Source organism: Pseudoalteromonas sp. 3D05, assembly GCF_002723455.1.
Lineage (GTDB): Bacteria > Pseudomonadota > Gammaproteobacteria > Enterobacterales > Alteromonadaceae > Pseudoalteromonas.
The window spans coordinates 279,270-336,940 of sequence record NZ_PDUS01000001.1; the positions used below are offsets into that span (position 1 = coordinate 279,270).

The 57,671-nt window shown below is 40.1% G+C and carries 45 protein-coding genes (2 of these 45 cut by a window edge); 23 read left to right on the forward strand and 22 right to left on the reverse strand.

What is annotated here, in order from left to right:
* Positions 1-313: the 5' portion of a purine-nucleoside phosphorylase gene (deoD, locus tag CSC79_RS01250; protein ID WP_058559480.1), read on the reverse strand. The gene continues 395 nt to the left of window position 1, outside the view; 313 of the gene's 708 nt are visible here — the first part of the coding sequence; its start codon is at positions 311-313; its stop codon lies beyond the left edge, outside the window.
* Entirely contained in the window at positions 313-1,545 is a 1,233-nt protein-coding gene (locus tag CSC79_RS01255) for a phosphopentomutase (RefSeq protein ID WP_099293152.1), read from the reverse strand. Before CSC79_RS01255 ends, deoD begins: the two co-directional genes overlap by 1 nt.
* 191 nt (positions 1,546-1,736) lie before the next feature.
* Here CSC79_RS01255 and udk point away from each other — a divergent pair, with 191 nt between their 5' ends.
* From udk to CSC79_RS01270, 3 genes are all read left to right on the forward strand, one after another.
* The gene (gene udk, locus CSC79_RS01260; protein WP_099293154.1) at positions 1,737-2,366 is read left to right on the forward strand and encodes a uridine kinase; all 630 of its coding nucleotides are present in this window, start codon (positions 1,737-1,739) and stop codon (positions 2,364-2,366) included.
* A gap of 19 nt (positions 2,367-2,385) precedes the next feature.
* The gene (locus CSC79_RS01265; RefSeq protein WP_099293156.1) at positions 2,386-3,609 is read left to right on the forward strand and encodes a NupC/NupG family nucleoside CNT transporter; all 1,224 of its coding nucleotides are present in this window, start codon (positions 2,386-2,388) and stop codon (positions 3,607-3,609) included.
* A 186-nt stretch (positions 3,610-3,795) separates the two neighbouring features.
* The gene (locus CSC79_RS01270) at positions 3,796-4,515 is read left to right on the forward strand and encodes a transporter substrate-binding domain-containing protein (RefSeq protein WP_099293158.1); all 720 of its coding nucleotides are present in this window, start codon (positions 3,796-3,798) and stop codon (positions 4,513-4,515) included.
* A gap of 216 nt (positions 4,516-4,731) precedes the next feature.
* Here the strand turns inward: CSC79_RS01270 and CSC79_RS01275 are convergent, their stop codons facing one another.
* From CSC79_RS01275 to CSC79_RS01285, 3 genes are all read right to left on the reverse strand, one after another.
* Positions 4,732-5,499, reverse strand: coding sequence for an ABC transporter substrate-binding protein (locus CSC79_RS01275; protein ID WP_237113934.1), 768 nt, complete (start codon positions 5,497-5,499; stop codon positions 4,732-4,734).
* A gap of 108 nt (positions 5,500-5,607) precedes the next feature.
* The gene (locus tag CSC79_RS01280; protein WP_058559473.1) at positions 5,608-5,817 is read right to left on the reverse strand and encodes a cold-shock protein; all 210 of its coding nucleotides are present in this window, start codon (positions 5,815-5,817) and stop codon (positions 5,608-5,610) included.
* A gap of 279 nt (positions 5,818-6,096) precedes the next feature.
* Positions 6,097-7,599 (reverse strand): sensor domain-containing diguanylate cyclase, encoded by a 1,503-nt coding sequence (locus tag CSC79_RS01285; protein WP_237113935.1) that lies wholly within the window; start codon positions 7,597-7,599, stop codon positions 6,097-6,099.
* 494 nt (positions 7,600-8,093) lie between these two features.
* On the opposite strand from CSC79_RS01285, the gene CSC79_RS01290 reads away from it, so the two are divergent.
* From CSC79_RS01290 to CSC79_RS01300, 3 genes are all read left to right on the forward strand, one after another.
* On the forward strand, positions 8,094-9,905 hold the full coding sequence (locus CSC79_RS01290) for a glycoside hydrolase family 3 protein (RefSeq protein ID WP_099293565.1): 1,812 nt from the start codon (positions 8,094-8,096) through the stop codon (positions 9,903-9,905).
* Between the two features lie 8 nt (positions 9,906-9,913).
* Positions 9,914-10,711 (forward strand): putative hydro-lyase, encoded by a 798-nt coding sequence (locus tag CSC79_RS01295; protein ID WP_099293160.1) that lies wholly within the window; start codon positions 9,914-9,916, stop codon positions 10,709-10,711.
* An 82-nt stretch (positions 10,712-10,793) separates the two neighbouring features.
* A complete protein-coding gene (locus CSC79_RS01300; RefSeq protein ID WP_099293162.1) occupies positions 10,794-11,531 on the forward strand; it encodes a 5-oxoprolinase subunit PxpA in 738 nt (245 codons plus the stop codon).
* Positions 11,532-11,700: 169 nt separating this feature from the next.
* On the opposite strand, the gene CSC79_RS01305 is transcribed toward CSC79_RS01300, so the two are convergent.
* The 4 genes from CSC79_RS01305 to CSC79_RS01320 form a co-directional block, all read right to left on the reverse strand.
* Complete coding sequence (locus CSC79_RS01305) at positions 11,701-12,693, reverse strand: hypothetical protein (protein ID WP_099293176.1); 993 nt, start codon at positions 12,691-12,693, stop codon at positions 11,701-11,703.
* A gap of 47 nt (positions 12,694-12,740) precedes the next feature.
* On the reverse strand, positions 12,741-13,313 hold the full coding sequence (locus CSC79_RS01310; RefSeq protein WP_099293178.1) for an NAD(P)H-dependent oxidoreductase: 573 nt from the start codon (positions 13,311-13,313) through the stop codon (positions 12,741-12,743).
* A 62-nt stretch (positions 13,314-13,375) separates the two neighbouring features.
* Positions 13,376-13,735, reverse strand: a complete 360-nt coding sequence (locus CSC79_RS01315) for a MerR family DNA-binding transcriptional regulator (protein WP_099293180.1) — start codon at positions 13,733-13,735, stop codon at positions 13,376-13,378.
* Between the two features lie 710 nt (positions 13,736-14,445).
* Positions 14,446-14,826, reverse strand: a complete 381-nt coding sequence (locus CSC79_RS01320; RefSeq protein WP_099293182.1) for a VOC family protein — start codon at positions 14,824-14,826, stop codon at positions 14,446-14,448.
* Positions 14,827-14,965: 139 nt separating this feature from the next.
* Here CSC79_RS01320 and CSC79_RS01325 point away from each other — a divergent pair, with 139 nt between their 5' ends.
* The gene (locus tag CSC79_RS01325) at positions 14,966-16,990 is read left to right on the forward strand and encodes a S9 family peptidase (RefSeq protein WP_099293184.1); all 2,025 of its coding nucleotides are present in this window, start codon (positions 14,966-14,968) and stop codon (positions 16,988-16,990) included.
* 621 nt (positions 16,991-17,611) lie between these two features.
* Here the strand turns inward: CSC79_RS01325 and CSC79_RS01330 are convergent.
* Entirely contained in the window at positions 17,612-19,213 is a 1,602-nt protein-coding gene (locus CSC79_RS01330) for an isocitrate lyase (RefSeq protein WP_099293186.1), read from the reverse strand.
* A gap of 238 nt (positions 19,214-19,451) precedes the next feature.
* On the opposite strand from CSC79_RS01330, the gene CSC79_RS01335 reads away from it, so the two are divergent.
* Positions 19,452-21,635 carry a malate synthase G gene (locus CSC79_RS01335; protein WP_099293188.1) on the forward strand — a complete coding sequence of 728 codons (2,184 nt, stop codon included), beginning with the start codon at positions 19,452-19,454 and terminating at the stop codon, positions 21,633-21,635.
* 339 nt (positions 21,636-21,974) lie between these two features.
* On the opposite strand, the gene CSC79_RS01340 is transcribed toward CSC79_RS01335, so the two are convergent.
* The 4 genes from CSC79_RS01340 to CSC79_RS01355 form a co-directional block, all read right to left on the reverse strand.
* Positions 21,975-22,706 carry a YebC/PmpR family DNA-binding transcriptional regulator gene (locus tag CSC79_RS01340; RefSeq protein ID WP_099293190.1) on the reverse strand — a complete coding sequence of 244 codons (732 nt, stop codon included), beginning with the start codon at positions 22,704-22,706 and terminating at the stop codon, positions 21,975-21,977.
* Between the two features lie 160 nt (positions 22,707-22,866).
* Positions 22,867-23,490, reverse strand: coding sequence for an HAD-IA family hydrolase (locus CSC79_RS01345; protein WP_099293192.1), 624 nt, complete (start codon positions 23,488-23,490; stop codon positions 22,867-22,869).
* A 203-nt stretch (positions 23,491-23,693) separates the two neighbouring features.
* On the reverse strand, positions 23,694-24,209 hold the full coding sequence (locus CSC79_RS01350) for a DUF6702 family protein (RefSeq protein WP_099293194.1): 516 nt from the start codon (positions 24,207-24,209) through the stop codon (positions 23,694-23,696).
* Positions 24,209-26,650: a M1 family metallopeptidase gene (locus tag CSC79_RS01355; RefSeq protein WP_099293196.1), complete on the reverse strand. Its 2,442-nt coding sequence runs from the start codon at positions 26,648-26,650 to the stop codon at positions 24,209-24,211. Before CSC79_RS01355 ends, CSC79_RS01350 begins: the two co-directional genes overlap by 1 nt.
* A 439-nt stretch (positions 26,651-27,089) precedes the next feature.
* On the opposite strand from CSC79_RS01355, the gene CSC79_RS01360 reads away from it, so the two are divergent.
* The 6 genes from CSC79_RS01360 (at position 27,090) to CSC79_RS01385 (ending at position 34,612) form a co-directional block, all read left to right on the forward strand.
* Positions 27,090-27,332 carry a hypothetical protein gene (locus CSC79_RS01360; RefSeq protein ID WP_099293198.1) on the forward strand — a complete coding sequence of 81 codons (243 nt, stop codon included), beginning with the start codon at positions 27,090-27,092 and terminating at the stop codon, positions 27,330-27,332.
* 129 nt (positions 27,333-27,461) lie between these two features.
* On the forward strand, positions 27,462-27,701 hold the full coding sequence (locus tag CSC79_RS01365) for a hypothetical protein (protein ID WP_099293200.1): 240 nt from the start codon (positions 27,462-27,464) through the stop codon (positions 27,699-27,701).
* Between the two features lie 76 nt (positions 27,702-27,777).
* A complete protein-coding gene (locus CSC79_RS01370; protein WP_099293202.1) occupies positions 27,778-29,025 on the forward strand; it encodes an exonuclease SbcCD subunit D C-terminal domain-containing protein in 1,248 nt (415 codons plus the stop codon).
* On the forward strand, positions 29,022-32,672 hold the full coding sequence (locus tag CSC79_RS01375) for an AAA family ATPase (RefSeq protein ID WP_099293204.1): 3,651 nt from the start codon (positions 29,022-29,024) through the stop codon (positions 32,670-32,672). Before CSC79_RS01370 ends, CSC79_RS01375 begins: the two co-directional genes overlap by 4 nt.
* Before the next feature lie 12 nt (positions 32,673-32,684).
* On the forward strand, positions 32,685-33,350 hold the full coding sequence (locus CSC79_RS01380; protein WP_099293206.1) for a class I SAM-dependent methyltransferase: 666 nt from the start codon (positions 32,685-32,687) through the stop codon (positions 33,348-33,350).
* A 188-nt stretch (positions 33,351-33,538) separates the two neighbouring features.
* A complete protein-coding gene (locus tag CSC79_RS01385; protein WP_099293208.1) occupies positions 33,539-34,612 on the forward strand; it encodes a hypothetical protein in 1,074 nt (357 codons plus the stop codon).
* Between the two features lie 54 nt (positions 34,613-34,666).
* On the opposite strand, the gene CSC79_RS01390 is transcribed toward CSC79_RS01385, so the two are convergent.
* The gene (locus tag CSC79_RS01390; RefSeq protein WP_099293210.1) at positions 34,667-35,350 is read right to left on the reverse strand and encodes an NAD(P)H-dependent oxidoreductase; all 684 of its coding nucleotides are present in this window, start codon (positions 35,348-35,350) and stop codon (positions 34,667-34,669) included.
* 129 nt (positions 35,351-35,479) lie between these two features.
* On the opposite strand from CSC79_RS01390, the gene CSC79_RS01395 reads away from it, so the two are divergent.
* From CSC79_RS01395 to CSC79_RS01435, 8 genes are all read left to right on the forward strand, one after another.
* Positions 35,480-36,328 (forward strand): LysR family transcriptional regulator, encoded by an 849-nt coding sequence (locus tag CSC79_RS01395; RefSeq protein ID WP_099293212.1) that lies wholly within the window; start codon positions 35,480-35,482, stop codon positions 36,326-36,328.
* A gap of 526 nt (positions 36,329-36,854) precedes the next feature.
* Positions 36,855-37,712 carry a beta-propeller fold lactonase family protein gene (locus CSC79_RS01405; protein WP_099293216.1) on the forward strand — a complete coding sequence of 286 codons (858 nt, stop codon included), beginning with the start codon at positions 36,855-36,857 and terminating at the stop codon, positions 37,710-37,712.
* Positions 37,713-38,182: 470 nt separating this feature from the next.
* Positions 38,183-38,521 (forward strand): hypothetical protein, encoded by a 339-nt coding sequence (locus tag CSC79_RS01410; protein WP_099293218.1) that lies wholly within the window; start codon positions 38,183-38,185, stop codon positions 38,519-38,521.
* A gap of 129 nt (positions 38,522-38,650) precedes the next feature.
* Complete coding sequence (locus CSC79_RS20155; RefSeq protein WP_237113936.1) at positions 38,651-38,902, forward strand: hypothetical protein; 252 nt, start codon at positions 38,651-38,653, stop codon at positions 38,900-38,902.
* Positions 38,903-39,832: 930 nt separating this feature from the next.
* Positions 39,833-42,010, forward strand: coding sequence for a catalase/peroxidase HPI (katG, locus tag CSC79_RS01420; protein WP_099293220.1), 2,178 nt, complete (start codon positions 39,833-39,835; stop codon positions 42,008-42,010).
* 530 nt (positions 42,011-42,540) lie between these two features.
* Positions 42,541-43,806, forward strand: coding sequence for a hypothetical protein (locus tag CSC79_RS01425; RefSeq protein WP_099293222.1), 1,266 nt, complete (start codon positions 42,541-42,543; stop codon positions 43,804-43,806).
* A complete protein-coding gene (locus CSC79_RS01430; RefSeq protein ID WP_099293224.1) occupies positions 43,799-45,766 on the forward strand; it encodes a hypothetical protein in 1,968 nt (655 codons plus the stop codon). The genes CSC79_RS01425 and CSC79_RS01430 overlap by 8 nt, the downstream gene beginning before the upstream one ends.
* Entirely contained in the window at positions 45,766-48,351 is a 2,586-nt protein-coding gene (locus CSC79_RS01435) for an SNF2-related protein (RefSeq protein WP_099293226.1), read from the forward strand. The genes CSC79_RS01430 and CSC79_RS01435 overlap by 1 nt, the downstream gene beginning before the upstream one ends.
* A 148-nt stretch (positions 48,352-48,499) precedes the next feature.
* Here the strand turns inward: CSC79_RS01435 and CSC79_RS01440 are convergent, their stop codons facing one another.
* From CSC79_RS01440 to CSC79_RS01450, 3 genes are all read right to left on the reverse strand, one after another.
* Entirely contained in the window at positions 48,500-50,842 is a 2,343-nt protein-coding gene (locus tag CSC79_RS01440; protein ID WP_099293228.1) for a S9 family peptidase, read from the reverse strand.
* Between the two features lie 148 nt (positions 50,843-50,990).
* Positions 50,991-51,635, reverse strand: coding sequence for a thiopurine S-methyltransferase (tmpT, locus tag CSC79_RS01445; RefSeq protein ID WP_099293230.1), 645 nt, complete (start codon positions 51,633-51,635; stop codon positions 50,991-50,993).
* Positions 51,636-51,644: 9 nt separating this feature from the next.
* Positions 51,645-52,136, reverse strand: a complete 492-nt coding sequence (locus CSC79_RS01450; RefSeq protein WP_099293232.1) for a DUF2938 domain-containing protein — start codon at positions 52,134-52,136, stop codon at positions 51,645-51,647.
* Between the two features lie 101 nt (positions 52,137-52,237).
* Between CSC79_RS01450 and CSC79_RS01455 the strand changes: the two genes are divergently transcribed.
* On the forward strand, positions 52,238-53,128 hold the full coding sequence (locus tag CSC79_RS01455) for a LysR family transcriptional regulator (protein ID WP_099293234.1): 891 nt from the start codon (positions 52,238-52,240) through the stop codon (positions 53,126-53,128).
* Here CSC79_RS01455 and CSC79_RS01460 read toward each other — a convergent pair.
* From CSC79_RS01460 to CSC79_RS01475, 4 genes are all read right to left on the reverse strand, one after another.
* A complete protein-coding gene (locus CSC79_RS01460) occupies positions 53,125-53,703 on the reverse strand; it encodes a DJ-1/PfpI family protein (protein WP_099293236.1) in 579 nt (192 codons plus the stop codon). The genes CSC79_RS01455 and CSC79_RS01460 overlap by 4 nt on opposite strands.
* Positions 53,704-53,718: 15 nt before the next feature.
* The gene (locus CSC79_RS20040) at positions 53,719-54,630 is read right to left on the reverse strand and encodes a hypothetical protein (protein ID WP_180270368.1); all 912 of its coding nucleotides are present in this window, start codon (positions 54,628-54,630) and stop codon (positions 53,719-53,721) included.
* 7 nt (positions 54,631-54,637) lie between these two features.
* On the reverse strand, positions 54,638-56,104 hold the full coding sequence (rmuC, locus tag CSC79_RS01470) for a DNA recombination protein RmuC (protein ID WP_099293238.1): 1,467 nt from the start codon (positions 56,102-56,104) through the stop codon (positions 54,638-54,640).
* Between the two features lie 770 nt (positions 56,105-56,874).
* A protein-coding gene (locus CSC79_RS01475; protein WP_099293240.1) for a DEAD/DEAH box helicase crosses the window boundary here: on the reverse strand, positions 56,875-57,671 show its 3' portion. 2,350 nt of this gene lie beyond the right edge of the window; only the last 797 of its 3,147 coding nucleotides appear in the window; its start codon lies off the right edge, out of view; its stop codon occupies positions 56,875-56,877.

The following is a 57,671-nucleotide window of genomic DNA, read 5'->3' on the forward strand; positions in this document are numbered from 1 at the left end:
TAACATCACGAATTTTAATGTCGCTACCAATACCGCCACATGTGCCGATACGAATAAGGTTTTCAACGCCGTAACTAACAATCAATTCACGGGCATAAATTGACATAGATGGAATACCCATCCCAGACCCCATAATACTTACAGGCTTACCTTTGTAGGTACCGGTAAAGCCATACATATTACGAACGCCTGTTACTTTAACTGCGTTATCAAGAAAGTTTTCTGCAATATATTGCGCGCGTAGTGGATCGCCTGGCATTAAAACCGTTTTTGCGAAATCACCGTTGTTCGCTTCGATATGCGGAGTACTCATTATTCGTTTCCTTTTACAATTGGCGTTTTTAGCTTGTCGATAAAGCCTTCACCATAGTCAAGTGCAGGTAAGTTAAACCACTGGGCAAGGGTTTGACCTATGTCTGCAAAACTAGCACGTTCACCAAGGGCCGTATTTTCGAGACCTGGTTGGTACGCAATTACAGGCACATATTCTCGGGTGTGCTCACTGCCCGGGAATGTTGGGTCACAACCGTGATCCGCTGTAATTATTAAAATATCATCATCATTTAGCTGATTAAGTATAGTCGGTAAAAAGTCATCAAACTCTTTAAGTGCTTTGGCATACCCTACAGGGTTGCGACGGTGACCAAACTTTTCGTCAAAATCAACGAGGTTTGTAAAAATCAAACTATGATCTGGCGCAGTGGCCATTACCTCTGTCGTTTTTTCAAGTAAATTTTGTAAGCCTGGGGCTTTATGTTTTTGGGTAATACCTTGGTGTGCATAAATGTCTGCAATTTTACCAATGCTAATTACTTCGCCGCCGTCATCTGCTAATTTATCTAGCAATGTTGGTGCTGGCGGTAATACTGAATAATCACGACGATTGCCCGTTCTAGCAAAGTCTTGACTATTTGAACCCAAAAATGGCCGCGCAATCACTCGTCCTATGTTCATTTCATCAAGCAGCGCCCGTGTGATTTCGCAGACCTGATAAAGTTTTTCTAGACCGAAAGTTTGTTCATGCGCGGCTATTTGAAACACGCTATCAGCTGAGGTGTAACAAATTGGCATACCTGTTTTGATATGCTCTTCACCTAGCTGTTCTAAAATAGTGGTTCCTGATGCATGGCAGTTACCTAAAATGCCAGGAATACCGGTACGAGCAATTAACTCGTCAATAAATTCTTGTGGAAAACAAGGCTGTGTATTCGGGAAATAACCCCAATCAAATAACACAGGTACACCCGCCATTTCCCAATGACCTGATGGTGTATCTTTACCGCTTGAGAGTTCTTTAGCATAACCCCATGCTGCAATGGGTGTTTGACGGTCGCTAATTAAGCAAGGCTCTTTGCCTGCGGCTTCACACGCATCAACCAATCCTAATAGCGATAAGTTAGGCAGCGAAAGTTGTTCGCCCGTTTCTTCTGAGTAAGCTTTCAGTAGATGTGCAAATGTGTTTGCGCCTAAATCACCGAATTTATCAGCGTCAGGAGCAGCGCCTATGCCTAAGCTATCAGCCATTAATATAATTGCTCTTGCCATACTCACCTCGTTTATCCAATGTGGCTACTTTATCCGCTGTTGCTTTTTACCGTACAGGACATAAGTCCTGTTTCATAAAACCTAAACATTATAAATTTCACATCTTAGAGCGAAGCAAGAGAGATTAATCGTGTCTTTTTTGCTATTGTGATCTACCAACAATGTATCCTTATGTGTGGATGAGAACTTTAGTGACACGAACAATAATAGCTATTGCTGGCGCTTCTGCGTCGGGCAAATCTCTTTTTAGCCAAACTATTTACAATGAATTGGTTAATGAGCTTGAACCAGGCGCTATCGCCGTGATCGAAGAAGATGCGTATTACAATGATCAATCGCATTTACCGTTTGACCATCGAACGCAAACGAACTACGACCACCCAGATGCGTTTGAACATGAGTTGATGTGTAAACACCTAACTCAATTACGCAATGGAGAAGCAGTCGAAGTTCCAACTTATGATTACGCCCAGCACACGCGTAGCGACAAAACACGCACCGTGATGCCAGCAGAAATTCTCATAGTTGAAGGGATTTTATTGCTTAGCGATAACGCGCTAAATAAAGAATTTGATATCAAAGTGTTTATTGATACACCGCTTGATATTTGCCTAATGCGCCGTATGCAACGTGATATGGAGCAACGAGGCAGAACATTACAGTCCGTTGTTGAACAATATCAAGCGACGGTGAGACCGATGTTTTATCAGTTCATTGAGCCCTCAAAGCACAAGGCTGATTTAGTGGTCACACGTGGCGGCATGAATCGTGTTGCGATTGATATAATTAAAAGTAAAATAAAATATTTACTGCAAAAATAACAACGGGAAATAACTAAACATGACAACATTTATGAGCTTAGTCGGCATGTGTGTGCTGCTAGGCATTGCTTTTGCGGCATCAACCAACCGCAAAGCTATTAGTTTAAGAACGGTGGGTATTGCGTTTGCCATGCAGTTCATTATTGGCGGGTTTGTGCTGTTTTTCGAAGCAGGTAAAAACGCCTTAGTAAGCATGTCAAAAGCCGTATCATCGGTAATTGGTTTTGCCAATGACGGAATATCTTTCTTATTCGGTCCTCTTGCCAGCCAAGATACCTTAGGGTTTATTTTTGCGGTACAAGTTTTGCCGGTTATTGTGTTTTTCTCTGCGCTTGTTGCAGTGCTTTATCACATTGGCATTATGGACTGGATTATAAGAATCCTCGGCGGTGGTTTACAAAAACTATTAAAAACATCGCGTACAGAATCGCTTTCAGCGACCGCCAACATTTTTGTTGGTCAAACTGAAGCACCGTTAATAGTAAAGCCATTTATTGCAACCATGACTAAGTCGGAATTGTTTGCAGTTATGGTCGGCGGCCTAGCCACTGTAGCAGGCTCTGTGATGGCCGGTTACGTTATTATTGGCGTAGAACTTAAGTATTTAATTGCTGCCAGCTTTATGGCCGCACCGGGTGGGTTCTTAATGGCCAAGATGATTGTGCCAGAGACCGAAACCCCAAAAGACACATTGGCCGATCTTGATGATAATGAAGATAAGCCAGTAAATGTGATTGATGCAGCTGCATCAGGCGCAGCAAACGGTATGCATTTAGCACTTAATGTTGGTGCCATGTTATTAGCATTCGTTGCTTTAATCGCGCTTTTAAACGGTTTATTAGGTGGTATTGGTGGCTGGTTTGATTACCCGACACTGACACTGCAAGAAATTTTAGGTTATATATTTGCTCCAGTTGCTTGGTTACTGGGTGTACCGTGGAGTGAAGCAATTATAGCCGGCAGTTTTATTGGTCAAAAGTTAGTAGTGAACGAGTTTGTAGCTTACTTAGACTTTATAAATTATCGCGATACGTTAAGTGCGCACACACAAGCGATTGTCACATTCGCGTTATGTGGGTTTGCTAACTTATCATCGATAGCTATTTTACTAGGTGGATTAGGCGGTATGGCGCCTAGTCGGCGAAAGGATATCGCACGCTTAGGGCTCAGAGCAGTGTTAGCAGGATCTATGGCTAACCTTATGAGCGCCGCAATTGCAGGTTTTTTCCTCTCGCTAGCTTAGAAACTTTGAGATGAGCCTTAGTTGCAAAACAATAGGATAACGCTTTAAGGGGTTAAAGCATTATCTGACTTGAACGATACTTCACCAAGGGCCGCAAGGCCCTTTTATCGTTTTAATACCTATAACTTTTCATATTCTCACCTTTGTTACTATACTGATCCCATCACGGCAAATTAAGGTTAATTAATGCGAGTACTGTTTTACTCATTGCTAATGCTGTTTCCAGTATTAAGCCTATGCCAGCCCCAAGTCCAAGTGGTGACTGAACTTTCACCGCCTAATCAAACTCGAATAAATGATGAAGTTGCAGGTACCAGTACCAACATTGTAAAAATGATATTAGAGACAGCTGCTGTAGACGCTTCCTTCTCTATTTATCCTTGGGCCCGGGCATACAAGCTTGCCAGCCAGGTAAATAACACGCTCATATACAGCCTAGCTAGAACCCCTGAGAGAGAAAAGCTATTTCACTGGATTGGCCCTGTGGCGCAATTTAAATTAGGTTTTGTGAAGCTCTCAGAGCGAAAGAGTATTAAAATAACGAATCTAGAACAGGCAAAAAAATACAAAGTAGCGGTTCAACGGCATGACTTGGCTTTTCAATTTTTATCAAAGCATGGCTTTGATTTACTGATAACTTCAGATATCAAGAAATCTTATCACTTATTACTTGCGAACAAAGTAGATCTAATCATCGATGATGAAAACTTCATACAGGATATGGCTGATCACTTAGCTATCGATCACAATAAACTCAACTTCACATACCCAATTGATGAGCTTGAGGTCAGAGGTTTTTTAGCCGCAAATATAAATACCCAAAATGAAATAGTGGAATCATTAAGAAAGGCATTCAGTGAAGTGAAAGAAACAAACGAATATAAAAAATTAATAAACAATAATTAACCTAAGCCCTGGTTAAGAGGTGTACCAATATATTGATATTAAATAACAAATATATTGATATTAAATAACAAATGTATTTATCAGTCTTCAGCCGGGGACTTTTAGCCATAACAAGGCTAGTTTATGCGTCAATAGCTAGGCTATTACAAGTTAATTCAACGCAGGTAGCGCTTAAAGTAGGGTTTATTATCAAAGATTCAGGCTAATTAGTTTATTTTAATCATCCTTTTTTAAATAAGGCAGCCTAAATTGCTCAAGGCCATCAATCTCTTTTAATGCTGCCAACTCGTGATTAAACTTATCCACAATCTCTTTGGGCACCGATTTATTAAACGCCAGGTAGTTCCCTTTTAGTTTATCTACGGGTAATTCAATCAACTTAACTACGTCAGCGCTATTGTGGCCATATTGCTGCAATTGATAATCAAGCAAAGATTCTGAACCGAGAATCAAATCTATTTTATTTTTAAAAAATAAATTAATGTACTCGTAATGATGGGCAAAGTTTAAGAGGTTTTTATCTTTTACAAAACCAATGTTATGCACTAATGGCTCATACACATCACCACGTGCCAATCCTAACGTGTAAGCACTTAATTGACTCAGCTCAGTCGGGTTTATGTGGTCGCTACTTGCGAGTCGATAAAAAAATGTACGTGAAGAGGCTAAAGGACCGACCCATTGAAATAATGACTCTCGCTCAGGTGAGCGTGCTGTCGAAACTAGTCCTGATGATTGATTTTTTTGAGCCAAATAATAAGCCCGTGTCCACGGTAATAACTCAAACTGGCAATCAACGTTAACGCGTTTACATAAGGCACGAGTGATATCAAGGTTAATACCTTGCAGCTGACCTTTATTGGAAAAATTATACGGTGGGAAATGCTCTGTATATATAGTAATTAAAGGCTTGGCATAGCCTATAGCCGAAAAAATAAAGCAACAAAGAAGTACAAAAACGTTACGGATAATTTGCTCCGACAAACACACATTTAATTACTAATAATAGGCAGTGAGCGTGATATCGTCAATTTTTAAGCACAAAAAAAGCAAGCCTTAGCTTGCTTTTTGAATTCTACCTAGAAGGTAAAATTATACAGCAGTGATGTTCTCTGCTTGAGGACCTTTTTGACCTTGTGAAAGAGTGAACTCTACACGTTGGCCTTCAGCAAGAGTTTTAAAACCTTCGCTTTTGATTGCTGAGAAATGTGCGAAAACGTCTGGACCATTTTCTTGCTCGATGAAACCAAAACCTTTAGACTCGTTGAACCACTTAACTGTACCTGATACGATGTTAGACATAGTAATATCCTGATATAAAAATAAAAAATTGCCCATGTGGGCGGGTGTAGCAAAAAATGAGATGGTACTTAAAAAAACTTCAGGACGGTACTACAAGTATTACTTATACAACAACGAAATGGAGATTTATAAATTACATGCTTTCTTTCTAGCTGCGGCCTACTATATAGAGTTATAGAGATTAGTCAAATGTTATCTTTGTATTTGTGCAGATAAATAACTACTTCAGTTATAAAAAACTGAAGAGCATCCTATTTTTAAGCGACTTATGTATCAATACTATTCATATCCAGGGGCAAGCACACATCGATTGCGCCCAATATTCTTAGCTTCGTAGAGTGCTTGGTCGGCATGTTTCAATATAGATTCTATCGGTAATTCATCAGCAGGCCAGCCCGCTATACCGATTGATATATTAATATATCCCACTGGGGGTATCTCTGTTTGTGCAACACTTAAACGGATGCGCTCAGCCAAGGCATAGGCTGTATTTGCATCAGCATTAGGTGAAATAACAATAAACTCTTCTCCACCTGTGCGCGCAACAAAATCACTACTGCGAGTTACATCAGAAACAATTCCCGCCAACGATTGAAGAACAATATCCCCAATGTCATGGCCATACTGATCATTGACGCGTTTAAAGTAATCAATATCGAGCGCTAATACTGCAAAAGAGGTATTAGTATCTATTAATTGCGCCAAAATAGTATCCAGGCTGCGTCGATTATTGAGTCCTGTTAGAGGGTCGGTACGGGCCTCTTGATGTAATGCACCAATTCGATTGTGCAACACAGCAACACCTTTGAGCATTGCTTTACGTAATTCAGCACTTTCAAAGTACCATGATTTCACATTTTTAAGCGCTGAAGATGCAGCGGGATCATCTAACATATTAGCAGTGTGTGCTAAATCGCGTAGAGGGTGTGCTATAAAACGGGCAAGCAGCAAAATGAAAATAAAAGTGGCTAAACCTATTGGTATCGTGCGGTAAAGTACGCTAACCATTAACCCATCAAGCGGCTCGAGTGTTTTAGCTAACGGGCGCTGAGTAATAATCCCCCAATGAGCTTGTGTTAAAGGAGCATAACCGGCCAACACTGTTAAGCCTTGGCTATTTGTTAACTCTTGCGTGCCGCTTTGGCCCTTTAGCACCGCTTCGATGACATTATTATCGTACACATGTTCACCTATACGCGACTTATCAGGGTGATAAAGTAATCGTCTATTTTTATCAACGACATACAAATATGAACCATCTTCATGAAAGTGAATTTGTAGCAAACTATGCAAAATACTGGCTTCTTTTAAATAAATACTGCCACCAACATACCCAAGGTATTCATTGTCTTTGTTAAAAATTGGGTGTGAAATAAAGATAATTAAGTTATTGGCCGCAGAAATATAAGGTTCGCTTATCATGGGCTTTTTGACTAACCGCGCTTGTTTTGCTCCTTGGCTTTGCAGTTGATGACCCTTTAACTGCAAACTCGCTGGTGATACGTCAAGCACTTTGCCTTTTGCCTCAACAATCACCGTCGAATTAAAACTGTTAGTTTGTAGCCTTAAACGCTCGACCTCTTGCTGGTAGGTTGTAACATTATAGAAATCATCAGCAATAACCTTGGCTGAGTAGGCAAGTTGTTGTTGTGCAGCTTGTAAAAATCGATCCGTTGCTAGCCCCAACTTTGCGGCATAAGCACTTTGGCTTTTAAGGGTTTGTAGCTGCAACTGTTGCTTTTGCACTTGATAGCTAGAATAAAAGCCATTCAAAAATGTCACAATGGTGGCAGAGATAGCTAAAAAAAGGATTAACTTTTTTAAGTCTAATTTAACTGTTAAATGTTTCTTGAAGCGATGCAAAATAATACTCAACTTTTACAGTAATTCGCCTTAACATTCCTTGGCTACAAAGTGTACAAATCTTAGCAAAATGTATTAATAAAAGCTATGACAAGCATACCTACAGTTGATTTAGAACAAAAACTCAAGTAATTACTCCCACTTTGTTCAACATATACTTTTTTGATATTTTAATCGTACTCTACGCTATGATCCGTTAGTTTTTAAGCTAGGTTTTAGGATAGAATTAATAAGATATTGCTTTATTCATTTACAGCTGATTATCGAAGCAACTAAAGTTGTAGCAGCGTAAATCATTCAATTTTTAAAGTTTAAAGTCTCTCTGTCACATAGCTTTAAACAAGACAGCTTTGGAGCTAATAGTGTTAACTAAGCTTGCCATTACATCAATTACCTTTGGATTAGGGTGCATTATTTCAATGAAATCGACTATCGCAGCAACAAACTTAACGCTTGAACAACAAATTGGTCAAAAGCTGATGCTTGATTTTCGTTATTACTGTGAGAAAGGCAGTAAAAATAGATGTCGCCAGCCAATGACTGAACTTCCTCAAGATTTAGCGCAAACGATCACCCAACATAATATAGGTGGCGTTATTCTTTTTGCTGAAAACATTGAAAATGTTGCACAAATTGTAAAGCTCAATAATCAAATGCAACAAGCCGCAGCCAAATCAACTTTACGCGCCCCGTTATTTATATCAATAGATCAAGAAGGTGGACGTGTTGCTAGGATACCGCGTCATATAGGCACTTCATTTACCGGTAACATGTCTATCGGCGCTACTTACCCTTCGCACGGTACAAAGTTTGCTTCACAATCAGCGCACGTAATTGCTGATGAGCTCAAAGCAATTGGTGTCAACGTCAATTACGCGCCTACAATTGACGTGAATATTAATCCTGATAATCCTGTTATCAATGTGCGTTCATACAGCGAAGATCCAACTTTAGTTGGTATACTTGGTGGCGCACAAGTAGCTGCTTTTGAAGATAACGGTGTAATCACGTCGCTTAAACATTTTCCAGGCCACGGGGATACAAACGTGGACAGTCATACTGGTCTGCCTAGAGTCAAGCACGATAAAAATACAATTTGGCAGCAAGATTTACCACCATTTAAAGATATTATTAAAAGCCAAAATCCTGGCATGATCATGACAGCTCATATTCAATATCCCGCGCTTGATGACAGCACTTTTGTAAGTAAAGACGGCAAAACCATGATAAAGCCGGCCACAATGTCACGTAAGATCATAACTGACCTTTTACGGGGTGAATTAAACTACCAAGGAGTTGTTATAACTGATGCACTTGATATGGCCGGGATCAGCCACTTTTTTGACCCCGTTGAAGCCGTCGTGAATACATTTTCGGCAGGTGTTGATATCGCTCTAATGCCAATCGAAATTCGCCAACCTGATGACTTAATTGAGCTAAAAGAACTAATAGAACGCCTTGTTAAAGAGGTAGAAAAGGGTAACTTAGATGCTCAGGAAGTCGCTTTATCAGCACAAAGGATTTTACACCTAAAAGAAAAGTTTAAACTAACCACTGTGCTCGATGAGTCTAGTGCCATTAAAGCAGCGCAACGTACTCTAGGTAAGCCAACGCATCGCGCGGTTGAAGCTCAACTAGCCTTAGCGGCTATCACTGAGGTTAAAAATGAAAACCAAACACTTCCTTTAAAACTAGCTAACAATCTAAAAATACACCTTATTATGCCTGACACGCGAAAGTGTATAGCTCTTGAGCAGGCTATCAAAGAGCATGCCGATAACAGTTATGATTTCTCTTGCACAAGCCTTCAGGGCTTTGATCCTAACACGACACTTAAAGCAATCAATCAAGCAGATGTCATCATTGCTGCAAATGCATCGCCTGCGCAAAGTGCTGTTGAAATTGGCGGTATGGATGATTTAGCTGATGACCCTGAATTTAAGGTTGCTAAATCGGAGCAAGGCGCTGTGCTAGAAAAGCTGTTAAAGCAATCGCAACTGGCGAATAAAAAAACGGTGTTTATTAGTCTTCGTGCTCCTTACGATATTGCAAAATTCAGCCAATATGCTGATGCAATTCTAGCAACTTATGCGTATAACATAGATGTAGATAATAATGTTAAAGTAGCAGGACCTGCTTTTACGGCTCTTGCTAAAGTATTAGTTGGAAAACACATTGCAACAGGTAAATTACCTGTCACGGTAAACGGCTTTAACCGTAATTAGAGGACTCTATGCAACATAACGCTTCACTGACAACCCCTTACGCTATCCGCAACATGATCCGTAATGAAGATTATACAGGCAGTACATCAGGCTTTGTACCCGGCTTCGTGCAGGCAAGTTTAGTGATTTTACCTAAGCGTTACGCATTTGATTTTTTACAATTCTGCCAAGCCAATAAAAAAGCATGCCCTATCATCGCGAGTAGCCAACACCCTGGTGCCGTTAACATTCCTAATGTTGCACATGATTTAGATATCAGAACAGATCTTCCTCGCTACCGGATTTATAAAAAAGGTCAGCTTATTGATGAAGTTACGAATATCAAAGAGTACTGGCAAGATGATTTAGTTAGCTTTTTGATAGGCAGTTCATTTTCATTTGAAGACTCTTTAAAAGACGCAGGCATTGAAATACGCAATGTGACTGAACATAAAAGCGTACCTATGTATATCACCAATATTCCAAGCGAAAGTGCCGGTATTTTTCATGGTAATATGGTGGTTAGTATGCGACCAATGAAACCAGCTGATGCTATTCGTGCAATCCAAATTTGCAGCCGATTTACTGATTTTCATGGCGCCCCCATTCACTTTGGTGACCCTGCCGCTATTGGTATTAAAAATATAAATCGGCCGAACTATGGTGAGTCTGTTAGCATAAAAGAGGGTGAAGTACCTGTTTTTTGGGCATGTGGTGTTACAGCGCAAGTTGCAATTGCTAAAGCTGCACCAGATTTCTGCATTACGCATAGCCCAGGACATATGCTAATTACTGATATTCAAAATGCACATATAGCCTCCTTTTAGTGGCACAGCAGTAAAGAGCCGCCCTGCTGCATGTGAACATTAGTTATGTTTTATTAAATTTATAGACGTTAAGCGAAAAGTTATGAAGCTCAATTGTGATTTAGGTGAAAGTTTTGGTGCATGGCAAATGGGGCTTGATGATCAAGTAATGCCACACATTGATATGGCCAATATAGCCTGCGGCTTTCATGCGGGTGATAGTGACGTGATTGCAAAAACATTAATACTTGCAAAGCAGAACGCTGTAGAGATTGGCGCGCACCCAAGTTACCCAGATAAACAAGGGTTTGGTAGACGCTCAATGAAACTTTCAAAAGATGAGTTAACCAACTGCCTCCACTATCAAATCGCAGCCTTAGAAGGTATGGCGAAAGTACATGGTCTAACATTGGGTTATGTTAAGCCTCATGGCGCACTTTATAATGATATGATGATTGATGACGCTATTTTAAACACAGTTATGGAGGCTGTAGCTCGTTACTCGACTTCATTAAAGTTAATGATTTTAGCAACCAACGAAGCAAAACAGCATAAACAGCTAGCACAACAATATGGCATCACGCTTATTTTAGAAGCTTTTGCAGATAGACAATACACAGACGAAGGCCGCCTAGTATCGCGAAATGAGGCAGGTAGCGTACATAATAAAGCCGCCATGCTGGCTCAAGTAAACCAGCTGCTTAGTGAGGAAACGGTTACAACGAATAGCGGTAAAAAAGTAACCTTAAACGCAGATAGTTTGTGTGTTCATGGCGATAATGCAAATGGCATCGCTTTAATACACGAAATTAAAGCACTGTGTATAAACGCGAAACGTTAATCAGTTAACGGGTTTTTCATACCGCCTGTTTAGCCGCTGGAAACCCCCTTTACAACTTAGTAAAACAAACAAAAACCGCTTTTCATTTTTTAAAATAAATGTGCAGCACTAAAAAAGCAAATAGCACCACACCCTCATGATATTAAAATGGTTATACCTCAAGACCACATTAGTCTTTTTTGCTTTGACTTTGATAAGGCCATATTTCAAGCGTACCATTGCTGTTATGTGTGAAGATTCGCTGGCTGACTTCATCAAACCCGACGGCTAAAATTGAGCTACGTTGGCCTTTTTCCGCCGCACCGTATTCAGCCAATAAATTACCACTGGCAACCTGCCATAAATAAATTTTGCTTTTAGGCGAGCCAGTTAAAAACCATTTATCATTATTAATGAACTGTGAGTCGTTAAACTCAATAAAGTTAGCAAAGATATTTAGTTCCGCTAGTTCTTCACCTGACTTTAAATCAAGAAAAATGCGATCATCCACAGAGTCAATCGCAAAACCTATGCTACCTTGTTCATTCATACTGACATGGTTAACGCGTGTCGCAAGTTTATATTCTTGCAAAATTTTACCATTAGCGGTTGACCACAAATAAGCATGTTTATCACTTGAGCCACTTAACGCAGTGCCCCCATCAGCTGATAGGGCTACAGAATTAATATCAAGTCGATGGATTTTAAATACCGTATTGTGTTTAGTTTGTGTATTGATCACATCCGCTTCGCCAGTGCGATAGCCAACGAGTAATAAATGCCCATCAGCAGATATAGCAATGTCGCGCGCTATATTTTGACCTGTAGACCAACTGCCAATTAACTGCCCTGTTTGCACTGAAAAAACATGTATTGCCATTCTATTTGAGATATAGAATGTGGTTTTGTCGTCACTCAACCCGACTAACTCAACATAATTAGCGTCATCACCAGTGATACATTCAAAGATAAGTGTATTGTTGGTATTGTCCCATACACACACTTTGCCGTGCTCTGATACAACACTCAGCTGCCCATCACTAGACACTGCTGCGGATTCTACGGTTTCGTCTGTATGTTGAAACTGTGATATAGGTGGAGATTCAAAAACAGCTTCGCCTGAACAGGCTGCAAGTGTTAGTAAGCTGCCTATGAAAATTAGTTTTGCAATACGTAACTGCACGCTGATCCTCTTTTATTATTGTTATTCATTTATTTAAAGCAATATTCTCATTTCATTGCCTTTTTTGCTATCTGCTTTAGCCACTTTTTACGTTGCTCAGGGGATGACGTTACAATAGGCCCAATATAATCTGTTGAACGCACATTGATACCACAAAATCCTAAAATAGTGTGTTTGAGCTGCTTTTTAACCGGGCTGCCTTGGATAAAGCGATAATACCAAGCTGGTGTGTCCAGGGTTAAAATGATCTCTGCAGTACGCCCCTTCAGCAGCTTGTCGGGAATTGTTTTATTTGGCTGATATTGAAAAGCAAATCCAGGTAAAAACGTTCGATCAATCAAACCTTTGAACTTTGCAGGCAGGCCACCCCACCAGACGGGTATAAACAACACGATGTGTTCAGCCCTTTGTAACTGTGTTTGAAAATCAACTAAGTCAGCTTCTAACCGTTGTTCCTTTCCATAGCCATTAGTTAAATTGGGATCAAATGTCATAGCACTAAGAGAGAGCGTATGTACCTCACACTCACTATTACAACTTTGACTATAACTCTTTGCTAAAGCGTCGCAAAAGCTAGCTTGTTTTGGGTTTGCATCAATCACTAAAATACGTTTTTTCATACTAACTACTCCATTAAAAGTAGCAGCATACACCCTACCCTAAAGGGTAGAGTCAAGCACCGTTAGCCTAATACTTGGTTATCCAGACAAATCTTTATATCGCGATGATAAAAATCTAGCAGCTCTTTTTGTTGCTCAAGCGCAGTAATATCGATCAATACTTGCTGCTTCTTTTCCTCGAGTAAAGCCATTACGGCAGGCCAATCCAAATCATGTCGACCAATTTTAAGCTGTTTAAGTTGAGCTAAGCTTAGCCCCAATAACTGCGCTCGTTTTATTAATGTGACAAACTCTACATCAGCGTTTTCATAAATACGGTAACTACCTAGTCGCTTAATGTCACTTAACAAACCAATCGCTTCATAATGCCGAACGGTTTTTACGGATACACCACAACGGGTTGCGATCTCACCAATATACACCCTTCACTCCTTTGTTTTTTCCAAAATATTGATTTAAAAATCAAAACACCAGTTTTATATGCAGCTAATAACTGCGCGTGAGTCATGACTCGAACGCTCAGCATCTACGCCTTAAAAGAGAGGAATATCAGCTGTACTTTTACAAAAACGTTTAAAGCACTTTATTACTTGTTGCTCAGTCAAACCTGATGCTACCCACAGAACAAAACGCTCTTTAATTGCCGTCAAGTGTTTAAAACATATTTGCAGTGAGCACTTCGCGTATCACCCACAGTGTAATTATTTAACCTGAACTCTGGTTAAGAGGTGTACTAATATATTGATATTAAATCACAAATATATTTATTAGTCTCCAGCCGGAGACTTTTATCGATAACAAGGCGAATTTACGCGTCAATAGCTAGCCTATTGAAAGTAAATTCAACGCAGTTAGTGTTGAAAGTAGCCGCTGGAGATAGATTTATTATCCAGAGTTCAGGTTATTTAGATTTTGCTCTTTGTTCACCTATTCACGGTTTAATTTAAATACACTATATGGATGAAATAGGCTGTGATTCCCAGTTCATCCTTTAATAAGCCAAACATTTTCATCAACTCTGAGGGAGGGGTAATATAAATCGATGCTTTAAACCTGTGGGAATTCAATGCTGACTGATTCGTGCATCGTTATAAGATAAGCTGACTGCTATTTTATCACGCGACTTTATAATTTAAGTAGTTTGTGTGAAACAAAATACATTGAGTTTATTGCCATCAAGATCACGAAAATAACCAGCATAAAACCCTGGCATCTCACGTGGTCCAGGCGCGCCTTCATCCGAGGCTCCAAGCTCTATAGCTTTAGCATAAAAGGCATCTACTTGGGCTGGGCTTGAAGCAGCTATGGCAATCATAGTGCCATTGCCTGGCGTAGCAGCTTCGTTATTATGCGGTACCGTTACTGAAAACCCTGGCTGCTCCGAGCCATTACTCCAAGCCACAAATCGGTCATTTTCTAAAAAACGCTGTGCGCCCAACTGAGCTAAAAGTTGATCGTAAAAAGCCACCGCTTTTTCTAAATCATTAGTGCCCACCATCGTGTAACCAATCATAAAAAGACTCCTTTTTTTAAATATGCATTATTAAATTATGCGTTCCACAGCCGTTTGTCCACTTCTTATCGCAATAAGGTATATTTTTCACTATTGTTACTTTATAACTTTAGAGTCTGTTTAATAACAAGGAATAAGAATGAAATTACTTTCCCCTCTTGCGCTGCTGGCTACGTTGAGCTTTTGTAGCGTCGCGGCTCAATCTGATAATACCTTACAATTAGAAAGTGTATTTGATCTTGAATATGCCAACCAAATAGAAATGACCGCTGATGGCGATGTGGTTTATTTTGTCCGTAATAGAATGGATATTAAAAGCGATCGTAAAGTAAGTAATATTTGGTCAGTTAATAGCAGTTCAAAACAACTCCGACCGCTTACTTCTGGTGTGCATATGGATTATTCACCTGTGTTATCGCCAGATGAATCGCGCTTAGCATTTATTTCAACGCGTGATGGCAGTAGCCAAATTTATATAAAATGGTTAGATACCGGTGCGGTTGCAAAAATAAGTAATTTAACTCAGAGCCCAGGAAATTTAACGTGGTCGCCAAATGGTCAAAAGCTAGTATTTAGTCAGTTTGTACCTACTGCCAGTGCAAGCCCCGTGTCTTTGCCCGGTAAACCAAAGGGAGCGAATTGGGCCGAGCCAGCAAAATATATTGATGACGTGTATTACCGAGCTGATGGCGGCGGTTACACTCAAAAAGGTTTCCGCCATCTGTTTGAAATTAGCGCCACTGGAGGGAATGCTAACCAGTTAACTACAGGGAACTTTGACCACGGCGGCGCATTGAGTTTCAGTATTGATGGTACAAGCCTTTATTTTTCAGCTAATCGTCATACTGATTACTTATTAAAACCAACAAATTCTGAGCTGTATAAACTTGATCTTCGCTCTTCTGAGATAACCCAGTTAACAGACAGAGTTGGGCCAGATAGCCAACCGCAGTTATCGCCTAATGGTCGTTATTTAGCCTATACCGGTTATGATGATAAAAAAACAAATTATGAAAATACCCGTTTATATATTCGCGACTTAAAGACAGGTGAAACACGTAACTTAACAACTGATTTAGACCGTAGTGTTGAAAAGATAAAATGGTCAACAAACTCCAAAGGTGTTTATTTTACTTACGACAGCGAAGGGCAAACCCTGCTCGCATATCAAGCACGCAGCGGTAAACGTAAAATTTTAACTAAAGATTTAGGAAGCGTTGCATTTGGTCGTCCATACTCTGGTGGTGATTTTGATGTAAACGAAGATGGAGAAGTGGCATTTACGCTTGCAAATACGCAGCGCCCTGCCGATGTAGCCTTATTAAAGCGCGGAAAAACACAGCACTTAACCAAGCTAAACGAGGATGCGCTAGCAAACAAAAATCTCGCTAAGGTTGAAGAGATTTGGGTTAAATCAAGTCATGATGGTTTAGCTGTTCAAGGTTGGGTTGCTTACCCTCCAGGTTTTGATAAATCCAAAAAGTACCCGCTTATTCTTGAGATCCATGGTGGACCTGTGGCCAATTACGGCCCTCATTTTAGTCCAGAAGTACAATTGTTTGCAGCTAAGGGCAGCGTGGTGCTTTATATGAACCCCCGTGGCAGTGACTCATATGGTAAGCAGTTTGCACAAACAATTCATCACAACTACCCAAGCAATGATTTTGATGACTTAATGACAGGCGTAGATGCATTAATTGCAAAAGGATTTATTGATGAGTCTAAATTATTTGTCACTGGCGGCTCTGGCGGTGGTACATTAACAGCATGGGTTGTAGGTCATACTGACCGCTTTGCAGCAGCTGTTGTGGCAAAACCTGTTATCAATTGGATCAGTTTTGTACTAACTGCTGATTACTACCCGTTTTTTGCTGATTATTGGTTTCCTGGTAAACCATGGGATCATATTGAGCATTATATGAAGCGCTCACCTATCAGCTATGTGGGTAATGTTAAAACACCAACCATGCTATTAACAGGTGAAGCTGATTACCGTACGCCAATATCTGAAACCGAGCAATACTACCAAGCTTTAAAACTACAAGGTGTGGACACGGCGATGGTTCGTATTCCTGGGGCATCACATGGCATAACTAAACGCCCTTCTAATTTAATGACTAAAGTCGCTTACATCCAATGGTGGTTTGATAAACATAGTCAATAAAAGTCTCTAGTGGCTAGGTTTAGGTAAACCTAGCCACTATAGGTATTTTATCTTTTGCTATGAGCCACGGCTCACTTATTGTAAACCCCCTTTACAACAGTGATGTAAGTAACTCCTCACATACTCAAAAAAATATCGGACTTTGTAAGTTAATTGAGTTAGTAAAATTTCGGTTTATGACATTTTTAGGTCGTTAAGTTAGTAAAAAATCGGTTTGAGTCACTGTTTACGGCGTTTGAGTTGGTAAAAAAGTGGTTTATCCTCGCTTAGAGTTGGTAAAAAATCGGTTTATATTTTTAGTTTAAAGGGCAATTACAGCTATTTCCTCTCAAAATAGTCCTTATAATCGGCCAAAAAAGCCATTCAACCACCCGTTTGATTAAAAAATAGCGAGCAAAAACGCAGCTGATTAAATTCTGATCCAAAAGTTTAGGCGCAAATTAGCAGCTAGTTAAACTCTGATCCAAATCGTAACTGTCGCACTGCCAGCTAGTTAAATCGTGATCTGAGTGAAGCTAAGCTTTGCATAATCAGCCTTTTTACTTTTTATTATTGGTTTTGCTATCAACGAAAAAAGGGCCTTGCGGCCCTTGTAACATTGTTGACTAGGAAATATAGACTTTAGAACTGGTTCATTGTATTTGCTTCGCCACCGGCTTTCAGTGCATTGTCACCTGAGAAATACTCTTTGTGTGTATCTCCCATATTTGAACCTGCTAAGTCTTGGTGCTTAACAGACGCTTGCTCACGACGAATTTCTTGACGTTGAACATCACGTACATAAGCCAACATACCTAGGTCGCCGAAATACCCTTCTGATAAAATATCGGTGCTAAGCGCCGCTGTATGATAGGTAGGTAATGTGATTAGGTGATGGAAAATGCCCGCTTCTCTTGCACCATCACGCTGGAAGTTTTGTACTAATACATCCGCGGCCTGAGCAAGCTCTGTGCCGTCCATCTCTGGAGCCATAAGCGCTTTGTTGTCGTCAATGCTTGGGTAAGCTGATAAATCTCGTCCTGCATCTTGCCATTCTTGATACACTTGCTCACGGAATTTCAGTGTCCAGTTGAACGAAGGAGAGTTGTTATAAACAAGTTTTGCATCAGGTACTTGCTCTTTAACTCGGTTTACTAGCTCTGCAATTTGCTTAACATGTGGTTTTTCAGTTTCAATCCACAACAGATCTGCCCCTGATTGAAGGCTTGTAACACAGTCTAATACTACGCGGTCTTTTTCAGTGCCTTCACGGAATTGGTACAAACCGTTTTCTAGACGGGTTGGTTTACAAAGTTGACCGTTTAGCTTCATCGCGGTATCGCCTTCATTTAAGTCTTCAACTCCATTAATTGGCGTCGTTTCTAAAAATGCGTTGTATTGGCTCGCTAAATCCCCAGGCGTTTGTGATACAGGTACTTTTTGCGTTAAACTTGCGCCAAGTGAGTCGGTACGAGCAACAATAACACCGTTATCAATACCCAATTCTAAAAAGGCATAACGAACAGCGTTAATTTTTGCTAAAAAGTCTTCATGCGGTACTGTTACTTTACCTGCTTGGTGACCACATTGTTTTGCATCAGATACTTGGTTTTCGATTTGAATGGCACACGCACCTGCCTCAATCATCTTTTTAGCCAGTAAATATGTTGCTTCTTCATTACCAAAACCGGCATCAATATCTGCAATGATAGGCACTACATGGCTTTCAAAATTGTTAATTTTGTCAAGTACTGCCTGCACATCACCACCATTTGCTTTTGCAGCATCAAGGTCTTTAAATAAATGGTCAAGCTCACGGGCATCAGCTTGTTTTAAAAAGGTATAAATTTCTTCAATCAACGCAGGCACTGAAGTTTTCTCGTGCATACTTTGGTCTGGTAATGGGCCAAACTCAGAACGAAGAGCAGCAACCATCCAACCACTTAAGTATACATAACTGCGCTTAGTCGTTTTTTGGTGGCGCTTAATAGCCATCATCATTTGCTGTGCAGTAAAACCATGCCAACAACCAAGTGATTGAGTGTATTGACTTGTGTCTGCATCATAAGCAGCCATGTCTTCACGCATTATGTCAGCAGTAAATTGAGCAATATCAAGCCCGGTACGAAAGCGGTTTTGTAAGCGCATGCGACTTGCATACTCAGGGTTAATTGCCTGCCATGTTTTGCCCTGTGTTTCGCAAAGTGTTGCTAGGGTGTCTGTGTGCTGTTGATATGTACTCATAATAAAAATCCTTTGAACGGGTTAAGCTAATATTTATTTTGTTGTGAGAGTGGCTAGGAGAGTTTGCTCCTTAGCGGTTAACTAAACATTAGGCGGATTTTTATGATTTAGTAAATTTATAGTTATTATGCTGAGTATATTTTTTGTGAATGGCTTAAGGGCACCTATATCGCTATTTTTACGTTATGGTTAGCACATAATAAATTTATGCAGTTCGACCGCTTAAAGGATAGCAACTATGACAACCCACTCTCACAGTCAATTTGGCTTAACTGTAAATACTCAATTAGCCGACTTTATTAATAATCAATTGTTACCTGGTACTGACGTCAGCGAGCAACAGTTTTGGCAAGGCTTTGCAAATATAATTGACGAATTAACCCCTATTAACCGTGCATTGCTTGCTAAGCGCGATGCTTTGCAAGCAAAAATTGATGATTATCATCAACGCAATCCGCAATGGGATGCTCAGCAATACCACGCATTTTTGAGTGAAATTGGGTATTTAGTTCCTCAACCAGAAGATTTTAAAATAGAAACTCAAAATGTAGAGCCAGAAATTGCACAATGTGCTGGTCCACAACTTGTTGTGCCTGTAAGTAATGCACGTTTTGCACTAAATGCAGCAAACGCTCGCTGGGGTTCACTGTACGATGCACTTTACGGCACGGATGTACTAACAGAAGATGATGGCGCAGAAAAAGGGTCTACCTATAACCCTGTACGAGGTTTTAAAGTCATGGCCTATGCAAGGCAATTTCTAGATAAGTCTCTGCCTTTGGAGTGTGGCTCTCACATTGAAAGCACCAATTACTCTATCGTCAATGGTCAGCTAATCATTACTTTACGTGACAGTTCACAAACATGCTTAAAACAACCTGATCAGTTGGTTGGCTTTGTCGGTGAAGCGCAAAACCCACGCGCTATTTTACTTAAAAACAATGGGCTACATGTTGAACTGCAAATTGACCATCAGCACCCGATTGGCAAAGCTGATAAAGCAGGCCTAATAGATGTTGTATTAGAAGCCACTTTAACCACCATTATGGATTGTGAAGACTCTGTAGCAGCCGTTGATGCACAAGATAAAGTTCAGGTGTACCAGAACTGGCTTGGCTTAATGAATGGCAGTTTAGTTGAGTCATTTACCAAAGGCGGGCAAACGGTAGAGCGCTCATTATCTAGCGATCGCCACTTCACTGGGCTTGATGGTAAACAATTGACACTAAAAGGTCGCAGCATGATGTTTGTCCGAAATGTTGGTCACCTCATGACAAACCCTGCAATCCAAGATAGCAAAGGCGACGATGTATTTGAAGGTATCATGGATGCGATGATCACCGTAACTGCCGCACTTCATGATTTAAATGGCCAAAGTGCAGTGAAGAACTCATCTGCAACAAGCATCAATATTGTAAAACCCAAGATGCATGGCCCTGAAGAAGTGGCATTTACAAATACTTTATTTTCGCGCGTTGAAGAAGTATTAAATCTTCCCCAAAATACCATTAAAATGGGTATTATGGATGAAGAGCGCCGTACCTCAGTAAACTTAAAGGCGTGTATTGAAGCCGCTAAGAAGCGCGTTGTGTTTATTAATACCGGGTTCTTAGACCGCACTGGCGATGAAATACACACTTCAATGCAAGCTGGTGTAGTCATGCCAAAAGCAGCTATCAAGCAACAACCTTGGATCAGCGCGTATGAAGATAGAAATGTTGATATTGGTTTACAAACAGGATTAAGTGGCCGAGCTCAAATTGGCAAAGGGATGTGGCCAATGCCTGATAAAATGGCATTAATGATGGATCAAAAAGTTGCCCACCCACAGTCTGGTGCTAATACCGCCTGGGTGCCCTCTCCTACCGCTGCGACACTGCATGCGATGCACTATCATGATATTGATGTATTTACCTGTCAGAAGCGCATTGCACAGCGTAAGGAAGCAAGCTTGAGTGATTTACTTACTCCACCTTTGATGGACGACCCAAGCTCACTAAGTAAAGAAGACATCCAAGCAGAGCTTGATAACAATGCACAAGGTATTTTAGGGTATGTTGTGCGCTGGATTGACCAAGGCATTGGCTGTTCAAAAGTGCCTGACATTAACCACATTGGATTAATGGAAGATCGCGCTACACTGAGGATTTCAAGCCAACATATGGCTAACTGGTTAGCTCATGGCGTGTGTACTCAAGCCCAAGTTGAAAGCACAATGGCAAAAATGGCAAAAGTGGTTGATGGCCAAAATGCACATGACTCGGCGTATACTAATATGGCTGACTCACCTCAAAGCCTGAGCAATAGTATTGCCTATCAAGCTGCTCTAGCCCTTGTTATTGAAGGCACTAAACAGCCTAGTGGATATACTGAACCTTTACTGCATTCTTTTCGTATCAAATATAAAGCAATGCAGAGATAACTCCCCCTTCGAGTTTATTTGTGTCATATAGCCAGCCTCTAGGTTGGCTTTTTTTTGCTCACCCATAACTACAATGAATGGCTAACATTCAGCAATCAAAAAAAAGCGCATTAAAAATAATGCGCCTTGAATAATGTATTAACTACTGAGAATGCAGAGCTCGCACAGTAGAAATAACTCTTACTAAGTTCATTCTCTGTTACGCGGCACCTTTTATCCTCTATTGTGAGGTAGGCGCGTGTCGCGATAAATGACGACCTACGACTACGCGACGGCAATACTTGTCGGCGAGTGGCTTGCCACCGCAAACGTCCTCATTTTCGCGAGGTAAATTCGCTGCTACCCTTCACTCACAACCGTTGCATTGTGATAAACGTTTTGTACATCGTCACAATCTTCAAGCATGTTGATAAACTTATCAAAGTTAGCAATATCATCTTCATCAGTGATATCTACGTGCACTTGCGGCACAAAGGTAATTTCGTCTACTTCAAAAATAATACCTTCAAATACTTCTTCCAACGCTGTTTTTGCTTTGTAGTATTCAGTATGAGGAGCAAACACAGAAACCTTTCCATTCTCAACTTCAACATCAGTGACATCAACGTCAGCCATCATCAGCGCTTCTAACACAACTTCATCGTCATCACCACTGAAGCCGAGTACAGCTAAATGGTCAAACATGTGCGCAACACAGCCTGGCGTGCCTATTTTTGATTCTGTTTTTGTGAAAGGTAAACGAACATCTTTGATGGTACGATTTGGGTTGTCGGTCAAGCAGTCAACAATAACCATACAGTTACCAGGTCCATATCCCTCATAACGGGCTGTGGAGTAATCTTCTCCTGCACCACCTGCTGCTTTTTTTATTGCATTGTCAATAACGTGGGCTGGAACTTGATCACGCTTAGCGCGGTCAATAATGCGTTTCAGCGCTTGGTTAACCTCAGGATCAGGCTCACCATTTTTGGCGACAACGTAAATTTCTTTACCGTATTTAGAATTAACTTTAGTCTTTGCATTGGCTGTTTTAGCCATTGAACTTTTGCGGACTTCAAATGCTCTGCCCATCTTGTGCCTCTGATTTAATATCGGTATTACTTATATTTTAACAACTCAGGTAGTGTTGAGCTAGTAGCTAAAATCACAATTATTCAAATTCACCTCAAATAGATGAATTACCAACCAAACTAAAGACACAAGGCAATTTAACATAATAATGATTACAGCATTAATTATGATTTAACGCGGGTGTTTTTGCTAAATCATCAACTAATTCTGCAAGCTCACTAAAGTGATGCAAAATATAATCCGCCTGCTTTGCATAATCAGGAATTACATCAGGTGCATAAAGACAAGAGCGCATTTTTGCATTTTTAGCAGCTTGTATATCATACAAATAATCGCCAACGTAAATTAACTTGTGTTGCTCTAACTCCCACAGCGTGGCTATTGCATTTAAAGCGCTAGGGTTTGGCTTTGGTGGGGCGTCGCTGCGTGTTAGTACAGTTTTAATGGGTAATGGGTTGTTTTTGAGTTTAAGCGCAGCTGCTTGATCATAGTTTCGTGTCACTATAGCCATTGGAATACCTATTTTATTGAGGTAGTCCACAGTTTGAGCAACACCTGGCAGTAAGGTCGCATGTTGTGCATCAATAAGCTCATGCTGATGCACAATGTTCATCGCTTCTTCACGCATATAAGGAGAGGGGAGTGCTGCAATGAAACTCAGCAGGTCGTGATCCGCAGGGCAATTAAGCTGTGCCTTAATCAGCGTAAAGTCCAACTCGGAAGATACTAAGGTACCGTCAAGGTCAAAAATTACGCCTTCAATACAGTGGTTATCAATATCCATACTAATCCTTGTATATGATTGGTTTTTCATGGTATCTCTCACGTTACTTTAAGATAGTTTACGCACTTGAATATGCAAACGATCATGCATATTTTTTTAGAGATTTAAAAACGCGCGCAAAACTACTGCGCGCGAAAGTTGGGATTCATAGAAGCGTTTGATTAAACTTTGGCGTTTAAACACTTAAGCATATAGCTCTTTAGTTATGGCTTTGAGGGCAACCCCTCTTTAGGCTCAAAACGTGCCTCGAGCCATGTATCACTTTGCGTAAAGTGTAATGTTTTCACTTTACCTCGCCCTTCAACATTCACCATATTAACTTGAGCAGGCCAAAGATCTCTTAGCGCACCGTGACTCATTCTAATTCCTTTAATACCTTTAGGAATTGGCGCTTCTTGATACACCCAAAAGAATTTACCATCCACTTGCGCTCCCACTTCGCTAAGCGTTAAAGGCTCACCATTGAGAGTTTGAAGGGCAACATGCGATTCAACATAGTTAACGAAGCGTTGTTGATCTGCTTTATTGCTAATAATATCAGCGCCTCCTGGGAACAAATGTTCCACAGCATGTTCTGTATCATGTAAATAAAAGCGATGCATAAGCTCAATATTACTTGTTCTTTTATTGAATAACACCGTTGTTACAGATGCTTTAAGTTGATGCGCCATAGCCGGCGCAGCAATCAGCAAAGCTAAAAAAATGAGCATTATGCGCATTAATTTTGCTCCTTAGTATCGTCTTTTTCATCGTCTTTTTTAAGCTCTGTTTTGATATCTTGCATGATATCGCGACGTACTTTAGCAGTGCTCTTTTTACGCTTATACACTTCAATACGCGAAGGAATAATTTGACGTGGATAATGATTATTTTCAACATTTACATCCGCCGTTTCCCAGCGAGGGTCTACCGACACAGACACAAGGTTTTTGTCTTTATCAGTAATTATTAGCTTTTGCACATGTTTATGGTTACGGCGCCAGATCTCAGCAGGTATAGTCTGCATTTCTTTGCTGCCATCTTCATAGGTTAGTTCTAGCAAAATAGGCATTACTAGACCGCCTACGTTTGAAAACTCAAGAACATAATAGTTTTTATCTTCTTCGATAGCGCGATCAAACACTTTACGTTCCCAAGGTTTAAGCCCCTTTAAGAACTTGTTATACGCGTTACGCTCTTTGTTGGTCACAGTAAAACGATCATTGCCATCGTAGAAATCTGTCACATCTGGGTTTTCATCAACCCATAGTTTTTTACCTTCTGCTTTATTCCGTTCAACGAAAAGCGGCATAGGCTTATCTGCTTCAATATCACGTAAACGATTAAAGTCTATATCAGGATTTTTAGTATCAAGCTGTAGTTTGTAAACTTTATCTAAAGAGATATCGACATGGTCAGTGGTATAGAACCAGCCACGCCAGAACCAATCTAAATCAACACCAGACGCTTCTTCCATGGTACGGAAAAAGTCAGCAGGAGTAGGGCGCTTATACTTCCAGCGCTGCGCATACTCTTTAAAGGCAAAATCAAACAACTCACGGCCTAACACGACTTCTCGCAAGATATTTAACGCAGCTGCCGGCTTGGTGTAAGCATTAGGGCCTAAACGTAATACACTGTCAGACTGTGTCATTACAGGCACTTGGTTTTCTGATTTCATATAAGCAACAATATCGCGCGGCTCTACGCCCCATGGGATAGTATGATCCCACTCTCGGCCTGCCACACCATCTAAGAAGCTATTTAAACCTTCATCCATCCATGTCCATTGGCGTTCGTCTGAATTTACAATCATAGGAAAGTAGATGTGACCCACTTCATGAATTACCACACCAATCAAAAAGCGTTTCTCAGCTTGTGAATAAGTACGAGTACCATCATCTTGTAATTCCGTACGAGGACCATTGAAGGTAATCATAGGGTATTCCATGCCACCTACAGGGCCATTTACTGATTGTGCGACAGGGTAGGGGTAGTCAAATGAAAAGCGCGAATACACCTCCATGGTATGAACCACAGACTCAGTAGAATACTTTTTCCATAAATCGCCCCCTTCTTTAGGGAAGAATGACATTGCCATAACCAATGGCTGCTCATCTCCACCTTGCTGGTAGCCTTTAGCATCCCACATAAACTTACGTGATGACGCCCATGCAAAATCACGCACGTTTTCAGCTTTGAAGTGCCATGTTTTTGTTTTATCGGTGCCTTGTTTTTCGTTCTCTAAGGCTTCTTCTTCTGTCACGATAAAAACAGGGCGCTTAGCGTTTTCAGCGTCTTTTAAACGGTTACGTTGGGTGCGTGTAAGTACTGAGCTTGCGTTATCAAGCTTACCTGTAGCAGACACAATATGGTCAGCTGGCACCGTTAGCTCAACATCGTAATCACCGAACTCTAGAGTAAATTCACCGCTACCTAAAAAGGCTTTATTGGTCCACGCTTCGTAATCAGTGTAAGCAGCTAGGCGAGGGAACCACTGCGCAAGCAAGAATATATCATTGCCATCGTCCTCAAAATGCTCATAACCAGAGCGCGCACCTACCGCATCTTCCTCAACAATGTTAAACGCAAAGTCCATGCTAAACTCAACGTCTTTACCTGGCTTTAATGGCTCATTTAAATCAATGCGCATTAAGGTATCTACAACCGTTACCTTAAGCTCATCACCACTATCATCTTTAACATTCGCAATTGCGAAGCCGAGTTCGTTGTCACTCATAAACTGCTGGCGGCGTAACTGTCCTAAACTTAATTTGGTAGCTTTAGCATCAGGGCGCCCTTGTAATGCAGCTCCTTTAAACGTGGCGGTTCGTTCTGCAATTGAGTCACTTTTGAATATGTTTTGATCTAACTGTAACCAAAGGTATTTTAACGTATGCGGCGAGTTATTTTTATATTCTATTGTTTGACTCGCACTAAGGCGGCGTTGTTTTTCATCTAATTTAGCATCAATCTCGTAGTTTACTTCTTGTTGCCAATATTTTTCACCCGGCTCACCCGCTGCACTTCTATATACATTAGGAGTAGGCAGGGCTTCATCTAATTGACGAAACTTATCAACAAACGACCCTTTTGTTTGCTCTACAGATGATGCAGCCACTGTACCTGAGAACGCAAGAGGCACAAGCAGTGAGCCTAAAGTAACAACCGCCTTTTTCATAATTAATCCTGTTAAATATTCGTAAGCGTACTGTGTCAAATTAATCAAATAAGTTCAATTTTATAGCGACCAACCCCCCCATTAATAGGTTAAACAATTTATTAATGCTAATAAACCTGAACTCTGGATAATAAATCTATCTCCAGCGGCTACTTTCAACGCTAACTGCGTTGAATTTACTTGCAATAGGCTAGCTATTGACGCGTAAATTCGCCTTGTTATCGCTAAAAGTCTCCGGCTGGAGACTAATAAATATATTTGTGATTTAATATCAATACATTAGTACACCTCTTAACCAGAGTTCAGGTTAATAATAAAATGTAAAGGGGGTTTACACTTATGCACGCACGCCATCACTGACATTATTTTGTTGATAGTTCAGCTTTAATTCAGACGATTACTCTAAGCTATAACTAAGTGAATGAGGTAGGAGTAAAGCATGAAATTTTATATCATAAAAAAAGATCAATGTGTTGCTGCCATTCCAGCCCAGGAATCTATATTGAATGAGTACCAAAAAAAAGGCTTTAAATTTGTAGAAATCATAGCTGCTAGGGATGAAAATGATGCATTAAATCGCCATCCAAAAAGTACTATCAACCATAAAAAGTGGCGTGCTTTATGCACAGTTTCACTGCTTTTTATGATAATTTTAAGTATTTACACTTTTATCGGTGAATAGTTAATTTTTTAGTTGATCTTTACCCTCTTTTGTATTTAAAATCGCCCACTTTTTTGATTTGAGTAAATTATATAACACTTTAATTTACTCAAATGCATTCAGAAACAAAGCAGCAAACACGGTGGCCGTATGGATTTTTATATCCTAAAAAAACAACAAGAACTTATTGCAATCCCAGCAGACGAACAAAGTTGTAAGCAATACCTTGATTCTGGTTATTTTTATATTGATAAAGTAGCTGCTTGTAATGAAACAAATGCCATAAAGGCACTTCAAGCTAAGCAAACTAAAGCGATTAAAATTCCTCTTGCGATGGCTTTATTAGCACTGCCTATGATTATCTTTGCATGGTACAGTTTAAGCGCTTAAAGAATTAAACACGCCTCTTGCATCTTCATTTAGCTTGGGTATATTGGCGCTCTTAACTTACTATTAAGAGCGTGACATGAAAGTCTTACATACCTCTGATTGGCACCTTGGCCAACAATTCTATGAACACTCTAGATTTAATGAACATCAGCAGTTTTTTACTTGGCTAATTGACACGCTCGCCAGTGAACACATTGATTTACTTCTTGTAGCAGGTGACATTTACCACACTGCAACCCCTGCTGCGAGTGCTGAGAATCAGCTTTATCAATTTGTAAAAGATGCCAAGCAACGATGCCCAGCATTACACATTGTTTTAATCGCAGGAAATCATGATTCTGCAAATCGCATATTAGCAGCGCAGCCGTTGCTCGCCCAATTTGATACACACGTAGTAGGGCGGTTTGATATACAAAACCCAGCTGATGTTGTAATTAAAATTAATACACCCACTATAGCTGCACATATTGTAGCAATGCCCTTTTTGCGCGCTAGTGATGTTAGCACGCTAAGTGGCACAAATGATGGTAATAGTTACGTTCAAGGTGTTGCACAGGCTTATAAGCTAAGCACTGAGCTTGCTTTAATAGATAAACCAGAAACCACGCCTCTGATTGTAATGGGGCATTTGCATGCCAAAGGCGGCGATATTTCGAGTGACTCTGAACGCAACTTAGTGATAGGTGGTGAAGAAGCCATAACAGCAAAGGTATTTAGCGAGCAGGCTGATTACGTGGCACTGGGTCATTTGCACAAAGCACAAAAGGTCGCTAAATCAAGCACCATTCGTTATTGCGGCACCCCGATGCCGATGTCATTTTCAGAACGAAACTATACCCATCAAGTGAACCTTGTAGAATTTAATACCGACGACAAACAACAAATTATAACCACTGTAAACCCCCTTTACATTCCGCGTTCTGCTGATGTATTAATATTACCCGAAGGCGAGTGTGTGCCGTTAGCCGCATTATGCGAGCAAATTAATGCTGTGGATATAGATGAAAGTGCCGTCGCACCTTATTTAAGAGTCAAATTAAAATCCAGTGATACAGATACAACGTTCAGAGAGCAAATTGAGCAAGCGTTAGATGGTAAAAACATTCGTTTTTGCGGTATCGAACGAGTTCGAGAAACCAATCAGACACAATCAGATAACACCGTATTTGAAGACTTGAACCAAGTTGAAATGCTTAATCCCATTAATTTACTTGAACAAGCCTTTGCTAACGATAAAGACATGGCAGGGCAAGATGTGCCAGAGGAAATAAAAACGTTATTAAATGCCGTAATAAGTGAACTGGCGGAGCAAGAAGAATTATGAAAATAACCGCTGTACGGATCCATAACTTAGCGTCGATTGTTGACGCCGAAATTGACTTCACCAAGACACCACTAAAAGAAGCGGGCTTGTTTGCTATAACCGGCGATACCGGCGCTGGAAAGAGCACATTTTTAGATGCTATTTGTTTGGCGCTTTATACTAAAACGGCGCGTTTAAGAGGAGACAAAGGCAACCTTATCGATTTTAATGGTGACAGTATAAAGCTCAACGATCCTCGGAATTTATTACGAAAAGGTAAATGGGAAGGCTATGCTGAGGTTGAGTTTGTTGGCCAAGATAAACAGCTTTACCGCGCACGTTATTCAGTTCAGAGAACCCACAAAAAAGTAACAGGTAAACTAAAAACAGCAGAACATACCTTATACACCTTACCTGACGAAACGCTCATCGCAGACAAAAGCACAACCATAAAAGAAATAGAACATAAAATAGGGCTAAGCTTTGAGCAGTTCTCTCGCGCAGTGCTCCTAGCACAACATGAATTTGCCGCCTTTTTAAAAGCCACCGGCGATGAGCGAGCCCAGCTGTTAGAGTGCTTAACAGGGACTGATAAATTTAGCGTCATTGGTAAACGTATTTTTGAACGCCATAAAGAGCAAAAAGATAAACTAGAATTATTAAAAGCCAGTCTTGCCAGTTATACATTGCTCAGTGACGAAGAGCTGGCGGAAAAAACCACGCAACTAGCAGAGTTACATCAGCAAATAGAGCAAAACAAAAAAGACCTTACTCTGGCAGAGCAAGGCGTTAACTGGTTTAAACAGGCGAACACCTTAGCGCAAAACGTACAGCAAGCAGTGCAACAGCAACAACAGGCCAGTGACGCTGTTAGCGCCATTGCACAGCAAAGCGCACAAGCTAAACAAGCGCAAAGCGCATTAGAGATCAAAGACAACCGCAACCGAGTTGCTAATATAACCAGCCAAAATGATGACTTGGCAAATAAAATCCGTGACTTAAACAATACAGATCACACAGCCATTATAACCGACCTAAACCAGACGCTACAAAAACACAGTGACGCTTTGCACTGTGCTAAGCAAAACAAGCAAACAGCTGAGCCAGTTATTGCTAAAGCCCGTGAGCTCGATAACCAATTAGCCATGTTTAGTCAAAGTAAAACAAGTATTAGCCAACAAATAGCCAAAGAGCATAGCCAATTAACTGATAAACAGCAGCAGCTAAAGCAAAGCCAAACGAGTTATGATAACGCTGAAAAACTTAAAAAAGAACTGCAGAGCTGGTTAACTCAGCATCACCAGCTAAAACCATTAGCCGGTGACTGGACATATTACCAACACAATTTTAAACAGTTTATAAGTATTACCCAGCAAATAAACACTGGCACAGTACAACAGAAAAAAATAGCTGCAGAACTGGCAAATTGTACTGAGCAACTCGCAGTACATGGGGCTAAGGTAGCAGATAGCCAGCAGCTATTGCAAAATGAGCATTCTAAATTAACTCAACTCAATACGCAGCAAGACCAATTTGATGTAGCACACTGTGACGCAAAAATTAAAGATATTGATTATTTAAAAGAACAGCGTGAGCACTACATACAATTTAATATTGAAATCAAACGCAGTGCTCAGCAGCAAAGTAATACCGCTATAAAGCTCAAAGAAAGCGAACAGAGCGAAGTGGCTTTAAAGCAACAACTACTCACTTCGCAGCAAACATTAAAACATTCTGAAGATGCCCTTAATAAAGCGCGGCTGCGCGCAAGTGAGAGTGTAGAGCATTTACGTAGTCAACTAGCTCCCAACGAGCCTTGTCTTGTTTGTGGCGCCACCGAGCACCCTTTTGTTGCAGCTCAAAACCCTCAGCTTAATAATCTAATAGCCGACTTTGAAAGCGATTATACAAACGCAAAACAGCGCTATGAATTAGTACAATCACAACTTCATGAACAGCAAACCCAGCATGCCGTTTTAATCTCAGAGCACGCTCAGCTTGGGCAAGTTATAAACGATGCCAAACATAAACAGCAAGAAATAAAAAACACTATGCAAGGCACACGCACTGAGCTCAATGACTTAACGAGTGAGCAATTAGACGCGCGTTACCAGCAATTGATTGAGCAAAAAGCCCAAAGTTTTGAGCTGCAAAAACAACAGCGTAATGTGCAAGAAAAGCTAAAGCAGTTGCAAAATACGCTCCAAACAGAGCAACAAACAGAACAGCAGATACGCAGCAAACATGCTGATTTAACATATCAACATGGCCAACTTGAGCACAAACACAGTGAGCTAAGAGAGCAATTAAACGAGCTGACAGCAAGCTTAAACACGCAATTTGCTAACGCTGAGTTTTGGCAGCAACTGCAAAACCAATCTCTTGATCTCGCTGATTTAAATCAGCAAGTTGAGCATTACCAGCAAACCCAGCAGCAGCTTGAGCAAAATCAGAAACACCTTGAGAACGCGGAACAAAAAATACAACACCTTACGCCGCTTATTAGTCATTCCCAGGGCACGTTAACAGCCTTAAATGATGAATTAAATAAGGTTGAACAACAAAACAACAGCGTACAATCAGAGCGACTTGCGCTATTTAATAATCAACAGATAAGCGCAGATCAATACCAAGCAAACCTGAGTACGCAATTAGAGCAATGCCAAGCACAACTAACCCAAAGTCAGCAAGCTTACGATAACGCCGTTAAGCAGCGTGATGAACAAGCAATAACAGTTAAAAATTACGAGCAGCGACTACATGAGAACAACCAAGAGCACGCGAAGCTAAATGAACGGTATACCCTGTGGTTTGCTGATTTTAAACGCCAATATAATGAGGCAACTGATGAACAGATCAAATTTTTACTAACTATAAGTAATGATGAAATCAAAGACCAGTTAAAACAACATGAGCAATTAACCCAAGCGTTAGTTGATGCAAATGCTTTGCTAAAACAACAACAAAATGCCGACAAGCAACATCAAAACAGTAATAAGCCGGCACAAACAGAGCAAGTGCTATTAACCCAATTAACGGATCTCACTCAAGCGCAAACAACATTACATAAAACGCAGCTTGAGACCAATACCATACTTGAGCAACACCATCAAAACGCTAAAGCACTGCACACCAAACAAAGCGAGTTAAGCGTATTGCAACAACAAGTTGAACAGTGGCATTTGTTAAATAAAGTCCTTGGCGATGCTACAGGTAAAACCATGCGTAATTTAGCACAAACACAAACGCTGAAAATATTACTGCACTATGCTAATACGCATTTGCACACGCTTAATAAACGTTATGAGCTCACTGCTATCGAGCAAACACTCGATATTGCTATTATCGACCGTGACATGGCCGACGAACAACGCTCTGTAAATACCCTCTCTGGGGGAGAGTCATTTTTAGTATCACTGGCACTTGCATTAGGGCTTGCCTCACTTTCATCAAACAAAGTAAGTATTAACTCTTTGTTTATTGACGAAGGGTTTGGTACGTTAGACAGTGAAACCCTCAGTATTGCAATGGATGCACTTGATTCATTGCAAGCGCAAGGGCGAAAAGTAGGGGTGATATCTCATGTATCACAGCTAACCGAACGCGTTTCCACTGTGGTTCACGTAGCGAAGAAACCAGGTGGTTTTTCTACCATCTCTATCATTTAAAGGATTGAAACTGTGCCATCATTTACACAAGACGAAGCCACTGAGTATGATTCACGAATCACTCGCCTAGTACCAGGTTACGATCTGCTTCATAGCTGCACTGCAGCACAATTGAGCGCCACACTTGACGATAATGCACATATTTTGGTTGTTGGCTCAGGTACTGGTAAAGACATTGCTCAACTGGCTGCTATAAACCCAACATGGCGTTTTACAGCACAAGATGTATCTATAGATATGTTAAACATAGGACAACAGCGCTTCTCTGATTTAGGGATCAGCGAACGAGTCAAAGTACATGTAGGCAGTATAGATGAATTAAACGATCCCGCTGATGCCGCGGTTTGCCTACTCGTTATGCATTTCTTAGCTGATAACGGCGACAAAAAGGACATGTTTAAGGCCATCGCTCAACAGCTAAAACCGCACGCTAATTTATACATAGCTGACTTAATGCGCCCTGAAACCACATTTGAGCGCGATGCTCAATTTACGCTGTGCCAACAGCTAGGTTTAACCGAGGTTGGAGTAGAGCGCATGAAACATAATTTTGAGCATGAGTTTTACCCGCTAGATCGCATTCGCTTAGCCGACCTACTCGACGAAACTCGCTTCAATATAAGTAAACTGTATTTTAAAGCCCTAGGCTTTAGCGGTTACGTTACGCAAAAACGCTAACTAATTAGCATTCATACCTAAGCATTTGCTGAGCCTAAGTAAATGCTTTTTACTCTCTACCCCCCAATTACTACTTTAACTCTGCCATGTGTTTTACGTTACCTATATCAGGTGTAAATAGCGCCACTTTAATGTATTGTAAACAACGCTTATTGAAGACATAAAAATTATAACAAGAAGGATCGACGATGAGAAAGCTCAAACGTTTTGCTTTAAGCTTATTAGCATTTAGCTTACCTAGCTTTGCAGTAACACTTGAAGATGTAAATCACGCTCACAAAGCTATTCAATCGCAACTTTACAGTGCAGATCCTCTCAACACATTAGACATAAATGAATTACAAAAACACATAGACACATTAGAGACCGTCAAACGTGAAATAGAGTTCGACGCAGCTAATTTCGCGATTATTTTAAATGCCCAATTGAGTGCAGCTGAACTCATTAATAAAAAGTATCATTTTAATGGCGAACCTATTGATGTATCGCAAGTTCAAGACTTCTTAGATGATTTAGACACCCTAAGTGAAGTAACAGACATCAAATTAAACAACCTCCAATATAACGCCGGACATATCGCTGCCCACCAACTGCAAAACAAAGGATTAGCCTACCGCTACTGGTCTGAGTGTGGAATAAACGGCCATGCAGGATGCATGAACATACTGGCAACTAGCTATGAATCAGGTGAATTTGTCGTAGAAAAAGATTTTCACAAAGCAGTAACTTGGCATAAACGCGTAGTGGCAACAGGTACTCGTTGGAATTGTGCAGGAGTTTACTCATCGTTGCGGCTGGCTATTTTAAGCAGTAGTGGCGTAGAAACTCATAAGACAACCGAGCACTGGTTAGAGCAGGTTACTTTGCTCCGTGAGCAGCGAATAGAGGAAAAAGGTGAGCCCGATGTATGTAGCCCTGATATGGAGTACATTGCACACTACACAATGAATGGTTTTGGGCAGAAATGGCTCGACAAGCTAGCATCAATAAATATGAATGGAGACAATATAACGCGAAGTGGCAGGGCAAGCTGGATAGCTGATTTTGACAAAGCACAAAGCCTAAACGTACTCATACCAACCTTAGATCTAATGTACGACGATGCCCGCCGCTGCTCAGCAATTGAAGAGTTTGCCCTTAAAAACAAAGGCAACAAGGTAGAGCTTGATTTGATTCACAGCTATATCTCAAACCTTGATCCAGAGCACTGTGCCCCGAACCAAGCAACGGTCATCCGTTTACTTAATTTAGCTGCACAATAACCACTTATTTAAATTCAGGAGGTTTAGCGCACTGTAAACCCCCATTACAGTTTTTTAGTGGCCTGTCTTAAAACTCTCTGCGCTGAGCTTCAACCCAAGCTCAGCTGCTTTATTGTAGGCATTTTTTAAAGATTGCTCATGACGTTCGTCATTAAACTCCTGATACTGAGAAGTGATTTCGAAAATCGTATTGGCACCTAAATATTTACTTAGCGTACGTAAATGCGGCACTAGATGACTCATATTCTCGCGAATACCCCCAACCTCAAACCCAAATTCTCCCGTAGAAGTCACGATAACGAGTGTTTTCCCCTCAAGCAAAGGTTGCAATGGAAAGTCTCCGCGCGATAGGTCAAAATCAAAGGTTTTGTTAATACGGATAACATGATCAAACCATGCCTTTAACTGCGCGGGCATACCGTAGTTATACATAGGTGACGAGATAACAATAATCTCAGCAGCCGTTATTTCTGCAATTAACTGATCGGATAGAGCCAATAACTGCTTCTGTTCGTCAGACTTTTTATCGTTGGGCGTAAACACAGCACCTATCCAATTTTGGGTGATAAAAGGGGGTGGATTTACACCCACATCACGATAAATATACTCATCTATAGCTTGATGCTTTGAAAAGCTATCGGTAAAACACTTAGCTATATTTTTAGAGATTGAATCATGGCTTGGGTTGTCGTTTTTAGCCGCTCTTACGCTTGCATCTATATGTAGTAGGGTAGTCATACTGTTTATCCTCGTAGTGAATATGATGCAATCATCTAACTAACAGCAGCAATTCACAAATGAGTTAACTTCAGCTATAAATAAGTTATACTCACCTATAATTTATTTTATCATTTGCCAATATTCCACATGCAAGTCTCATTACAAGCGCTTAAAGCCTTTGAATCAGCGGCACGTTTAGGCAGCTTTAAAGCCGCAGCTGATGAACTATCAATCACGCCAACTGCAATTTCACACCATATAAATAATCTTGAAAGCCGGTTAAATGTAGATTTATTTTACCGCCAAGTAAGAAAGATCACTCTCACTCCCACTGGTGAATACTTAAGTGCGGCCACAAGTGACGGTTTTAACCGCATCGACCAAGCACTGACAACAGTGCAAGCCACAGGGGCGACAGTTAAAATAAGCACCACCTCGTCACTGGCCGCCTTGCGCTTAATACCCGCATTGCAGGAATTATCTATAAACCAGCCTAATCTTGAGGTAGATATATCAACCAGTGAAGCCGTTGATAAACAATTACACACCTTACCGATCCGCTTTGGTCAGCAGCACAATATAAACGCAGATGACATTATTAAAACCGAACAATTTAATCTATTTGGCTCGCACAAAGCGGCAGATATCCCATGGCAAAATAACCCTGTTACGCTGTATACCACAAAATGGAAAAACAACGCCTTGAGTGAGCCACCACTTAAACAATGGCTTACCCAGAACAACTTAGATCCTGCTTTATTTATTATTAAAACCTTTGACCAAGAGCTATTTGGCATTCAAGAAGCCATGGCCGGCTCAGGACTGGTATTTTGTTCAACTACACTAGTGAAACAGCTATTAAACACTGAGCTACTTAAACATTTTGGTACACAGCCTGTGACATCCGAATTTTGTTACTACGTACCTAAAAAGCAACAATTTCAAACGCGCGATACCCGCTTAGTGTTAGAATGGGTAGAAGGGTTGCTAAGGTAGCGATTGTATATAACAACGTATTTTTTGAGGTATCCACAGCCATGTTTCAAACCCAAAGCGCAGTTTTATTTTCTCTGTTGGTCTTCACCAGCTTGTTTTATGGCTCAACAGTAAAGGCAGCGCAAAGCCTCACCCTTATCCAAGTACTGAGCGACAATACAAACGGGGTTGATGGACTAGCTAACCCCAGAAGCATCAAAACCAAGGCCGATAACACCAAGGTCTTTATTTCCAGCGGTGACGATAATGCAGTGGCTGTTTTCAACGCTGACAAGCATTTTAACCTTACTTTTAAGCGTCTATTTAAAAACTCGCCACCTACTTTTAAAGGCTTAGAAGGCGCGTCGGGATTAACTTACCTGCCAAAATATCGTCTAGTCGCTGTAACAGGGTTTTATACCCAAGCCACCTCAAGGTGCAGAATTCAGCGTTTCACAGNNTTGATTTTAACAATAGAACCACTATTACTTGCAATCAATGCCTTGCCTAAATCGTTTTTAATTCCAACTGAAACTAGCACCTTGAGGTGGTTTGGGTATATGGTGGCGCATTAACGCTATTTAATGAAATAGATAAAACCATTACCTATAGCCAGACGCTAAGTGATGGCCTAAGTTATAAAAACGTATTTACAGATAACACTATTTTAAAATCACCAGACACACTTGGCTTACTTGGCGCGTGGGAAGTCATTCACCCAGCAAGCGAAAAGCAGCTTTTAGTAGCAAGCTATATGAGCAATGCCATCTCAATTTTTGATGTAAAAGCAGATCATACAGTCGCATTTAAACAAAAAATAACACACGCAAAACCCTATGCCGATAGTTTGGGGAAACCTGTAAGCCTTGCGTTATCACCATCAAATAATGCGTTGTTCGTACTTGGTTATGAAAACCAATTAACTATTTTTGATAGGCAAACTAATGGAGCCTTATCTATTAAGCAAGTCATTGAACACAGTGAAAATGGTGTAATTCAGTGTCTCAATCCGCAAAAAATTGTGACTTCGTCAAATGGGCAGTTTTTATATATAGCATGCTCTGGAAGCCATTCAATTGTGGTATTACAAAAAGCACCAAATGGAAAATATCGTTTTATAGATGCTATCACTAACGCTGATATTGGAAATGATGGCTTAAAAGGGGCCAGCAGTTTAGCCATACCAAACAAGGGTGACACGCTTTACGCCGCAGGTGAGTTAGGAATTGGTTTGCATGTGTTTAACGTACAAAAAGATGGAAAGATCGCTTTGAAAGAGTCTTTTTATAATGTTGGTGAGCAAAAATTAAAGGGAGTCTCATCACTGACTCTCACACCTGATAACCGACATTTATTGGTTGCAACAGGGAAGGGCAACTCGCTTATAATTTTTAAGCGACAATAGTGAACCAGTCATAGATTACTAGATACCAAGTAAGTTACATTTTAGCTTAAAAGATAGGTGTTCTATGAGCAAAGGAAAACGATAAACCTACGAATTTAAACTGTGCGACACATTTAGTCTAAAGATAATGAATTGCGAAAAGAGTCATTTGTATCACAAGAATAAAAATAGAGAGCATAATAGGTCGACGACAGCTTTTTATTAAACAGTTTCAAACAGCTTAGTTTATAGGGCTTACATTCCTTAAAGTGAAAAACTGCAAACAGGCTATATTAAGAAGAGATCGTCAATATCCTCAAAATAAATCACTCAAATACCCGCTAGCCCTCCTAAAAAATCATTCAAATAGCAAATTTTCTTTTATGAGAGCTTAAAGTAAGCAATTGAACCAAATTAGGAACTCAGATAAGGTTGTTCCTATCAGTAAATAAATTTAAAGCGAGTTAATCTGCAAGCTCGTATGTAGCAATATGAAATCAAACTTTATGCCTTTAGTCTTGTGTTTATTTAGTTTGGATAGCCTTTCAAAAGAAGACGTTAAATTCACAATATATGCGAATGATAGTGCTAATTCATTTATTGTCTCAGCAAAAGGTCAGACCGATATAGGCAATGAGTTACTTGGTAGTTGGTTAAAAAAAGCTTACGAGCTATGTGGTGCTAGAAAGGTAACCATTGAGCCAAATAATGGTCAACCTATTGTTCGCGATACAAGTTGTGGTGATGCAATAAAAATTAAAAATGGCACTCAACAATGTGAACTTACCAAAGCAAGTGTTTTTGGTAAGGTGTTGTGTGTAACTAAATAACAACAGCATAACCAAAGGAGCCAATACTGCTGGCTTGCGCTCCTAGTTACTAATTTTAACCTGCTATTTAGCGCCGATTAAACGAGCGCTACAAGGAGTTATAGTTGAGTACTCACATCATGGGTTTTATTGAAAAATCTAATAAGATATTGCTCTATCGCAGCAATAATTGTAATTTTTGCTATTGGTAAAGATGTATTCAGTGGCTTTTTTAAAAAAGATTACTCTGAACCAAAGGTTCAAGTCATTGATCATAGGAATGCCCACAAGGAAAAACCTAAGCTAGAAAAAAAATACGTTGGTCAAATTAAAGATGTGCATATCTTAGAGGTAACCTCGGATAAAATAATAGAAGAGCAATCTTATAATTCAAATGCATAAATGATGGTTGTTTCATCCTCACTGAATTTAAGTAGTAATGCAGTCAATTTGATGTTTACTAAACCTGGTGAAAAGAATCTCTTATTATTTGAAAATAATGCGCTAATTGTAGACTTTTCACCAACTCAATCAAAAGAAACAGAATAAATATTTTAAGTAAAAATATTTATTCTGTTGCACGAAAAGATACGAACAAAGATGGTTTTTTAAACCAAAATGATATGAAAGAGTTGTTGGTTTCTGAATATGATGGCTCAAACTTAAAGTCTGTTATGAATAATATTGAAGGCTATCAAGTAATCAAGAATGAAATGCTTTTGATTTATACCAATACGAAAAGTGAGACGCTTTATTATACTTTTGATGTCTTATCCGGTGAGATAATCAAGCTTGATACAAGCTTAAAGCTATAAGGCATTTAAAGCTAAGCAGAAGAAACGTAGATCACATCATGTTTTTTGCGTTTTTCTATTGAAATGAGTGAAAGTGGGCCGCGACCTGTCTTTACCGCTTTCTTTTTGAATGGCTATACATGGTATATTTTAACCTATAGACACTGTTAAACCGCCAAATTAGCCTAATTATTTGTTGTCTAAATTAGTTTCACTGTACCCGGCCTACTTTTTGTAGCCCCTATTATAACTTGCTTAAAAAACCACACTTGGAGGCAGTTTTTACGTGACTCTTTTAAGAAGCTCAGCATTTAAGAGTTAACAGTCAGTAATTATAATGTATTAAGTGCTTATTGGTTATAGTCTCATTTTATAAGGATATTTTGTAAACCTCTGCATCTAATTAATAGATGACTGCAATCGCTTTAAAGCATTGCTTACACCTAGTTTTCCAACATAAATCAGCTATATTGAATCTATTAAATAACCGTCAGTTACAGTTTCCGATTAAATTTTATTTTCTTAGGCAGGGACAAACATGAGTAATTCTAGTGCAGGTAAATGCCCAATAATGCATGGCAGCAACACACAATCTTCTAAATCTAATACTGATTGGTGGCCAAACGCATTAAACTTCGACATTCTTCACCAACACGACACAAAAACGAATCCATACGGCGATGATTTTAATTACGCTGAAGAGTTTAAAAAACTAGACCTTGAAGCGGTTAAAACCGATTTAAAAAACCTTATGACGTCGAGTCAAGATTGGTGGCCAGCTGACTGGGGTCATTATGGTGGCTTGATGATCCGCATGGCTTGGCACTCAGCAGGGTCTTACCGTTTAGCAGATGGACGTGGCGGCGGTGGCACCGCGAATCAACGCTTTGCACCGTTAAACTCATGGCCCGATAACGCCAACCTAGATAAAGCACGACGTTTACTTTGGCCTATCAAGAAAAAATATGGCAATAAATTATCCTGGGCTGATTTAATTATTTTGGCCGGTAACATGGCCTACGAATCAATGGGTTTAAAAACCTTTGGATTTGCCGGTGGCCGCGAGGATATTTGGCACCCTGAAAAAGACGTGTATTGGGGCGCTGAAAAAGAGTGGCTTGCACCAAGTGATGAACGTTACGACAATGTCGAAAAACCTAGCACCATGGATAATCCATTAGCGGCTGTCCAGATGGGCTTAATTTACGTTAACCCGGAAGGTGTCAATGGAGAGCCTAATCCACTTAAAACTGCTGAGCAAGTGCGTGAAACCTTTGCCCGTATGGCAATGAATGATGAAGAAACCGCAGCACTTACTGTAGGTGGTCATACTGTAGGTAAAACTCACGGCAATGGCAGTGAAGACAATTTGGGCCCAGAGCCTGAAGCCGCCGATGTATTTGAGCAAGGTCTTGGTTGGAATAACCATAAAACACGCGGTATCGGGCGTGACACTATGACATCAGGCATCGAAGGCGCGTGGACCACACACCCAACTAAGTGGGATAATGGCTACTGTTACTTACTTTTAAACTACGAGTGGGAGCTGACTAAAAGCCCAGCAGGTGCGCACCAGTGGGAGCCTGTAAACATTAAAGCAGAGGATAAACCCGTTGATGTTGAAGACCCGTCAATTCGTTTAAATCCGATAATGACCGATGCCGATATGGCAATGAAAATGGACCCTGAATATCGTAAGATCATTGAACGTTTTTATAATGATTTCGAATACTTTAGCGACGTATTCGCTCGCGCTTGGTTTAAACTCACTCACCGTGACCTAGGACCTAAAGCCCGTTACTTAGGTGCTGATGTACCAAGTGAAGATTTAATCTGGCAAGACCCAATCCCAAGTGTCGATTACACCTTATCAGATTCTGAGATTGCAGAGCTAAAAGCTAAATTACTAAATTGCGGCATTAAAGCGAATGACCTGATCAGCACTGCATGGGATAGTGCCCGCACTTACCGCGGTTCAGATCACCGTGGTGGCGCTAATGGTGCACGTATTCGTCTAGCCCCTCAAAAAGATTGGCAAGGTAATGAACCAGAGCGCTTGGCAAAGGTATTAGCTGCACTTGAGCAAGTACAAGCAGGTTTAAGCAAACCAGTTAGCTTAGCCGACCTAATTGTTCTTGGTGGTACAGCCGCCGTAGAACAAGCAGCTAAAGCAGCTGGGGTAGATATAACAGTACCGTTTGCACCAGGACGAGGTGATGCCACTGACAAAATGACTGATGCAGAATCGTTCGATGTATTAGAGCCAACTCATGATGGCTTTAGAAACTGGTTAAAACAAGACTACTCTGTATCAGCTGAGGAGTTACTGTTAGAGCGCAGCCAGCTAATGGGCTTAACCGCTCCTGAAGTGACTGTATTAATGGGTGGCATGCGCATGCTTGGCACTAACCACGGTGACACTCAGCACGGTGTATTTACAGATAATGTAGGGACTTTAACAAATGATTTCTTTGTTAATTTAACTGATATGAACAACCGCTGGGAGCCTACCAGCAAAAGTACCTTTAATATCGTTGATCGCAGCACTGGTAATACTAAATGGACGGCAACCCGTGTTGACTTAGTGTTTGGTTCAAACTCTATTCTAAGAGCCTTAGCCGAGTTTTACGCGCAAGACGATAACAAACAGCGTTTTGTGCAAGACTTTGTAAAAGCGTGGGTTAAAGTAATGAACGCCGACCGCTTCGATATTTAAGCCTTAAAAGCTTTTTATTAAAGCACTGAGCTCATTTGAAGAACAGCGCGAGAGTTAACATTCTCGCGCTTTTTTATTCCTCGCTAGCTACACACCGTAAATCTCCACCTTATTTTTGGCTAAAAAACCATAAACTTTTAAATGCTGATTCGTATTGCTAGCTCCATAGCTTGTTTGTGAGTGTTTGCCAATAACTCCTGATGGCAATAACTACAGCCGTAGTTTACAGGAGTGTCCAATACTAACTTCAAATTGGCCACTTGATATATTCATTAACCTTATAAAAACATAGAATAAATCATTTGAATAGACTACATTGCTATTTGCTTACATCGTAGTTGCCACAAGTTTAAATGGAACTTTTGTTAAAGAATCATAAAAACCAAAATATAGCTTAATTAATTTAACCTGTTTTAAATAAGTAGCAAAGCCGCGACAAGTTTTTGTCGCAACAGTGTTGTATCATTTTGGATAACTATATTAAAAGTTGAAAGCTTAATTAGCACTAAAAATATATAAAGGGAACACATATGGATTGGGGGTTAATGGGGCCAGAAAAGGTCATTTCTCAAAGACGAACACGAACGTTAGGTTTAAGCTCTATAGTACGTAAATTTAACGATTTAGCAGTACCTGGGTTAGGTGGGGTAAAATATGCCAAAACTGTCTTTCTAGCTTGTTTAGGTATTGATGTTGCTGAAACAGTAAGGCAAACAGGTAAGCAAGTTACAAATATTCAAGTCACTAACGCTATCGAAGCACTTGCTTGCCATTTAGCATACTATACGAATGACTGGCGTGCGGATAATCGCCTAAGAGGCAGAACTAAATTAAATAGCCCTGTAGATTTAACCTATAAAACTTTCAGCAGCAATAACTTCTATGTGACTCAGCCAATGCGCATGAGCACAGTACAAGCATTACCAGGTTTAGGGTTCGTTGAATCTAAAGGTGATCGATTCAATAGCTTTAGCTTAAGCCAGCAAGGTAGAGACTTTATAGATGCTGCTTCTATGGGTTATAAATGCCATAAATTAAATATTACAGCGTTTTTAGCAAGGTGGGTCAAAAACGAAAAGCAGCTGCCTTCCTCTGAAACATCAAGCCATAATAATTTACTTTATGTACTTTCTCCGATAGTGCGTTTAGAGCAACATGCCTTAAATGTATTCACTCAAGCTTTATTGTCAGGTGAGCCTCAAAATGTCAGTAGAAGAAAAGGTATACTTGAGTGGGCAAAGTCAAATGACCTTCACAACTATGTTGATTGGACAAGGCCACCTTTCATAGAAGAAACTCATTTTGATGACTTAAAAAGTGGTGCTTTGTTCTTTTCTCTAAGAAATAAATCATTAGATTTACTTAATATGATTGAAGCCGAAATTGCGCCTTTGAACCCACCAAAACTTGACCTTACAACACCTCTTTTAGAAAGTATTTGTAAAGCTGTAAATAAATTAAAAGTGGCTGCCAATGATTTTCTAAGTCTTGAACATGACCCAAGCATAGGAAAAGAAGCCAACCATTTCGCAAAACAATGTATGCAAAGTGATGATGTTAGTATTCTCAAGTCACTGTTAGAAAGGGATGAAGTTGTACTTCGCTGCAGAGGCACTCATGTCCTTCCCGCTGCTGCATTTGGTAAGCCTGAAACTGTGAACAATGAAAAAGTTGAAGACTCTTCACTATTTCCACACGATATTTCGTTTCGAGTTTGGAATATGTACGCGCTTAATCAAGACTTTGAAAATAAACTGGATCAATGGTTAGAGCCAAAAGGTGATAATGATGTGTAAGAAACTAGCGCTATCACTAGCGAGTTATTTTACCGCCCCAAGAAACTACAAAGGTGAGTTTGGACTTATAACAGGCTACTCCGCTGACGCTGAATTCTTTAATGATGCGTTAGAGAAGTTCACCCTAAATATGAAAGGGCAACGGGCTTATCAAGGTGATATTAGCCTTGCATTAATGCTCGACCCAAATCACGCACAAATTTCACCAATTACATGCCCTGGCTTACTGCATTTACCCTTCAAACATGATGCTAATAAACCTTTTAACTTATTGCACAGTAAAGTTGCGCTATTAATATTTAAGGCAATCGATACTGATGAGCACCTTATTAGGTTAATTGTTTCAACAGGTAATTGGACTAGGCAAACACTTGAAGACAGTTTAGATCTTGTATGGTCTATTGATGTTCAACTTGATAAGCAAGATGCTCAAGGTAATGCAGACATTGCTAGTGCTTATCAATTTTTAAATGATGTTATTAGCCATTTCGATATCGCTATTTTGAGAAATAATGACACTAAAAAGCGACTATCTAACACCCACAAGAAATATGAGAAATTCCACAAGCTGCTTGATGACATTAAAATTGAAAAATACATAAAACCTCGATTTTTTGATAACCGCTCAACATCATTACTTGATCAACTCCCCACTTTAGTAAAGCACCATTGCAATGATAAAAAACGTAATTATTTGACTTTAGGCTCAGGCTTCTATGAAGGTGGCTCAAGCTCTGAAGTTCCAAGTGTTATTGCTCTTATCAACCAGCGCTTAAGTGATGAAAGCCTGCTAACAAAAAATGTAGAAAAAAGCATTGTAGTTAGTCAGCACGCTTGTCAATCAGTAGCAAGTAGCTTACCTAGTTTGCAAAGAGATAATTGGCAAGTCTTAAAGGCATATGATCCTCTATATCAAGATGGTCAAATGCAGCGCAACTTGCACGCAAAGTTTATTTTCTGTGCAAAAAAATCAGAAAACGAAGATGCTTGTAAAAGAGCATGGGTGTACTTAGGATCAGGTAATTTAACAGCTCCAGGTTTTACTCAAAAAGCGTCCAAATTTGGAGGTAACTTAGAGGCAGGAGTCGTGTTCAATGCAAAAGGGACTACTTGGCATGGGGAGGAAAACCACGAAACCGCTTTGAGCTTAAAGTTACCAGTTTGCTTTGATAGCGAATATTTAATTCCTGAAACAGCTCAATTAAATGCAGGCTGCGACATGCCTGAGCATGAAGCTGAACACATATCTCTACCAATTACATACTTTATACTTGAAGAACTTGAAAATGATACATACGCTTTAATACCAAGCACGCCATTTAAAGAAGTATTTAGTATTGTATGCGCAGGAGCTGACAAGTTCACATTAGAATCTGAAGAAAGGCTACTTTGGTCCGGAAAAGCACCAAGGCAGCTTACCGTTTCCTGGCTAGATAATGGCACCACACACACAGCAGATATTCCCGTTATTGATGAGTATGGCCGAGTAGCAGCAACAGAGCTACCTGAGCTCGCATTGGATGATGCCTGGTATATATTTAGCTCTTTTCCACTACTGCCAAGCTCAGATGCTGAAGATTCCAATGGTGAAGATATTACCGAAGAAAGCATATCAACAGGCGCTGAACTCGATGTTAGAATAGATAAAAGCTATTCAATCAACTCAATGATGACATTGATAGAGCTTATTGCTGAAAAGCAAACACACGTACTAGAAAAAGACTGGTTGCAATGGTGTATTCGCTTAGAGCAAACATTTTCTCAACTAAAAAATAACTCAGCTTTTTTATTCTTCAAAGAGATAGCTATCAACCCCCTCTCAGCGTTATGGCAGCCGCCATTTAGACCTAGTTATGCAGAATCAGCCGCCACTGAATCAGGGGCTCAATATGAAAAAGTGCTAAAACGAATAGAGCAAAAAGTAGGGTTAGTGACATTAGCAAGATTAGGAGAACAGTAATGAACTTTAAAGGTTGGGAGCAAGTTTCTAATATCATTACAGATTCCTTAGAGAGCAATGAAATGTTAAATGAGGGCCAAAAACTTAGTGTCCACAATTTGATTAAAACATTGCCCAAGTCTGGCGCAATCATTGCTGATGAAGTAGGTATGGGTAAAACGCGAATTTCTGTTGAGCTTATTAATGCTGTTAAAAAAGCCGGTGGCCGAGTATTAGTTGTATTGCCTACAACACTCGGGTTTCAATGGCAAAATGAGCTTGAAGACAGAGACAAGCACTTAAAACCAAAACCTATTATACGAAGTTTATGGGGATTTCTTGACGCATATAAAGAGGAAGAAACCGCAGAACCATGGGCAAATGAGAGTGTTGTATTACTTTCGCAAAATTTTGCTAATTGGCGATTAGGTGTAAGTTCTAAAGCTGATCGCTGGGCCTTATTACCTGAAATTTACGGTCAATACCATAAAGCTCATAATGGCAGTGTTCCTAGAGGTTATCATCAGCGTTCAGATTTAGTATCTTGGGAAGCTGAAGTATGTGCGAGAAACATAGTTAACCATGCCGATAAACTACCTAAAAAACATGTAATCAACAAAACCCTAAATTATGTGATTAATAATTTCAATTGGGGTATGAGTGGTTTTGATGGGAATGTTTTTTCAGCTGGCAGTGAGTATCGAACACTACTAGAAAAAGCAGTAGGCCTTGGATTAGGAGCATTTGATTTAGTGGTGATAGACGAAGCTCACAAGAGTAGAGGCGAAACGAGTAGCTTAAGTACCATTTTAAATAATATCGTATTAAAAACTGAATCAACCCGTAACCTTGCTATGACAGCAACACCTGTTGAGCTAGGTGTTGGACAGTGGGAAGATATGCTCAGCAGAATAGATCTGCCAAAAGAAAATCGAGATAAAATCCTAGAGATCGTTAAAGAATATGCGCAAATAGTTTCTAAACTAAAGCAAACTTGGCGCTCAGATCCTGTTATTCGCCAGCAATTTAAAGAAACATCAACTAAATTCCAGCAGGTTTTATCACCTTACTTGTTTCGAAGAGATAAGCGTCAAGATGACACCATAAAGGCCTTTAATAAGGTGTCGGGTTTACCTATAAATGCTTACCGTAAACAATTGCCCGTAAATGTAGAAATATCAGGTCTTTCAACTGAATGGAAAAAGATAGTCTGTGCAGTTGAAGGGCTTTCTGCATCATCTATTATGCAAACAGACTCAACATCTAAAAGAGCCAGACTAACACTAGCAAATGGTCATGGTATCGCAGGCATAATCGACAAATCAATTAACTCATCAATAGATGATGATGTGTTAGAAATTGAAAACGTTACTTTACCAAGCAAAAAAGAACAAAGAGCTCAATGGTGGCAATCAATTATTGCTAATTCATATCAGTCTGGTGAAGAATCACTTTATAGCCACCCTGCAATTATTAAAGTCATTGAAGAGATTGAAAAAGACTTAAGTAAGAATCAAAAAGCCCTCGTTTTTGGTAAGATGACTAAACCAATGCGCGCGTTAGTAAACCTACTAAATGCCCGAGAAATGCTAAGATCACTTCAGCAAGAAAAATATTGGCCCCAAAGTAAAATTCATACCTCAGCGGAAAATAGCGCTGAATCGGAAGAGTTAGCCGCTCTGGCTGCACTTAAGCAGCTTAAACTTTCTTGGAGTATTGAAGAAGTTAATCAGAAACTTGCAAAGCAATACAACCAACATACTTATAGAATTGATAAAGCAAAAAATACTCTAGTTGAACGTATTGAAGAAGCTAAGGCTAACGTTTTTGATGCAAGAACTTCAGCTTTATTTTATGCTTTTAAAGTAACTGTCGATTCAAAAGAGTCTGATCAAAAAGCAAACCTTATGAGCTTTGCGAATGCGATTTTTGAGTTAATAGATAAAGAGGGCTTTGATTTATCTGCACTTGAGCTTGCTCAAGGCTTTAAAGACTTAATGAATGTAGTAACAGCTAAAAATGAAGGTGATGAGAATGGAGATGGAGAATTAGACCCTGGGGAAGCAAATAACTTATGGAAAGTCATCACTCAACGTGTTGCTAATGAGTTTACTCATGTGCGCGGTGGTATGGCACGCCTAATGTACGGTGGTACCGAAGCACATAGTCGAAGGGTTATGCAACTAGGCTTTAATCGCCAGAATAGCTTCCCTAAAGTTGTTGTAGCTCAATCAGTAGTAGGCCGCGAAGGCTTAAACTTACATCAGGCATGTAGAGTTGTCTACCTACTTCATCCTGAATGGAATCCAGGTGTTGTAGAACAGCAAATAGGTCGTGTAGATCGTCTTGGCTCAAGGTGGCAAAGAGAATTCGAAGCTAGCCAGTATGAAGAGAAAGAGCTGCCATTTATCGAAATTAAACCTGTCATTTTCAAAGGGACTTATGACGAATATAATTGGCAAGTACTGGACGCAAGGTGGGACGAGCTTCGTTCGCAGTTACATGGTGTGATTTTACCTGAATCAGAAAGAAGTAATGGTGACGAAATGTTATATGACGAGCTTTGTAAAGCGGCGCCAAACTTTACGCCGCTTGATGTTAAGTAACAGATTTGGGTTGAAGAAATACATTTTTTCGTTGGTTTCTTTGCTCTCTACCCAACCTACGCTTTGTAAACCCCCGTTACACTTTGATCAAAAAAGCCGCACACTCATAATTAGTATGCGGCTTCAGTATTTTACTTTTTTAAATCGATTACTTAGTTAGTAAGTTCTTTTCAAAAAACTCGGCCATCATAGTGTGATAGTGCAGGGCGGTGCCTTTACCTTCACGTAGGCTATGTGAGCGGTTTGGGTATGAGAAAAACTCAAACTGTTTATTGTGCTTAACAAGTTCGTCAATTAAACGCTCTGAGCCTTGGTAGTGCACGTTGTCATCACCCGTGCCGTGAATAAGCAATAGCTTACCGGTTAAGTTTTTAGCAAAGGTGATAGGCGAGGTGTTATCGTAGCTCTCTGGATCGGTATTTGGGTTACCCGCATAACGCTCTTGGTAAATAGTGTCGTATAAACGTATATCTGGCACGGGCGCTGAGGCAATCCCTACTTTAAATTTATCACCATGGCGGAATAATAAGTTAAGCGTTGAACTACCGCCACCTGAATGTCCCCACACGCCAACGCGGTCGGTATCTATTACATCCCAACGTTTGGCCATCGCATCGAGCGCGTCTACTTGATCTTGCACGGTGATTGAGCCGATTTTTTTATAAATCGATTTGCGCCAATCTCGGCCTTTAGGTGCGCGAGTACCACGGTTATCAACCGATGCCACAATAAACCCTTTTTGCGTTAATAGTGATTTATACAAGTAGCTATTGCCTTCATAGCAGTCTTGTACTGTAGAGCCCCACGGTTCGCCGTATACGTAAAAAACTATCGGGTATTTTTTACTTTTATCCATGTTCTCTGGGAACATAATGTAGCCGTCAAGCTCAGTGCCGTCTTGCGCATTCACTTTAAAAAACTCATGGTTTGGTAAGCTTTGCTCAGCTAACTTTTCTTTTAGCTCGTTATTTTCAACTAAGGTTTTTACATTAGTGTGATCGTTCACGTTAATGATTTGCTTTGTGGGCGGTGTGCCAAATTTAGAATAGCTGTGCATTGCCCATGAGGCATCCTTAGACATGTAATAGCTGTTAGAGCCTTCAAACTCAGCAGGGGTTACACGCACAGGTTTGCTACTGCCATCAAGTGGCGTGCGATATAAATAGCGCTGACCTGGATCGTTTGGTGAAGCAATAAAATACATCACGTTTTTATCTTCATTGATAGTGAGCATATCAACAATATCGTAATCGCCAGGCGTTAGGTCAATAATGCTTTTGCCATCGCGCGATACACGGTAAAGATGACGCCAGCCGTCACGTTCGCTGTGCCAAATAAAGAATTTGCCGTCTTTTGACCAATTGGCTTTATAAAACCATTCAATAAAGGCATCATCTTTGTCTTCTAAAATTTTAGTCAGTTGCTGCTTTTGCCAATCAAATAACCACACCTTGTTGTGACTTTGTGGGCGGTTTAAATCTTGGATCATTAACTCATTCCCAGTGCCTGCCCAGCTAATACGCGGAATGTATCGATCGCGATTGTCGCCTTCAAGCTCAGCCCAACGGGTTTGTTTGTCGCTAAGGCTTACCACACCAACACGTACTGCTGAGTTGGTTTCACCGGCTTTAGGATACGGAAATGTTTTGAGGGTAGGGTAGAGCTCATCAGTGTTGTTGATCATAGTGAAAAATTTAACGTCACTGGTATCAAGCTGCCAATAAGCGATTGATTTGTTATCTGGACTCCAACGAAAGCCATCAGCAATAGTGAATTCTTCTTCGTAAACCCAATCAAAGTTGCCGTTAACAATGGTGGCGCTGCCATCGGTGGTAAGCGCTGTTACATCGTGACTACCAACCGCTTGCATATAAATATTGTTATCGCGCACGTAAGCCACTTTTGAGCTATCTGGCGAGAACTTAGCAAACATGAGCTTAGTTGGCTCAACATCCAAGCCACCTAATTGCTGTAATTGATTGGTCTCAAGATTGAGTAACCAAAAGTCTCCGCGGCTGCGTGAGCGCCAAACTTGCTCGCTGTTGGTAAATACCATCAGCCATTTACCGTCTTTTGACCATTGGTAGCTTTCGATTGCTAGCGGCTCTTCAGCGCCTTCTGGGTGTAGCTTTTCAAACTCAACCAGAACTTTGCGACCCGTGCCATCGGCGTTATAAAATACAATATCGTTACCTTTTACGCCGTGCTCTTTTTCATCATCGGCTTTGGCATTATCAGCGTCGTCTTTTTTATCTTTTTCGCTTTCACGTTCTTCAAGCACGGTGTAGCCAGTGCCATCATCAAGCCATTTAAAGTAAGTGCTACGTTGTGCTTTAAAGTATTTGTCTTTATAGATTTGCTCAAGGGTAAGTGGGTTACTTACTTGGCTCATAGCTGTATTCCCAGTGGTATTTTGCGTTACAGTGCAACCTGATAACGAAAGCCCGGCGATTACCGACAGTACTAAAGCCGAGGATTTAAGTAGTTTCATGTGGAGATCCTAAAGTAAGGTAATGCTTTTGTTATTGTTAAAGATGTCTTGCAATAAGCTTACTTTAGCAAACTTTCCCACTTAATAGTTTATAGCTTATCGCAAAGATCTATCCATCTGCCTCAAGTATTGCATGCAATATACAAAGCTAGCAATTCTTTTTACTTAACAACCACACGAGCGCATTAGCAGGTTCAACGCCTTTAATACCATTTTCAATACGTTGGCACTTTAGTAACTGAAGAGTATAACTACAGTGATAATGATCAAACACTTCTTGAGCACTCACGCTGTAAGGCGTGCCATCTCGTTTAGATTGGTCATAGATACAGCAAATTAGCAGTTGTGGTGCATTATTGGTGATACTTATTAAATGAGCTGTATATCTCTTTCGTAACTCGAAAGGTAGCGCAACTAAAGCTCCGCGGTCGTATATTGCATTAATCTCTCCAATTAACTGAGCCGTTAAAGCGAAAATATCCCCTACCCAAATGGCCAAAGTACCTGCCTTATAAAGTTTTAGCTCACCATGGTGAGTGACTGTTGCTGTTAAACACAATGAATCAAACAGTTGTATGATTGCACTTTCGCTTAATTCCACTCCCACAACATTAAACTTGTTCTTTAGTAGCCATGCTATATCGTTTGTTTTACCACATAAAGGCACAAACACTCGCCCATTTTGCTTTATGTTTAAGTTAGTAAAATAACGGTTTAAAAAAGGATTTACTTTTTGCTCATGAAAACCAATATCATTATCCTGCCATCGTTTTAGCCAGTAGTTAATCGACATAGTAATACCTCACATCAAAGTTAATAAAAGCGCGCTAACATAAAGGCCAACACCAAAAACACAATGTGATAAACAGCTTTTAACTCTCGCTAAAAAAGGCTTTTTAGCGTTACTTGCAGCAATACCTAAACCCAAGGCTGGTTGCATTATAAAAAAAGGAAAACAAACAGTCAGAAGGCCAAAAAATAAAGCATGGAAAAGCTTTGGTGAGGAGAGCCAATCGCTGGGCACTAAAAGTAAGAAAACCAAGGCAAAAATAACTCCAATAAAATAATGTACACACCAACCTATTAAGCACTCTTTGTTTTGTGCTTCAGCTTGGCTAATTGATGCATGCTTAAACAGGCCATAACGCATTAAACTCACCCACCGACCCACTAAGCAAAAGTTTAGCGACGATACTGCAAACACTTTTGCGAGTATTAAACTCCACACATCGAGCAATACAGTTGCTCCCACCCCAATAACAATCGCTGTAGTCCAACCAATACTTTCAAACATTAAAATAACCTTGTCGCAAGAAAACCGAGCACCAATGATATAGACTTACAAAAAAGTAAAATATAAAGCTTTGATCAAGCTTAAATTGCAAAAGTGGAATTATGTTAGACGATATAGTGTTATTTGTGCACATAGTGCAACAAGGTGGCTTATCTCAAGCTGGGGAGTATTTATCGCTCCCTGCGGCAACCGTTACAAGGCGCTTACAACGTCTTGAATCCCGACTAGGGCAAAAGCTGCTGCATCGCTCTGCACGTCAATGCACACTGACTCAACAAGGAGAAGTGTATTACCAAAGCTATGTAAGTTTAGTTGAGCAATTTGAACAAACCAGCCATCAACTCAATCAGCAAAAAGAGCAACTAAGTGGTAAACTTAAAGTACTTGCACCACTTAATATTTGCCATGGCTTTTTAAAACCAATGTGGTTGGCATTCACAAAAGCGTACCCTGATATTCAATTAGAGCTAATTTTGAGTAATCAGTTAGAAGATATAATAAAAAGCCAAGCCGATTTAGCACTACGTATAGGCCCCCAAGTTGACTCGTTATTACAACAAAAAAAGATCGGACAAGCTGATTCTATTTTAGTGGCCACCCCAAGCTATTTAGCGAATAGCCCTAAATTAGAGGAGCCAAGTGACCTTAAACAACACCGTTTAATTGGCACTACTCTGAGAAATAAATGGCCACTTACCGATAGCAAAACTCGCACCAGTTACACACACATGTGCCGTTTTAGTAGTATTTATAACGATACCGGCTTTGTGAAGTATCAACTATGTGACCATCAAGGAGTTGGCTTACTGCCGCGCTTTGAAATTATAAACGAGCTTAAAACTGGGGAGTTAGTCAGAGTTTTACCTGCTTGGCAAAGCCTGCCAAGGGAGATTTTTGCTATTTGGCCAAGCGGTCGTTTACTTAGTAAAAAAGCGGTTTGTTTACGTGATTACATACATGAATTTATACAACAGCAGCTACTAGAGGGCTAAGTATTTTTATGCCACTGATATTCCATTTGCTTTGCTGTAAGCTCTGCATGTTCAGGGCTTATTAACTGCTCAACTAGCGCCAGGCTCATATCAATTCCCGCAGAAATACCGCCTGAGGTGGTAAATTTACCTTGTGACAGCCAACGCTTATTTGCGATCACATTTAGGGTTGGAAACATATTGGCTAGATAGGCTTGATCTTCCCAATGTGTGGTAACCGTTAAACCGTCTAATAAACCTGCTTTTGCTAGTAAGAATGCTCCGGTGCACACTGATGCAACGTGCTTTGCTGAATCAGCTGTTTGTTTTATCCAACTAATTACTTGAGGTTTAGTTAATTCAGCAGTGTGAACGCCGCCAACCACTATGAGTAAATCTATTGCCGGATGATCAACAAAACTGTAATGGGGGTTTACAGTAAAGCCTGCACGGGCAATTACTGGCGCGGCGTGCTCTGCCACCAAAAATACCTGCCAGTTATTATTTGCCAAACGTTTAGCAGCACTAAACACTTCAAATGGGCCTGAAAAATCCAGCACCTCTGCATCATCATAAATATATATACCAATGTTCATTACGTACTTCCGTTGTTAACTCACTTTATTTGCAGCAAACATTAGTTTCAGCCATCTCAAATCTTTTGCTTCTAAATTTGCTTGCCTATGGAGTGAGGGATCATCGTAAACCTCTTTATAAACGTGGCAAATAGCTACTTCCGTTAGCTCACGCCACTTATCATCTTTGAACTCGGGTAAGTCCCCATCCGCTAAATTAAAGCTGGAAAGCGGATCGTGTTCAGCCTCTGTTGTTCTGAGAGTAAGGTCGAGCTCTTGTAGAATAGGATTGATGACCTGCACCGTGTTTGCTGCTTCAAATTCATCAATAATTGTGTTTTGCGCTGCATTAATTTCTTTTTTAAGCTGATAACGAGACAGCTTATCTGCAGAAGCACGCAATCCATACTTATTGAGTAAGCCTGTTATGCTAGGTAACACTGCTTTAGCTGCGATACCAGCACCTACGATAGGATTTACAATAGCAGCTAGGCCACCCACCAACAACATACCATAAGTGAGCTTTCGGTCTAATTCATCAATATTATTTGCCAACTCCTGCAAAGTATTGGTTTTTTCCTTTGCTTGTTCACGCATTATTTCATCGGTGCTGTGTAACATATATTGGCGAAGACTCGCTTCTGCATGTTCATGAGCAAAGTGAAAAACACGGCGCTTTGGTAGATTATTTACTTCAGGCACGCCTTTAGGTAAGCATCGCATGGTATGCAGTGCAAATTTATATTCTGATAACTCAAAAGGAATGACAAAGTAATGTTTCTCATCAAATGAGGTTGGGGTTTTATTACCAAAACGCTCCAAAGACATAAAAATAGGCAGTCCGTTGAGCTTTTCTGTGACTAAGACCACTCCTTTGTTAAGCTCACCTATTAGTTGCTCCGACGTCGACTTTATTGCAGCTATTCCTTTGTTTAGCAGGTTCTTCATGCGGATGTTAATCCAGCTCTAATTGCGCCCGCTCGACGCTTTCTTTAGGTAGTTCTTTTTGAACTGATACACCAAGCTCTTTAAATTCAGAGGCTTGTTTAATTAAGTTGCCTTTACCACGGTATAACTGAGAAAACGCTTTATCGTAGCTTTCTTTGGCTTTATCTAGCTGCTTACCAACACCTTCCATACTTGATAAAAACCCATTGAGCTTGTTGTAAAAACGCTCAGCTCGGCTTGCTAGCTCTTTTGAGTATTTAGTTTGCTCTTCAAAACGCCATAACTGCTTAACAATATTTAAGCTAGTTAACAGGGTAGTGGGGGTGGCAACCAATATATTTTGCTCTATCGCTTGTTGGTAAATATCACTTTGATACTTAAGTGCTTCAACAAACGCAGATTCTATCGGCACAAACATGATCACCACTTCAGGTGAGTTAAGCCCTGGAAGGCGATCGTATGACTTACTAGCTAGCTCGTTAATACGCGCTTTTACAGCTTCCACGTGTTCTTTTATTGCGTGTTGTGCTTGCAGTTCGTCATCTGCATTTACAAAGCGAGTGTAGGCATTTAACGATGTTTTTGCATCAATAACTAGGTGGCGTCCTTGGGGTAAATACACGACTACATCTGGGCGCAGGCGACCATCTTCAGTATTAAACGACACTTCACGCTCATAGTCAGTGCCAGCACGCAGTCCTGCGCTGTCTAACACGTTTTCAAGCATGAGTTCACCCCAATTACCTTGGGTTTTCTTTTGCCCTTGCAACGCATTACTGAGCTTGTCAGCTTGCTCGGTAACGGCTTGGCTTTTAGCTTGTAGATGTAGTAGCTCAATCTTGAGTGCTTCACGCTGTTTTGAATCTTCGACGTGGATAGATTCTAGTTTATCTCTAAACCCTTTTAACTCACCTTGTACAGGTTTAAGCAACTGCTCAATGCTTTCTTGATTAAGGGTTTTAAACTGTTTTGATTTATTTTCTAAAATTTGATTTGCTAAGTTTTCAAATTCTTTTTTAAGCTGCTCTTTACTGTCGTTAATGTATTGTAGTTGCTGCTCAAAATGCATTTGCTTTTGCTCAAGCTCAGTACGCAGCGAGTTTAACTCAACATCACGAGTATTATACTCAAAGCGCAAGGACGTTAAATCAGCCTCCGCTTTTTGCCAATAATGATTATATTGTTGACTCTGTTTTTCTTGCTCAGTAAGGCGAGTTTTAAAGTATTGAGCTTCATCACGCTGCGCTAGATAGTCTTGCTCTAGCGACGCATGCTGGTCGAGTAAAGTGATATAGTGGGATTGCTTGTCATTAAGCTGCGTTTGCAATAACGCCAGTTCTTGCTGTTGTGTGCCTAGTTGTTTTAGGTAAGCCTTACGACGCACAGCGCTTATAGCACCAAAAATAACGGCACCTGTAGCAAAGCCAACCCCAACACTCACCCAATCAATATCTGTAAGTAACTGTATATACATAAATAAACTTAATTAATCAAAAGACAATTAATCATAGCGAATTACACGCGAGCAAGATAGTTGTTAAACAGCTTAGTCAAAGAAATGTCCAATAAAACAGTGTTTAACTGTGTAGAGGTTATTTAATTATTTTTTGAGGCATAAAAAAAAGCCAACCTAGTTAATGGGCTGGCTGATTATTACTAAAATTAGTAACAAATTTGGGAAATCAACATGATGCATGTGCAAACTGCAATTTAACTACATGCTTAATGATAGACATTAACGCTGAAAGTTAGTTCAAAAAATGTGATCTTTTTAGGCATAAAAAAACCAGCTCAATGTGAGCTGGTCAAAATTACTATTAATAAGTAACTAAATAGGGAAATCAACATGATGCATGTGCAAACTGCAATTTAACTACACGCACAATAATAGACATTAACGCTGAAAGTTAGTTCAAAAAAATGTGATCTTTTTAGGCATAAAAAAACCAGCTCTATGTGAGCTGGTCAAAATTACTATTAATAAGTAACTAAATAGGGAAATCAACATGATGCATGTGCAAACTGCAATTTAACTACACGCACAATAATAGACATCAACGCTAAAAGTTAGTTCAATTAAATCTGATCTTTTTAGGCATAAAAAAACCAGCTCAATGTGAGCTGGTCAAAATTACTATCAATAAGTAACTAAATAGGGAAATCAACATGATGTATGTATAACTGCAATTAACTACATACATATTAATAGACCACGGTTATTTTGATCAGTTCAATAAAATTTCATTATTTAATTAAACTCAACATTTGTTGCTCGTCGAATTGAGTGAAACTCATTGATTTATCAGTGAAAAGTGCATCAACCAATGCTTGTTTTTCTTGTTGCATCTTATAAACTTTTTGTTCTATCGAATTAGCCATAATAAGTTTATAAACGAATACAGGGCTAGTCTGGCCAATTCGGTAAGCACGATCTGTAGCTTGTTTTTCAACTGCAGGATTCCACCATGGATCAAAATGAATTACGGTATCTGCTTGCGTTAAGTTTAGGCCGGTACCGCCAGCTTTTAAACTAATTAAAAAAACCGATGTTGTACCTTCAGTAAACTGATCAATGACTTTATCACGATGGCGGGTTTGCCCAGTTAACAAGCTAAATGAAATTGCTTGGCTATGCAGTTGCTCTGCAATAATATCGAGCACTGAGGTAAACTGGCTAAATATAATGATTTTTCTACCTTGTGCTAGCATCGTGGGGATATGCTGGCTTAACCAATTTAGCTTGGCACTTTTAGCTTCAGTTTGAGCATCAATTAACTTAGGGTGGCAACATATTTGTCGCAATTTTAATAATGCGTCTAAAAACGCGAGTTTGCTCTTTTGTACACCTTGAGCAGCAAAAAGGTTTACCATTTTCTCTTCAAGTACATCTGTAATTGATTGGTACAATGCTTTTTGCTGTTCTTCAAACTCAAACTCTTTAACAAGTTCAGTTTTCGGCGGCAACTCTTGTGCAACCTCAGCTTTAGTCCGACGAAGAATAAATGGCATTATCAATGCTTTTAATTCATTTGCTCTTTGCA

Coding starts and splice junctions, on each gene's coding strand:
- CSC79_RS01345 (WP_099293192.1), bottom strand. CDS start 23,490: ATGGATATTGATAACCACTGTATTGAAGGCGTAATTTTTGACCTTGAC.
- CSC79_RS01300 (WP_099293162.1), top strand. CDS start 10,794: ATGAAGCTCAATTGTGATTTAGGTGAAAGTTTTGGTGCATGGCAAATG.
- CSC79_RS01360 (WP_099293198.1), top strand. CDS start 27,090: ATGAAATTTTATATCATAAAAAAAGATCAATGTGTTGCTGCCATTCCA.
- CSC79_RS01430 (WP_099293224.1), top strand. CDS start 43,799: ATGTGTAAGAAACTAGCGCTATCACTAGCGAGTTATTTTACCGCCCCA.
- CSC79_RS01455 (WP_099293234.1), top strand. CDS start 52,238: ATGTTAGACGATATAGTGTTATTTGTGCACATAGTGCAACAAGGTGGC.
- CSC79_RS20040 (WP_180270368.1), bottom strand. CDS start 54,630: ATGAAGAACCTGCTAAACAAAGGAATAGCTGCAATAAAGTCGACGTCG.
- CSC79_RS01265 (WP_099293156.1), top strand. CDS start 2,386: ATGACAACATTTATGAGCTTAGTCGGCATGTGTGTGCTGCTAGGCATT.
- CSC79_RS01460 (WP_099293236.1), bottom strand. CDS start 53,703: ATGAACATTGGTATATATATTTATGATGATGCAGAGGTGCTGGATTTT.
- CSC79_RS01390 (WP_099293210.1), bottom strand. CDS start 35,350: ATGACTACCCTACTACATATAGATGCAAGCGTAAGAGCGGCTAAAAAC.
- CSC79_RS01310 (WP_099293178.1), bottom strand. CDS start 13,313: ATGAAAAAACGTATTTTAGTGATTGATGCAAACCCAAAACAAGCTAGC.
- CSC79_RS01440 (WP_099293228.1), bottom strand. CDS start 50,842: ATGAAACTACTTAAATCCTCGGCTTTAGTACTGTCGGTAATCGCCGGG.
- katG (WP_099293220.1), top strand. CDS start 39,833: ATGAGTAATTCTAGTGCAGGTAAATGCCCAATAATGCATGGCAGCAAC.
- CSC79_RS01385 (WP_099293208.1), top strand. CDS start 33,539: ATGAGAAAGCTCAAACGTTTTGCTTTAAGCTTATTAGCATTTAGCTTA.
- CSC79_RS01335 (WP_099293188.1), top strand. CDS start 19,452: ATGACAACCCACTCTCACAGTCAATTTGGCTTAACTGTAAATACTCAA.
- CSC79_RS01370 (WP_099293202.1), top strand. CDS start 27,778: ATGAAAGTCTTACATACCTCTGATTGGCACCTTGGCCAACAATTCTAT.
- CSC79_RS01270 (WP_099293158.1), top strand. CDS start 3,796: ATGCGAGTACTGTTTTACTCATTGCTAATGCTGTTTCCAGTATTAAGC.
- CSC79_RS01435 (WP_099293226.1), top strand. CDS start 45,766: ATGAACTTTAAAGGTTGGGAGCAAGTTTCTAATATCATTACAGATTCC.
- CSC79_RS01330 (WP_099293186.1), bottom strand. CDS start 19,213: ATGAGTACATATCAACAGCACACAGACACCCTAGCAACACTTTGCGAA.
- tmpT (WP_099293230.1), bottom strand. CDS start 51,635: ATGTCGATTAACTACTGGCTAAAACGATGGCAGGATAATGATATTGGT.
- rmuC (WP_099293238.1), bottom strand. CDS start 56,104: ATGTATATACAGTTACTTACAGATATTGATTGGGTGAGTGTTGGGGTT.
- CSC79_RS01325 (WP_099293184.1), top strand. CDS start 14,966: ATGAAATTACTTTCCCCTCTTGCGCTGCTGGCTACGTTGAGCTTTTGT.
- CSC79_RS01365 (WP_099293200.1), top strand. CDS start 27,462: ATGGATTTTTATATCCTAAAAAAACAACAAGAACTTATTGCAATCCCA.
- CSC79_RS01450 (WP_099293232.1), bottom strand. CDS start 52,136: ATGTTTGAAAGTATTGGTTGGACTACAGCGATTGTTATTGGGGTGGGA.
- CSC79_RS01425 (WP_099293222.1), top strand. CDS start 42,541: ATGGATTGGGGGTTAATGGGGCCAGAAAAGGTCATTTCTCAAAGACGA.
- CSC79_RS01280 (WP_058559473.1), bottom strand. CDS start 5,817: ATGTCTAACATCGTATCAGGTACAGTTAAGTGGTTCAACGAGTCTAAA.
- CSC79_RS01295 (WP_099293160.1), top strand. CDS start 9,914: ATGCAACATAACGCTTCACTGACAACCCCTTACGCTATCCGCAACATG.
- CSC79_RS01395 (WP_099293212.1), top strand. CDS start 35,480: ATGCAAGTCTCATTACAAGCGCTTAAAGCCTTTGAATCAGCGGCACGT.
- CSC79_RS01340 (WP_099293190.1), bottom strand. CDS start 22,706: ATGGGCAGAGCATTTGAAGTCCGCAAAAGTTCAATGGCTAAAACAGCC.
- CSC79_RS01375 (WP_099293204.1), top strand. CDS start 29,022: ATGAAAATAACCGCTGTACGGATCCATAACTTAGCGTCGATTGTTGAC.
- CSC79_RS01355 (WP_099293196.1), bottom strand. CDS start 26,650: ATGAAAAAGGCGGTTGTTACTTTAGGCTCACTGCTTGTGCCTCTTGCG.
- CSC79_RS01255 (WP_099293152.1), bottom strand. CDS start 1,545: ATGGCAAGAGCAATTATATTAATGGCTGATAGCTTAGGCATAGGCGCT.
- CSC79_RS01350 (WP_099293194.1), bottom strand. CDS start 24,209: ATGCGCATAATGCTCATTTTTTTAGCTTTGCTGATTGCTGCGCCGGCT.
- CSC79_RS01410 (WP_099293218.1), top strand. CDS start 38,183: ATGAAATCAAACTTTATGCCTTTAGTCTTGTGTTTATTTAGTTTGGAT.
- CSC79_RS01320 (WP_099293182.1), bottom strand. CDS start 14,826: ATGATTGGTTACACGATGGTGGGCACTAATGATTTAGAAAAAGCGGTG.